This is a genomic window from Sinomonas sp. ASV322, assembly GCF_030908245.1.
Classification (GTDB): Bacteria; Actinomycetota; Actinomycetes; order Actinomycetales; family Micrococcaceae; genus Sinomonas.
Map to the genome: position 1 here is coordinate 1 of NZ_JAVFJJ010000023.1, position 50,122 is coordinate 50,122.

Annotated in this window: 54 protein-coding genes; 27 read left to right on the forward strand and 27 right to left on the reverse strand. The window is 67.6% G+C overall.

The annotated features are described in order from the left end of the window. Positions 1–151 precede the first annotated feature (151 nt). The 17 genes from RBS12_RS19000 to RBS12_RS19080 all read left to right on the forward strand — a co-directional run bounded on the left by RBS12_RS19000 (position 152) and on the right by RBS12_RS19080 (position 9,651). Positions 152–646: a hypothetical protein gene (locus RBS12_RS19000; protein ID WP_307967730.1), complete on the forward strand. Its 495-nt coding sequence runs from the start codon at positions 152–154 to the stop codon at positions 644–646. Between the two features lie 751 nt (positions 647–1,397). Further along, the gene (locus RBS12_RS19005; protein ID WP_307967731.1) at positions 1,398–1,619 is read left to right on the forward strand and encodes a hypothetical protein; all 222 of its coding nucleotides are present in this window, start codon (positions 1,398–1,400) and stop codon (positions 1,617–1,619) included. A gap of 52 nt (positions 1,620–1,671) precedes the next feature. After that, positions 1,672–2,583, forward strand: a complete 912-nt coding sequence (locus tag RBS12_RS19010) for an ArdC-like ssDNA-binding domain-containing protein (protein WP_307967732.1) — start codon at positions 1,672–1,674, stop codon at positions 2,581–2,583. 184 nt (positions 2,584–2,767) lie between these two features. Continuing rightward, the gene (locus tag RBS12_RS19015; protein WP_307967733.1) at positions 2,768–2,995 is read left to right on the forward strand and encodes a hypothetical protein; all 228 of its coding nucleotides are present in this window, start codon (positions 2,768–2,770) and stop codon (positions 2,993–2,995) included. A 58-nt stretch (positions 2,996–3,053) separates the two neighbouring features. Then, positions 3,054–3,287 carry a hypothetical protein gene (locus tag RBS12_RS19020; protein ID WP_307967734.1) on the forward strand — a complete coding sequence of 78 codons (234 nt, stop codon included), beginning with the start codon at positions 3,054–3,056 and terminating at the stop codon, positions 3,285–3,287. Positions 3,288–3,377: 90 nt separating this feature from the next. Further along, positions 3,378–3,614 carry a hypothetical protein gene (locus tag RBS12_RS19025; RefSeq protein WP_307967735.1) on the forward strand — a complete coding sequence of 79 codons (237 nt, stop codon included), beginning with the start codon at positions 3,378–3,380 and terminating at the stop codon, positions 3,612–3,614. Between the two features lie 147 nt (positions 3,615–3,761). Continuing rightward, the gene (locus RBS12_RS19030) at positions 3,762–4,562 is read left to right on the forward strand and encodes a ParA family protein (RefSeq protein ID WP_307967736.1); all 801 of its coding nucleotides are present in this window, start codon (positions 3,762–3,764) and stop codon (positions 4,560–4,562) included. After that, positions 4,559–4,942: a hypothetical protein gene (locus tag RBS12_RS19035; protein WP_307967737.1), complete on the forward strand. Its 384-nt coding sequence runs from the start codon at positions 4,559–4,561 to the stop codon at positions 4,940–4,942. The genes RBS12_RS19030 and RBS12_RS19035 overlap by 4 nt, the downstream gene beginning before the upstream one ends. A gap of 151 nt (positions 4,943–5,093) precedes the next feature. Beyond that, positions 5,094–5,459 (forward strand): hypothetical protein, encoded by a 366-nt coding sequence (locus RBS12_RS19040; protein WP_307967738.1) that lies wholly within the window; start codon positions 5,094–5,096, stop codon positions 5,457–5,459. A gap of 66 nt (positions 5,460–5,525) precedes the next feature. Next, a complete protein-coding gene (locus RBS12_RS19045) occupies positions 5,526–5,807 on the forward strand; it encodes a hypothetical protein (protein ID WP_307967739.1) in 282 nt (93 codons plus the stop codon). 69 nt (positions 5,808–5,876) lie between these two features. Further along, positions 5,877–6,143 (forward strand): hypothetical protein, encoded by a 267-nt coding sequence (locus RBS12_RS19050; protein ID WP_307967740.1) that lies wholly within the window; start codon positions 5,877–5,879, stop codon positions 6,141–6,143. A gap of 93 nt (positions 6,144–6,236) precedes the next feature. Then, entirely contained in the window at positions 6,237–6,422 is a 186-nt protein-coding gene (locus RBS12_RS19055; RefSeq protein WP_307967741.1) for a hypothetical protein, read from the forward strand. After that, complete coding sequence (locus RBS12_RS19060) at positions 6,403–7,386, forward strand: ATP-dependent DNA ligase (protein WP_307967742.1); 984 nt, start codon at positions 6,403–6,405, stop codon at positions 7,384–7,386. Before RBS12_RS19055 ends, RBS12_RS19060 begins: the two co-directional genes overlap by 20 nt. 739 nt (positions 7,387–8,125) lie before the next feature. Next, entirely contained in the window at positions 8,126–8,386 is a 261-nt protein-coding gene (locus RBS12_RS19065; protein ID WP_307967743.1) for a glutaredoxin family protein, read from the forward strand. Positions 8,387–8,442: 56 nt separating this feature from the next. After that, positions 8,443–8,955, forward strand: coding sequence for a single-stranded DNA-binding protein (locus tag RBS12_RS19070; RefSeq protein WP_307967744.1), 513 nt, complete (start codon positions 8,443–8,445; stop codon positions 8,953–8,955). A 100-nt stretch (positions 8,956–9,055) separates the two neighbouring features. Continuing rightward, complete coding sequence (locus RBS12_RS19075; RefSeq protein WP_307967745.1) at positions 9,056–9,418, forward strand: hypothetical protein; 363 nt, start codon at positions 9,056–9,058, stop codon at positions 9,416–9,418. After that, positions 9,415–9,651, forward strand: a complete 237-nt coding sequence (locus RBS12_RS19080) for a hypothetical protein (RefSeq protein ID WP_307967746.1) — start codon at positions 9,415–9,417, stop codon at positions 9,649–9,651. Before RBS12_RS19075 ends, RBS12_RS19080 begins: the two co-directional genes overlap by 4 nt. 270 nt (positions 9,652–9,921) lie before the next feature. On the opposite strand, the gene RBS12_RS19085 is transcribed toward RBS12_RS19080, so the two are convergent. From RBS12_RS19085 to RBS12_RS19140, 12 genes are all read right to left on the reverse strand, one after another. After that, positions 9,922–10,101: a hypothetical protein gene (locus RBS12_RS19085; protein ID WP_307967748.1), complete on the reverse strand. Its 180-nt coding sequence runs from the start codon at positions 10,099–10,101 to the stop codon at positions 9,922–9,924. A 98-nt stretch (positions 10,102–10,199) separates the two neighbouring features. Beyond that, complete coding sequence (locus RBS12_RS19090) at positions 10,200–11,132, reverse strand: hypothetical protein (RefSeq protein ID WP_307967749.1); 933 nt, start codon at positions 11,130–11,132, stop codon at positions 10,200–10,202. Continuing rightward, on the reverse strand, positions 11,129–12,178 hold the full coding sequence (locus RBS12_RS19095) for a DNA methyltransferase (RefSeq protein WP_307967750.1): 1,050 nt from the start codon (positions 12,176–12,178) through the stop codon (positions 11,129–11,131). The genes RBS12_RS19090 and RBS12_RS19095 overlap by 4 nt, the downstream gene beginning before the upstream one ends. Positions 12,179–12,376: 198 nt before the next feature. Then, entirely contained in the window at positions 12,377–12,775 is a 399-nt protein-coding gene (locus RBS12_RS19100) for a VOC family protein (RefSeq protein WP_307967751.1), read from the reverse strand. 64 nt (positions 12,776–12,839) lie between these two features. Then, the gene (locus tag RBS12_RS19105; protein WP_307967752.1) at positions 12,840–13,652 is read right to left on the reverse strand and encodes an AAA family ATPase; all 813 of its coding nucleotides are present in this window, start codon (positions 13,650–13,652) and stop codon (positions 12,840–12,842) included. Further along, positions 13,649–15,043 carry a Mu transposase C-terminal domain-containing protein gene (locus tag RBS12_RS19110; RefSeq protein ID WP_307967753.1) on the reverse strand — a complete coding sequence of 465 codons (1,395 nt, stop codon included), beginning with the start codon at positions 15,041–15,043 and terminating at the stop codon, positions 13,649–13,651. Before RBS12_RS19110 ends, RBS12_RS19105 begins: the two co-directional genes overlap by 4 nt. Position 15,044: 1 nt before the next feature. Next, positions 15,045–15,647, reverse strand: coding sequence for a recombinase family protein (locus RBS12_RS19115; RefSeq protein ID WP_307967754.1), 603 nt, complete (start codon positions 15,645–15,647; stop codon positions 15,045–15,047). Between the two features lie 197 nt (positions 15,648–15,844). Continuing rightward, positions 15,845–16,843 (reverse strand): carbohydrate kinase, encoded by a 999-nt coding sequence (locus tag RBS12_RS19120; protein WP_373886563.1) that lies wholly within the window; start codon positions 16,841–16,843, stop codon positions 15,845–15,847. Next, positions 16,840–17,880, reverse strand: coding sequence for an NAD(P)-dependent alcohol dehydrogenase (locus tag RBS12_RS19125; protein ID WP_307967756.1), 1,041 nt, complete (start codon positions 17,878–17,880; stop codon positions 16,840–16,842). The genes RBS12_RS19120 and RBS12_RS19125 overlap by 4 nt, the downstream gene beginning before the upstream one ends. 19 nt (positions 17,881–17,899) lie before the next feature. Next, positions 17,900–18,787, reverse strand: coding sequence for a carbohydrate ABC transporter permease (locus tag RBS12_RS19130; protein WP_307967757.1), 888 nt, complete (start codon positions 18,785–18,787; stop codon positions 17,900–17,902). Beyond that, on the reverse strand, positions 18,784–19,743 hold the full coding sequence (locus RBS12_RS19135; RefSeq protein ID WP_307967758.1) for a sugar ABC transporter permease: 960 nt from the start codon (positions 19,741–19,743) through the stop codon (positions 18,784–18,786). The genes RBS12_RS19130 and RBS12_RS19135 overlap by 4 nt, the downstream gene beginning before the upstream one ends. Positions 19,744–19,875: 132 nt before the next feature. Further along, positions 19,876–21,225, reverse strand: a complete 1,350-nt coding sequence (locus RBS12_RS19140; RefSeq protein WP_307967759.1) for an extracellular solute-binding protein — start codon at positions 21,223–21,225, stop codon at positions 19,876–19,878. Positions 21,226–21,480: 255 nt separating this feature from the next. Between RBS12_RS19140 and RBS12_RS19145 the strand changes: the two genes are divergently transcribed. From RBS12_RS19145 to RBS12_RS19155, 3 genes are all read left to right on the forward strand, one after another. Beyond that, positions 21,481–22,422, forward strand: coding sequence for an AraC family transcriptional regulator (locus RBS12_RS19145; RefSeq protein WP_307967760.1), 942 nt, complete (start codon positions 21,481–21,483; stop codon positions 22,420–22,422). Between the two features lie 352 nt (positions 22,423–22,774). After that, positions 22,775–23,344, forward strand: coding sequence for a recombinase family protein (locus RBS12_RS19150; RefSeq protein WP_307967761.1), 570 nt, complete (start codon positions 22,775–22,777; stop codon positions 23,342–23,344). Then, positions 23,341–24,465, forward strand: coding sequence for a hypothetical protein (locus tag RBS12_RS19155; protein ID WP_307967762.1), 1,125 nt, complete (start codon positions 23,341–23,343; stop codon positions 24,463–24,465). The genes RBS12_RS19150 and RBS12_RS19155 overlap by 4 nt, the downstream gene beginning before the upstream one ends. A 107-nt stretch (positions 24,466–24,572) precedes the next feature. On the opposite strand, the gene RBS12_RS19160 is transcribed toward RBS12_RS19155, so the two are convergent. Then, positions 24,573–25,076 carry a hypothetical protein gene (locus tag RBS12_RS19160; RefSeq protein ID WP_307967763.1) on the reverse strand — a complete coding sequence of 168 codons (504 nt, stop codon included), beginning with the start codon at positions 25,074–25,076 and terminating at the stop codon, positions 24,573–24,575. Between the two features lie 6 nt (positions 25,077–25,082). Next, positions 25,083–25,553 (reverse strand): hypothetical protein, encoded by a 471-nt coding sequence (locus tag RBS12_RS19165; protein WP_307967764.1) that lies wholly within the window; start codon positions 25,551–25,553, stop codon positions 25,083–25,085. Between the two features lie 425 nt (positions 25,554–25,978). Between RBS12_RS19165 and mobF the strand changes: the two genes are divergently transcribed. From mobF to RBS12_RS19185, 4 genes are all read left to right on the forward strand, one after another. Then, positions 25,979–30,361, forward strand: coding sequence for a MobF family relaxase (mobF, locus tag RBS12_RS19170; protein ID WP_307967765.1), 4,383 nt, complete (start codon positions 25,979–25,981; stop codon positions 30,359–30,361). Between the two features lie 96 nt (positions 30,362–30,457). Beyond that, a complete protein-coding gene (locus RBS12_RS19175) occupies positions 30,458–30,631 on the forward strand; it encodes a hypothetical protein (protein ID WP_307967766.1) in 174 nt (57 codons plus the stop codon). 118 nt (positions 30,632–30,749) lie between these two features. After that, on the forward strand, positions 30,750–31,841 hold the full coding sequence (locus RBS12_RS19180) for a hypothetical protein (RefSeq protein WP_307967767.1): 1,092 nt from the start codon (positions 30,750–30,752) through the stop codon (positions 31,839–31,841). A 464-nt stretch (positions 31,842–32,305) separates the two neighbouring features. Next, positions 32,306–32,677, forward strand: coding sequence for a DUF732 domain-containing protein (locus RBS12_RS19185; protein ID WP_307967768.1), 372 nt, complete (start codon positions 32,306–32,308; stop codon positions 32,675–32,677). A gap of 472 nt (positions 32,678–33,149) precedes the next feature. Here RBS12_RS19185 and RBS12_RS19190 read toward each other — a convergent pair whose 3' ends face one another. The 13 genes from RBS12_RS19190 to RBS12_RS19250 form a co-directional block, all read right to left on the reverse strand. Next, complete coding sequence (locus RBS12_RS19190) at positions 33,150–33,800, reverse strand: hypothetical protein (protein ID WP_307967769.1); 651 nt, start codon at positions 33,798–33,800, stop codon at positions 33,150–33,152. Then, entirely contained in the window at positions 33,800–34,474 is a 675-nt protein-coding gene (locus RBS12_RS19195) for a DUF4913 domain-containing protein (protein WP_307967770.1), read from the reverse strand. Before RBS12_RS19195 ends, RBS12_RS19190 begins: the two co-directional genes overlap by 1 nt. Next, positions 34,471–36,225, reverse strand: a complete 1,755-nt coding sequence (locus RBS12_RS19200) for a TraM recognition domain-containing protein (protein ID WP_307967771.1) — start codon at positions 36,223–36,225, stop codon at positions 34,471–34,473. The genes RBS12_RS19195 and RBS12_RS19200 overlap by 4 nt, the downstream gene beginning before the upstream one ends. Further along, positions 36,222–37,814 carry a hypothetical protein gene (locus tag RBS12_RS19205; RefSeq protein WP_307967772.1) on the reverse strand — a complete coding sequence of 531 codons (1,593 nt, stop codon included), beginning with the start codon at positions 37,812–37,814 and terminating at the stop codon, positions 36,222–36,224. The genes RBS12_RS19200 and RBS12_RS19205 overlap by 4 nt, the downstream gene beginning before the upstream one ends. Positions 37,815–37,832: 18 nt before the next feature. Next, the gene (locus tag RBS12_RS19210; protein WP_307967773.1) at positions 37,833–39,371 is read right to left on the reverse strand and encodes an SCO6880 family protein; all 1,539 of its coding nucleotides are present in this window, start codon (positions 39,369–39,371) and stop codon (positions 37,833–37,835) included. Next, positions 39,368–40,759 (reverse strand): hypothetical protein, encoded by a 1,392-nt coding sequence (locus RBS12_RS19215; RefSeq protein WP_307967774.1) that lies wholly within the window; start codon positions 40,757–40,759, stop codon positions 39,368–39,370. The genes RBS12_RS19210 and RBS12_RS19215 overlap by 4 nt, the downstream gene beginning before the upstream one ends. Then, positions 40,746–41,564 carry a hypothetical protein gene (locus RBS12_RS19220; RefSeq protein ID WP_307967775.1) on the reverse strand — a complete coding sequence of 273 codons (819 nt, stop codon included), beginning with the start codon at positions 41,562–41,564 and terminating at the stop codon, positions 40,746–40,748. The genes RBS12_RS19215 and RBS12_RS19220 overlap by 14 nt, the downstream gene beginning before the upstream one ends. Before the next feature lie 176 nt (positions 41,565–41,740). Next, on the reverse strand, positions 41,741–42,034 hold the full coding sequence (locus tag RBS12_RS19225; RefSeq protein ID WP_043125214.1) for a hypothetical protein: 294 nt from the start codon (positions 42,032–42,034) through the stop codon (positions 41,741–41,743). Next, a complete protein-coding gene (locus tag RBS12_RS19230) occupies positions 42,031–42,663 on the reverse strand; it encodes a DUF6668 family protein (RefSeq protein ID WP_307967776.1) in 633 nt (210 codons plus the stop codon). Before RBS12_RS19230 ends, RBS12_RS19225 begins: the two co-directional genes overlap by 4 nt. Then, positions 42,663–44,090: a chromosome partitioning protein ParA gene (locus RBS12_RS19235; protein WP_307967778.1), complete on the reverse strand. Its 1,428-nt coding sequence runs from the start codon at positions 44,088–44,090 to the stop codon at positions 42,663–42,665. Before RBS12_RS19235 ends, RBS12_RS19230 begins: the two co-directional genes overlap by 1 nt. After that, positions 44,087–45,685, reverse strand: coding sequence for a hypothetical protein (locus tag RBS12_RS19240; RefSeq protein ID WP_307967780.1), 1,599 nt, complete (start codon positions 45,683–45,685; stop codon positions 44,087–44,089). The genes RBS12_RS19235 and RBS12_RS19240 overlap by 4 nt, the downstream gene beginning before the upstream one ends. Continuing rightward, a complete protein-coding gene (locus tag RBS12_RS19245) occupies positions 45,685–46,218 on the reverse strand; it encodes a hypothetical protein (RefSeq protein WP_307967782.1) in 534 nt (177 codons plus the stop codon). Before RBS12_RS19245 ends, RBS12_RS19240 begins: the two co-directional genes overlap by 1 nt. 2 nt (positions 46,219–46,220) lie before the next feature. Next, on the reverse strand, positions 46,221–47,303 hold the full coding sequence (locus RBS12_RS19250; RefSeq protein WP_307967783.1) for a transglycosylase SLT domain-containing protein: 1,083 nt from the start codon (positions 47,301–47,303) through the stop codon (positions 46,221–46,223). A 324-nt stretch (positions 47,304–47,627) separates the two neighbouring features. On the opposite strand from RBS12_RS19250, the gene RBS12_RS19255 reads away from it, so the two are divergent. The 3 genes from RBS12_RS19255 to RBS12_RS19265 all read left to right on the forward strand — a co-directional run. Continuing rightward, entirely contained in the window at positions 47,628–47,888 is a 261-nt protein-coding gene (locus tag RBS12_RS19255; RefSeq protein WP_307967784.1) for a transcriptional regulator, read from the forward strand. Between the two features lie 29 nt (positions 47,889–47,917). Then, entirely contained in the window at positions 47,918–49,018 is a 1,101-nt protein-coding gene (locus RBS12_RS19260) for a hypothetical protein (RefSeq protein WP_307967785.1), read from the forward strand. A gap of 599 nt (positions 49,019–49,617) precedes the next feature. Continuing rightward, positions 49,618–50,122: winged helix-turn-helix domain-containing protein (locus tag RBS12_RS19265; protein ID WP_307967786.1), on the forward strand; the 505-nt coding region annotated here is incomplete at its 3' end.

Consider the following 50,122-nt stretch of genomic DNA (forward strand, 5'->3'; position numbering starts at 1 on the left):
CCCCCCCGCCCCCCCCCCCCCGCGACTCGCCACAGGCGAGAATCGCCCGCTGACGCTGTGGCCGCTCCACCGGACGCCAGCCACGACGATGACCCGGCGGGCCGCCTCTGCCGAGGTCTGTCACCGTGCGCCAGCGCTGCGCTGTTTGAGCGTGCGCGACGTCGCGGCCGTGCTCCGGCCGTTCTTCATCGCCGGATGGTGTGCCAGCGACGTCCTCCACGCCCTCGACTGGCGTCCTGACGGGACGCGCTGGCCCCACGACGGCGCGCCGACCTGGGCGGATACGAGCCGAGTGCGCGGCTGGCTCCGCTACCGCCTCGCCGGCTGGACCCGCGACGGCGAACCCGTACGCTCCCCCGAGCAACGCAGGCAGGCCGCCCGCACGGCCCAGGCCATCGAACGACGACGCGTGCTCGAGAAGCAAGCCGAGCACGCCGCCCGGCTCGACCAGGGCGACTCCCCGGAGAAGGTCCGCGCCCTGGCCACGATCCGGGCGATGTTCGCAGAAAGCCGCCGCAAGAAGACCGCCAAGCAAACCCCGGAAGTTTCCGCTGTTCGGGTTTGGACACCGTTGCATCAGCCAGCCCTGGAAGTGCGGCAGAGCTCGGGATACGAAGCACCCCTCGTTAACCGCAAGTGCAGCTGACACTTACCCCAAACTAGGCAGCGTTAATCTAACCGGCGCGATCATGATTGTGTCGCTAAGAAAGGCGAGTATTGGTCTAAACGAAGGAGGACCCGTTGCAGCGGGCCCTCCAACTCCGGCCAATGCCAGAAGCAGCGCTCCCTGTTGGAAGCGTGTCGTCGTTACAACGCCACGATACGGCGATCTCGGCACGATATCCAACACGCGGGGCGCGGTCGCGGCCTGAAAGGAGTAACCGTGCCACGACAACCTGAGCCGAAGTTTGCCGTCTGGCTCGCCGTTTTGCGGTTGGCCCGACTCGTCACCGAGCTCGTGATCGCCTTTGTAAACAGCAACTGAGAGGTGGCCTGTCCGACGTGTTCGGGCAGGCCACCAGTTCGCCTTGAGTATGCAACTCGAAGCCGCACCAACCTTAGCGCCAGACATTTCAGGAATTCACAAGCCGCCCCTAACAGCTGCAAGGTCCCCATGGTCCAGGCCTGAGCTGCCGGCCCACCCCGCCGTCGTGGTCGTCGTTCTTTGGCTTAAGACGAGGCACTGGGCGGGCGGTGCGTGTGGGCGCGAGCGAGGGAACCGGCGGCCGGTCCTCGCCTTCTAGGACGGCCTCATTCCGCGGACACCCGGACAGCTCACCACGCGGACGGACCTACCAAGATTCCCCGAAAAGCCCGGAAAATCAAGGAATCCAGTTTGCCCACCAACACCACTTATAGTACTATTAGTACTGAGCCCACCAAGAGAGGAAGACACAATGGAGCAGGCCCAGAGCGCATGGACCATCCGGACCGCGGCTGCGAACCTGACAGCCGGGACCCGGTTCGTCTTCGGCCCCGAACTCGGAGGCGAAGGCCAGACCCTCACCGTGGCCTCGGCCACGAGCCTCTTCGGCACTGTCGCCGTCGCCACCGAAGAACTCGACTTCGACGTCGAGCTGGCCGCCTCCCAGTGGGTCACCCTCTCCCCCGCCGAATGACCCGCACAAAAGACAACTAATAGTACTGTTACCACCATTGGAGGCAATAGAGATGGCACGCAAGGTCACCACCCGCAAGAGCCCCGAGGAGCGCCGGGCGCAGGCCGAGGCCCTGCAGGCATCGATCGCGGAGCAGGTCGAGGAGCTGCGCGGCTCGGAGCAGTGGCAGCTCTTCCTGGACTTCGCCCGCAGCTTCCACAGCTACAGCCTGAGCAACGTCCTCCTGATCCTCGCCCAGTGCCCCACTGCCACCCGCGTCGCAGGCTTCCGGCAGTGGCAGGAGAAGGGCCGACAGGTCCGCAAGGGCGAGAAGGCCATCCGGATCTTCGGCTTCCGCCAGAAGAAGGTCACCGACGAGGAGGCGCCCGAGGGAGAGGAGGACGCCGAGACGAACGAGAAGGGCGAGCGTGTGGTGACCTACTACCCCGTGCTGAGCGTGTTCGACATCTCCCAGACCGACCTCACCGACCCCGAGGCCGGCGACCCTTCCCAGATCGCCCGCCGCCTCGAGGGCGAGGAGCCCCGCGGCATCCTCGCCGCGGCCGCCGACTGGCTCACCGGGCAGGGCTGGAGCTTCGAGCGCGAGCAGATCCCCGGCAGCGTCAACGGCTACACCACCACCGACGGCACCCGGCGCGTCGTAGTCGACGCCGACCTCTCCCCCGCACAGGCCGCCAAGACCGCCCTCCACGAGGCCGCCCACGTCATCCTGCACGCCGAGGAGGACCACGCCGAGTACGTCCAGCACCGGGGCATCAAGGAGACCGAGGCAGAGAGCGTGGCCTACGTCGTCGCCGGCCTCCTCGGACTCGACACCACCGCCTACAGCATCGGCTACGTCGCCGGATGGAGCCAGGGCGAGGCAGAGGCCATCAAGGGAACCGCCGCCCGCGTACTGCGCGCAGCGCACACCCTCGCGGACGCCATCACCGCGCCCGCCGAGCCCGGCGAAGACGCAGCCTGACCAACCCTAATAGTACTATTGCCACCTTGACCTGAATGGGTGGCAATAGTACTATTAGTACTGAAAGAGGGAATCGAGGCCTTAGGCGCGAGAGCCCCGACGCCGAGCATCGAAGCCCCGAGCACTGAAGGCAGACCGCCAAAAAGCCACTAATAGTACTCTTACTACCAAGAGAGGTATTAACATGGCAATGCAGACAGTCGCCCCCAGCTCCCCGCTCAGCCGGTTCCTGGAAGCCTGGGGCCGCGACCTCGCCCTAGACCTCGCCCAGCAGCTCACCTGCACGGAGGCGGAGGCCATAGCCGAGCTCTTCGAGGCCTGCGGACACACCCACGAGGCCGCCGCATGGCTCGAGAACCACAGCCGCGCCGACGAGGAAGGAGACCGCCACCACCAAGGCGCCAGCGCCTAGAAACCACGTGGGGCCCCGCCCGGGGCCCCACAACCAGCACAAGGAAAGGCGAACCACCATGGCCGCAACGACCGACCTGCACATCGGACAAACCGTCGAGTGGTACGACATACCGATTGGAGGATGCGCCACGGGGACCATCGAGAGCGTCTCCCACCGGACGGGCTGGGTGACCGTGCGCCTGAACGCGCCGTACACGCTCGCCCCGCGCAACGACGGCTCCGGCGCCCTCGCCCACGAGGACGTAACCCACATCACCATGCGGGCGCGCGACCTTACGCCCCGCGACTAGGCCCAAGCGGGCCACGGGCACCACTAATAGTTCTCTTAGTACTAAGAGTCCCAGTACTCTTAGTACTAAGAGAACTGAAAGGACCAGCGAATGCAGACCATCACCGTCCACCGGCTCGCAGACCTCCGCAGGGGAGACCGGATCATCGGCTACGACGGGCACGTGTACGTCGGCCCCCGGACCGTCGCGAGCCCGCTCGGCCCCATCGAGCCCGGATCCCCCGTACACGGCGTGAGGCTCGAGGCACCCGGCGGACAGGGCGTCATCGAGCGGGTGCTTTACCCCTCCCAGATGGACGGCCGCCCCATCGAGGTGGTCAGGCCCTAGGGCCTTGCGCCACCATTCCCAGCATCAGTACTAATAGAGTCAGATGCGACACAGGGCGACCGGCCAGCCCGCCCAGGCCGGGCGTGGCGCGGCCCTGATCGACAGCGCCGCGCCACCAACAGTACTGTTACCAGCAATGGAGGCATCATGACAGCTCGAATCTTCGCCCTGTGCAACCAGAAGGGCGGCGTCGGCAAGAGCACCACGGGTTTCCAGCTCGCCCGCGCGGCCGTGCGGCGCGGCTCCCGCGTGCTCGTGGTCGACCTCGACCCCCAGGGCAACATCACCTCCACGGCTGCCGCCGAGGACGTGCCCGACGACCAGGCCGGCCTTGCCGATGCACTCAGCGCTCGCGCCGACGAGACGCTGCGCGACGTCATCGTGCCCGGCGTCTGGGCCGGCCTGGAAGTCGTGCCAACCAGCGGGGAGACGCTGGGCTTCGTGCGCGACGAGCTCGTCATCGCAGGGGCCGGCCGCGAGGGCAGGCTGCGCGAGGCCCTGGCCAGCGTCATCGAGGACTACGACCTGATCCTGATCGACTGCGCCCCCAGCCTGGACCAGCTCACCATCAACGGCCTGACGGCCGCCCACGGCGTGGTCATCGTGACCCACTCGAAGCAGTGGAGCCTGTCCGGGCTCGCGCAGCTCCTGAAGACGATCGACAGCGTGCGCCAGTACTACAACCCCCTGCTGCGGATCTGCGGCGTCATCGTCAACCAGCACGAGGAGCAGACCATCGGCGGCAAGTACTGGCTGGACGAGCTGAACGCCGCCGCCAAGGAGCGGGGCCTGAGCGTCCTCGCCCCGCCCATCCCCAAGCGCGTCGCCATCGCGGACGCCACCGAGGCAGCCCGCGGCCTCGACGAATGGGGGACCGCCGACGCCGCCGCGCTCGGCGCGATCTATGCCGAGCACCTCGCAACACTGGAAGGAGCAAACGCCTCATGAGCGCCCGCCCCGCACCCCGCAGGTCGAGCCTGGCCGGGTCGAGCCCCATCGCCCCGCCAGCCGCACCGCAGCCAGTGGCCGAGCCGCCCACGCCTACGGCCGCGGCCTCCGAGCCAGCCGACCCCGGGCGGCAGTCGGCCCGGGCCAAGACGAAGTACCCGCCCAAGACCAGCTTCTACCAGGAACCCGAGGACACCGACCGCATGCGCGCCGCCCTCCTCCACACGCTTGTCACCGAAGGGTCGCGATCGCTCTCGAAGTTCATCAACGACGCCGTCATGGCAGAAGTCGAACGCCTCGAGCGCAAGTACAACCACGGCAAGCCGTTCCCCCCGGTCAAGGCCCGCGAACTGCCCCAGGGCCGGCCGATGGGGGAGTGAAGACAAGGGACGGCCTTGACAAGCCCACCGCATGGGAATGGCGTCCCTCTGCCTCTCTTAGTACTAAGAGTACTAAGAGAGGCAGAGGGACGCCTTCCCCCCCGACCTGATCAAGCCGTACGGCGCGCACCGCCATGGAAGGATCGGAGCCATGCGCCTCCTTGCCGACGTCATCGCCGCGGCCGCCGACGCCAGGCACTCGACCCCGGCCCAGATCGACTACGCCCTCGCCAGCGGCGCGAGCGACGCCGAAGTGCGCGCGATGCTCGTCTCCGGGGCGACCCACCTCGCCATGCAGGAGATGCCAGGGAACCACCCCGAAGGACTCACCCTGGCCCTCGTCGGCCGCCGCGAGGAGATCCTGGCCGCCGCGATGGGCGGGCTCGAGCTGCGCCGCCTCGAGGCCTCCGTGCTCGGCTACCGCGTCCTGGACGAGGGCGACGACGAGACGCCCGCGGCCGTCGTGTACGCGGACTCTGGATCGACCGGAGCCGACTGGGCCGACACCCTCCTCTGACACCCCGTCCGCGGCCCCCTCTCAGTGGATACTTGCTGTCACCGACCGAAGATGAGGGGACAGATCATGAGCGAAAGCGAGCGGGGCATACGCACAGAACTACGGCGTTCCTCGGAAGAGGGGCACGCCGGCTTCGGGGCAGGGTCCGGGGACACAGAGCGGTACGAGTATGCCTGCCCTTGCGGGAAGGGCTCGGTCGTCGAGGAACACGACAACATCCCCGGCTTCCGGCAGCACGACGTGAATCTCTACTGCGCGTCTTGCAGGGATGAGGGATGGGACTTCGTCCCCGGCCGGGGCGTCCGCGGTTGGCGGCTGGAGCAGCGGACGGGTGCGCCCGAGGCGTGAGGCGGGTACCTATAGAATGTCTGTTCACACGATATCCACACATGTGAACAGACGTTCTATCTTTGGTGTATGTCCACCCCGCGGCGCGACCGGCTGTACCCGCGTCCGCACAAGACAAGGCACGCATGGTTCCTCGAAAACGACGAGCCCGGAACCCAGCCGCGCCAAGCCCTCATCGTGTCCTGGCGACGCCACAGCTACCAGTGGCACGCGCGGATCCTGTACTGCGTCGACGTCGAAGGGGAGCCCGACCCAGCCGTGATCGAGCGCTGGGTGCCGAGGGAGGCGCTGCGACCGGTACGGGCCGACCCCAATGCAGCCTTCGGGCTCCGATGAGCGCCGACTTCGTGCTGCGGTGGCTCGGCCGCTCGGCCTGATCCCACAGCGAGGACGGGGGCTTCCGGGTCCACACTGGTGGTGGAGGCTGAAATGTCCGGTGACATCGACGATCTGAACAGGCGCGTGCGCGACGAGCTCCGCGGGACCGAGGCGGGCCAGGATCCCTGGGCAGGCATCCGTCTCATGCGCCTCAACGAGGAGCGCGAGTTCCGCAGAGGAGAGGACGAGAAGCCGTCTGTGCCCGAAGCGGCCAGCGATGACGGCCGGACGGGCTGAGGCGCTCGGCGGGGCCTTCGACCTCGCCCTGGCCAGGGCCATACCCGCGATCCCCGACGCGCCGGGCCTGCAATTCGAGCCCAAATGGGACGGCGTAAGGGCCGCTGTCGTGATCGCGGACGGACGCACCCGGATCTTTTCCCGGAACGGCGCGGACCTCACCGCATCGTTTCCTGAGCTCGAGCAAGCCGCCGTCGCCCAGATCCCGGACTCGACGGTCGTCGACGGCGAGATCGTCTCCTGGGGCGACGGGCGCCTGGACTTCGACGCGGTGCTGCACCGCCTTTCCGCCGGCCCGCTTCTGGCCCGCCGTCTCGCGGCCGCGCACCCGGTGAACTTCGTCGCGTTCGATGTCCTGGCCGTGCTCGGCCGCGACGTGCGCCAGCTCCGCATGTCCGACCGGCGCCGGCTCCTCGAGGGGCTCGCCGCGGGGTTTGCCCCGCCGATGCAGATCTCACCGGCGACCCTGGACCGTGAGCTCGCCCTCCAATGGTGGGACGAGCTCGCCTGCACAGGCGTGGAAGGCATCGTCTCGAAGGCCGACCAGCCCTATCGGACCGGCCGTTCCTGGCTCAAGACCAAGAAGTACACTCCGTCCGATGCGGTCGCGGCGGCCGTGCTCGGGCCACGGCCGAGGCCGCGCCAGCTCGTCCTCGGCCTGTACGACGGCACGGGCAGGCTCAGGGTGGCCGGAAGAACCGGGCCGCTCACGGCCGCGCAGGCGGCCGCGATCGCGCCGTTCCTGCACACGCCGGTCGGCGGCCACCCGTGGCCGGAAGTAGTTCCCCCAGGCTGGTTCGGCCGCTTCGCGCGCGACACCGGCCCAGTACACCTGACGCTCGTGACGCCGCTGGCCGTGGAAGTGTCCGCGGACGCCGCGAGGACCGGGACCGCGTATCGGCATCTCGTCCGCTTCATCAGGCCGAGGCCAGACACTGACCCCGTGACGCTCCGGACAGGCTAGCTCCCGTCCTGTCGGCGCAGCCGGCGCTCCCTCGACCTCCGGCTCTTTCATCGAAGAGCGTCCTTGCCGGAGCCCGTATCGGCGAGGCGTCCCGACTCGAGCGCCCACTCGCGCCGGCCGCCGTGGTCCCCTAGCTGTGGCCAGGGGAGAAGCGGGCTCAGACGAAGGTGAAGTGCCCCGGCCGGAGGACTTGGGGGGTGTCTCAGACGGCCGGGGTCACGCAAGGCACACTAGCAGCCGCTTATACCACGTAGAGACCAGGACGTTTCCCATGGTCCAGGCCTGAGCCGCCCGCCCCACCGAACCGCCGCGCTCACCGCTCTTGGGCTTAAGACGAGGCACTGGGAACACGTCGTGCGGCTGCCGCTGGCAGTAACCAAGGACCGGGGTCGGGTCCAGAGGCGGCTCTATTCCGAGGACCAGGTGCGGGTGGCTATTCGCCGGAAGCTGACGGGCCAACCACGCGCGAAGATCACCGAAAATCATATGAATAAATCCCGGAAAACCCTTACATAATCATATGATTATCGGTAGACTGGACACATTAGGACGGGACGAAGGGGGCGGGGAAATGAGCAAGATCCTCGACAGCAAGGCAGCGATGTGGATCGTCTTCGGGATCGCGATCGCGGCGAACGCTGCGGCCGGGATCCTCAAGGTCATCGAAGCCTTCGCCCGCTGACCCGAGACAGATTGAACCCTTACTAAAACCGACACGAAACTCAAGGATCTGATCCCGATGACCATCACCATCTACACCAAGCCCGGATGCTTCGGCTGCACCAAGACCGAGGAGAAGTTCCGCGAGGCCGGCATGACGCCCGGTGTGGACTTCCAGGTGATCGACCTGACCCAGACCCCCGAGGCCATCGAGTACGTCACCAACGACCTCGGGTACTCCCAGGCCCCCATCGTCGTGGTCGACGAGCACGACCACTGGGCCGGCCTGAACCCTGTGCGCATCAAGGCCGTCACCGACGCCTTCAAGACCGACAACTGAATACCGCAGTACCGACCCGGCAACACCAAAACCAACACGAAAAGAGGGCAGCCGAAATGGCTGGAGACACCACCATCACCGTGATCGGGAACCTGACGAACGACCCCGAGCTGAGGTTCACTCCCAGCGGGTCCGCCGTCGCGAACTTCACCGTCGCGTCGACGCCGCGCACCTTCGACCGCCAGGCCAACGAGTGGAAGGACGGGGAGACCCTGTTCCTGCGCGGGCAGGTCTGGCGTGAGTCGGCCGAGAACGTGGCCGAGTCCCTGACCAAGGGTATGCGCGTGATCGTTTCCGGACGCCTCAAGAGCCGGTCCTACGAGACCAAGGAAGGCGAGAAGCGCACCGTGATCGAGCTCGAGGTGGACGAGATCGGCCCGAGCCTCCGCTACGCCACAGCCAAGGTCAACCGCGTCCAGCGCGGCAACGGCCAGGGCAGCCAAGGGCAGACACCCGCACGCCAGGGCGCCGGACGCCAGGCCGCACCCCAGGACGACCCGTGGGCGACACCCCACCAGGAGCCAGCCGGTAGCTGGGGCAGCGGCCCGGACACCGAGCCGCCGTTCTGATCAACCAGGCTGGGGCGCCGGCTCGGCGCCCCAGCCCCCTCAGTGTCAGATGACAGCCCTAGAATCCGGCCCAAGATCGCCTTGAATGAGGAGAACCAACATGAGCGAAGAAACCCCTGCCGTCGTCCAGGAGGCCGACGCGATCTATGAATCTGTCCGCGCGATCTGCCATGACAGCCGCACCCACCCGGCGCCCACGGTGTACCGGGTCTTGGGGAACCTGAAGGGTGCCTCCGGGCACATGCTGGCCCAGGCGCTGCGCCAGCTCGCCGCGGGCCTGGAGCGGTCCCTGAATGAGTACGACGTCTACGAGGACGACGGCCGGAACCCGGCCGAGTCGGTGGCCACGGCCGCCGAACACATGCGCGCGGCCGCCACCCTGGCCTCACAGCTGGGGGAACACCTGGCCGAGGCGCAGAACGCGATCGCGGGGCAGGGGTACCGGACGGCCGAGGAAGAGTGAGCAAGGAGAAGCCGGCGTCGTTCTCTCCGTACTTCCGCGTCGAGGACGCAGACCAGGTACGAGCGGCATTCGAGGCCGTGGGGGAGCAGGAGAAGCACAGCTCGATCTCGGAGCTGATTGAGGCGGCAACGTTGCGTGAGCTGAAGCGGCTGCAGCGCAAGTACAACGCTGGCAAGCCCTGGCCCGGAGTGCCTGCGAGCCCCGGCCGGGCAGGGCGGCCGCGCAAGATCTAACCCGAGGACATGCGCGCTGATCCGGAAGCGGTCAAGGCCGTGGACCGTGTGGTCCGGCAGGGCCGCGCCGACGAGGACCGCCAGCACCGGGACCGGCAGGAAAATGGAGACGTGCGATGAGTGCATCGATTCTGGAGACGCCGGCGCCACCTACCACTGCTTGCCCTGTGGCCGATGGTGGGGTTATTTGTTGGCAGCGCCCGACCCTGGCAGGGCGAGACCCTGCCAGGACAGGGGCTCGGCGCCGAGCCTGGACAAGGCCCTAAGTGTTCAGGCGTCGACAATTTCAGCTTGTGTGAAGATGAAGTCCTCGTCTGGGTGGATCCTGCATGCGAACTCTCCAATGACACGGTGCCCGTTGACTTCTCTCACGCTCCACACCTCTTCTGGAACGGCGAAGATGTTCTTCCCGTCGTTACACGCCCTGCACCCCAAGTCCATGATTGCCATGCTGTCGACAATACGCCCCCAAAGCGCCCACGTTGCTTAATCAGGCCACCGTAAGCCCTAGAATTGTGAGAAGAGCTGGGGATTCTTAGGATCGCAAATTAGTCGTGTAGTAGGCCGCCGATCCGGTCGAGCAAGGCGAGTATTTCCTCTGCTGCCGAGGGAGCGACTTTGTTCACATGGCGCGAGAGCGCATCTTGAAGTGCCTCCTGAATTTCCTCCGGGACGGCGTTGTCGCTGTGCCTACGCAAGAACAGGATCCAAGCCTTTACCGGAATCCCAAGGATTTCATGTTGCTCCGCGCGAGCGATAAAGTCGTCCATCAGCGGTTTGGCGCGTGGAAGGCGCCCATAGTTGCCGCCGCCATCGTAGTTCGGCACAGCCAGAACCAGGTCAGCCTTCCCGGGGTACGGTCCTGCGTTTGGTGGATACACGATCCCCGTGTCGCTTGACGTATCACGGACATGCTGCCACCAGAAGTCCCGGTACTCGGCCGCGTACCGGGCGCTTTCCACCCACGGTTCCGTTACCTGAGCGACACCGGCAACCGCGTTGCTCAGATGCCACGGAACCACGCAAAGCAAGTCGTGCGGAGCGCAGGCGGCTGGGGTTACCTGATATCGGAGGCTCGGCACGCCTTCCTTTGAGAGTAGCCACCAACCCTTAAGCTCGATGCCGAGTGCTATATCGGGCTCCCCGACATCTCTACGGACGAGGCGTACGTCCGGGAACGATTGGCTTGAACGTTCGAAACGGTAGCCGAGCCACTCGTTTTCCGGGTCCCACATGTCTCGCAAGCTATTGAGAGTTCGAACAACCTCAACTTCTATGCCGGCGCCGAGGAGAGTATTTAGGTTGAAGAGATCTGTTGCGTTTACCCCGGAGATTGGATTGTCGAACGAGAAATCGCCGGGCAGCGCCAACAAAGCGCTCCTGACCCGCTCTTGGAGGACTGTCTTCGGATCCGATGGGTCGAGTTCAAGTCGTTCCGGTTTTACGCTTCTTGCCACTCGCTCCCATTCTTCTAGGCTCACGCGCTCACCTCGGTGCTGTTAGCGGTGCGACCGACCGCCTCTTCGAGGCGGGACTTAGCGATGTCCTGGAACGTTGGATTTAACTCGGCGACATAGGCGCGGCGGCCAAGTTCGACGGCGGCGACTGATGCGGACGCGAGGCCGCCAAAAGGTTCCCACACGACATCGCCTCGCGTCGTGACGGCCTGGACTTGGCGGCGCATGAACTCCAAAGGCTTCTGATTCAGATGCGACGCAGACTGCACGGAGGGGTTGTGCACTCGAGGTGCCGAACGCTCCAGGGTGCCTTTGAAGCGCTCACTGCCGTGCAGCGGCGGTCTCTGCCACACGTTGGTCAGCCCGTGGACATGGCTCCATTGGTATCGAAGAACGTCCCATTCTTCGGCCGTCACGGAACGCTCGCCGTCGACCGAATAGTAGGGTCTACCGGCTCGAATTCCATGTTCGTTCGCGTAGGCAGCAAGCCGCTCGACCATTTCTCCTGGAGGCCAGTACCAGAGCCAATCTTGAGTCAGGTATTTTCGAGTGGCGGCGTTTTTAACTCCGCACGCCTCATTGGCTTTGTACAGCGGGATGCCTGCCCGCTGCCATTCGTATCTGAGCCAGGGTTTGACGTCCATTGCACCGTCGACCGTGTCGATCATGAACCGACGCTGGTACAGCACTGAGACTTCCGACACCACTGGAAACCTTCGGATTGTCCGACCATTCACGTTTCCAGCAACATGGGCGATGCCTTTGTCCCAGGTCACCGTCTGGACGTAATCCCAACCATGGGCCTCCAGAAGGGGATGGACAGTCGCCCAGCCGATTTCAGTGTTCCAGAACCAGAGTGTGGTTCCCGGCAGTGCTGCGCGATCCCAGGCAGCGACGTGCGGCCGGTACCAGTCCACCAGACCCTCGACCCCCGTCGTATCTCCGTGGAACCCACGGACGCCGTAGGCGCCGTCGGAGATGATCGTGTTCGGTGCAGGCCACTTCCCGTAGGCCTTGAGCACGTTCCCCTTGTGCAAGGTGAACGGCGCTCGGATCGGCGTCACTGTCATACCGGCAGATTATCGGTTGTGATCGTTCGTCCTTGCCTCCTTGGCCAGAAGGTTCCGGGTGTGTTCGTAGGTTCTGTGGTTGCCACCGGGCCCGGGTGATCTGGCAGTAGTCGTTCGGACCGTAAACGGCCGTTACCTGTGGATTTGATCGCTCGGTGGCGGTGTTCTGTGATCGGTTTGTGGCGGTGTGCCGTGGGATCAATCCAGGGGCGTGGGACTGCCTGGGTCCTCGGCTAGCGCTGCTTCGTAGTCCTCCCGCGACTGGAGAATGCAGAAGTGGTTGCCGCCCGGATCGGCCATGACGGTCCAGCTTTCCTGTCCGGACTGACCGATGTGGGCGATGGAGGCTCCGAGCTCGAGTGCGCGGTCGATGCAGGCGCGCTGGTCTTCGGGGCGGAGGTCCAGATGGATCGCGCTGGCCGAGGGCGGGCTCGTCGATGGCTGGATCAGGAGTGTCGGGCCGCCGTCCCCGACGAGCATCACGGAGTCGCTGTTGTTAGGCGCGACCCGGTAGCCGAGCAAGTCGCGCCAGAACCGGGCAACATCCTTGGGGCGGTCGGTCTTGAGCGTGACCGTCGCGATGCTTATTGCGATCATGGGACGATTCTTCCGGGAGCGACGCCGCGAATGCCACCACGATGTAGCTGCGGACTACCCGCAGCTAGTTGCCGATGACGAGGATGCTGGCGGCAGCTTCGATGACGTCGTCGGTGATGGTTTCGAGCTGGTTGATCTTGAGTACTCGTTGAATCTGCGGGAAGAGGCGCTCGAGGAGGCGGAAGTTGCCGCGGGTGATCCGTTCGATTGCGGCGATGGCTTGTGCGTCGGTGAAGTCTTCGGGGTCGAGGGTGCGTCCGAGGCGTTTCCAGTGGCGGTCGAGGACGAAGAGGAGTTCGTCTCGGCCGAGTGCGCGGTAGCGATGGGAGAAGCCGAGGCGGCTGTAGAGCTGGGGGTAGTGGCGGAAGCGTTGGTCTATGCCGGGCATGCCGATCAGGATGATGGCCAGGTGATGGCGGTCGTGCTTGTCTCGGAGGAGTTCGAGCGCAGTTGGTGTGAGGCGTTCGGCTTCGTCGATGATGAGCAGTTCGACCCACTTGCCGGTGTTGATGGTGGGGCCTCCGGTGACCTTGCCGATGAGGCGCTGGTGCTCGTCGATGCAGATCCCGATCCTGGTTTGCAGTTGGTCGATTTCGCGCATGAGGTCTTTGGGCCTGGGTATCACTTCGGGGGTGTAAACGACGGTGCGGGAGCGGTTGGCGGCCGCGTAGTGCTTGGGGTCTGCCTCTTCGCTGCGTGGTCCCCATCGGGTGACGAAGAGCTCGAGGGTGTCCCAGTGTGCATAGCGGCGTGCCGATTGGGTCTTGCCTACGCCTGCGTCGCCGTGGCAGATGCCGATGGTGCCCTCCTTGCGCACGGCGTTGGCGAACTCGGTGAAGCGGCGGTGTTCCTTGGTGACGATGAAGTCGTTGCTCATTGCTCGTCCTCTTCGTAGGTTCGCAGCTTCACGCGGCGTGCCACGGGTGCGGCCCTGGGGGCGGTGGGCTCTTCGTGGGCCGCGGCGCGTGGGATGCGGTCATTGATCTCCTTGCGCAGCTGGCGGCGTCTGGCCCGGCGGGCGGTCTCGATCTCGCGCAGGCTCAGGCGCTGGTTCGGGTGGGTCTCGTCGATGGCGGCGCAGATGAAGGTGTCGTGGTCGTAGACGCGGATCTCGGAGAGGTCGCGGGGGTCGTACCGGATGGTCACCGGCTTGCGGACGAACGGCGCCAGGGTTGGCGAGTGGTAGCGCTGGCCTTGGAAGTGGATGCCGTCGCGCTGCACGGTGCGGTGCTTGGGGACGGTCAGGAGCAGTCCGTCGAGCTCCTCGAGGGTCTCGGGCATGCGCGGCAGCCAGCCGTCGGCGGTCCATGCCTTCTTCGGGCTGGTCCCGAGCTCCCGGTGGGGGCGCTCGTTGTATACAGAGATGAAGTCGGCCATAGCCGCGTCGAGGGCAGCCAGGTCCAGGACCGGTTTCGGCGCCCTCGCTCCGGGGGCGAGTTGCCCGGGGAGGGCAGCGAGGAGCTCGGTGTTGACGGTGCCGAAGAAGCGCTCGACCTTCCCACGCCCCTGGGGCCGGCCGATCGTGGAGTAGATGAGGCGAATCTTCAGCGCGACCGCGGTGTACTCGAGGTGGTGGCTGGTGAAGTCGCTGCCGTGGTCGACGTGCAGCACATCCGGGACGCCGCACATCGCCCAGGACGGGTCGGTCTTGCGCCAGATCGCCTGCCGCAGCGCCAGGGCGGTGTTCATCGCCGACGGCGCGCCGGTGAAGACCGTGTACCCGCACACCGCTCGTGCGTAGTCGTCGATCACGACCGTCAGCCACGGCCGCTCCGGCTTGCCGTCGGCGCCGACGATGAGGATGTCGAGCTCGGTGTGGTCGGCCTGCCACGCGGCGTTCGGCCTCTCGGCCCGGCGACGGAACACCAGCTCGTGCCGATCGCGGTAGGCCGTAGGCCCCTCCAGCGCCAGCGTCACCAGCGCGGGGTCGAGGCCGCGGACGATCGCGCGTACGGTTGCGTAGCTCGGGCGCGGAACCTGAAGCCGGTCCGCCTCCGCCATTGCGAGGCGGTGCAGCGTGGCGATGCCGGGGCGCGGCCTTGTCAACGCAAGGCCCTCGACGAACGTCACCAAGTCCCCGGCCGTGCGTCGGGTCCCGGAATCAACCCGCACCCGGGTTTGGAGTGCGTCGATGCCGCCGGCCTTGTAGAACTGGTGCCAGCGCTGGAGGGTGCGCAGCCCGATGCCTGCGTCCCGTGCCAGGGCCGTGAGCGGGATGCCGTCCTCGACGTGGAGCCGGAGGATGTGCCACCGCTGCAGCCCACCCATGTCAGGCCCGTTCGGCCCCGGCAACACGTGAACGTTCTGCGAGCTGGTGGCGGTACAGCGTCGCCCTCGACCAGCCGACCAGCTTCGCGGCGTCCTCTGCTGTGCGGCCCTTCGACCTGGCGTCGGCGACGATCGCGAGCTTCTCCGCCACCACATCAGGATTCAGCGGCGGCCGCCCGAACCGGGTGCCATTCTGCTTCGCAGCCGCGATGCCCGCGTTGACACGCTCGGCAATCAGCTCGCGCTCGTACTCGGCCAGGGTTGCGAGCATTCCCAGCATCATCCGTCCTGACGAGGTCTCCGGGTCGATCCCGTCCGAGACCGACTGGATCTTCATCCCGCTTTCGCGCAGCAGGTTCACGGTGTTCAGGACATCGATCAGGGAGCGGCCGAGACGGTCGATGCGCCAGACCACCACGGTGTCCCCGGGCTCGGCGTAGTCCAGCAGTCGCTTCATCCCCGGTCGCTGCACCGCAGTCCGGCTGCCCGAGGTTACGTCGGAGAAAACGTCCCTCGGCTCTACCCCGACGCCCCGCAGCGCATCGAGCTGCAGCCGTGCGTCCTGGCCGACGGTGCTCACCCGCGTGTACCCCAGAAGCCTCACCCGCCCAGTGTGCCCCACAAACCCCCGAAAACACCGCACCTGAGGCAGATTTCGACGAGACGTGTTTCCAAGACATCAGAGGCCTTGAAAAGCCGGCATACGCCCGAGGGGAGAGCCATGATCATGCGGCGTCTCGTCAAGCTGTAGATTTCCAAGGCACGGTTCTTGGTCGTCGCGGCCGCGATGACCGTAGGCGTTCAGGCCGGTGTGCCCGTCATGGGGCCGAGGTCGCCCAGCCCTGGGAGGTCGGCTCCGGGGCGGGAGCAGGTGAGTGCGGCCGCGTTGGTGGCGTACTCGATAAGGGCCGCGAGACTCTCATGGTCGAGGCGGCGGAGCTGGTCCCTCTTGGAGGCGCCGAGCAGGTCGAGCTGGGCCAAGCCTGCGATGAGGGCCGCCATGAAGGAGTCGCCCGCGCCGACGGTGTCGGCGACGGTGACCGCCCGCGCGGGCATTTCGACCCTTGCGGTCCGGGTCAGGGCGATGGGGCCGAGTGCTCCCCGGGTGACGGCGATGAGCGCGGGCCCGGCGTCGAGCCACGCCGCCAGAGTCTCGTCGAGGGTCCGGTTCGGGTAGAGCCAGAGGAGGTCTTCGTCGCTGGCTTTGACGATGTCGCTGCTTTGGACGAAGACCTCGGCCTGACGGCGGGCGATGGTGTTGTCCCCGACGATGGATGGCCGGCAGTTCGGGTCGTAGCTTATCGTCGCGTTCCGTTGGGCGGCCTGCACGAGGGAATGGACGGTCTGGTCTCCGGGCGGGAGCATCGTGGCGATCGATCCGGTGTGGACGTGGGCGGAGTCCTCCGTGCTCGCGAGGGCTGCGAGGGCGGCGTCGGCGATCTCCCACGTGAGCGAGAAGGTGTACGTGGCGGCCCGGTCTGCACCGAGGGTTGCGGTCGCTGTCGAGGTGGGGCCGACCCCGCCGTTGACGGCCTCCACGCCGTTGGCGGCGAGGTGCTCGGCGATCGAACGCCCATGGGCGTCCTCGCCGAAGTGGGTGACGAGGCGCGTGGCCAGTCCGAGGCGCGCGCAGCCTATGGCGACATTCAGGGGGCTTCCCCCGACGTGTTCGGACACGCGCGGGCTCCCGCCGTCCGCGCCGTCCGCGTGGATGATGTCCATGAGTGCCTCGCCGATCACGCTGATGCGGGCGGGAGCGCCGCCGGGCGAGTGGGCGTGCGGTGTGTTCACGGGAGTCATTTGCCGGGGTAGACGACGGCCTTGAGCTGGCCGGGCTGCCTGCCGGCGTTGAGCGCGTCCTCGGCCTGGTCGAGGGCGAAGCGGCCGGTGACGAGGACGTCCAGGTCGACCTTGCCGTCGGCGACCAGCTGGATGGCCAGCGGCCAGGTGTTCGTGTACCTGAAGACGCCGGAGAGCCAGATCTCCCGGTTCTGGATGAAGGACACGGGGAGCTCGACGTCGTCGGCCCCGAGGCCCACGAGGATGACCTTTCCCGCGGGGGCGACGGCCTTGATACCGGTGCGGACGGCGGGGGCCGCGCCGGAGGCGTCGATGAACGCGTCGACGTCGAGGCCTTCGACGCTGTCGGCCTTCGGGTTCAGGGCGTGGGTCGCGCCGTGCTGGAGCGCGAAGGCCAGGCGGTCCTCCGCGATGTCCGTGACATATACCTCGGCCGCGCCGAAGGCGCGGGCGGCCTGGGCGGCGATGATGCCGATGGGACCGGCGCCGGCGATGAGGACGCGGCTGCCGGGGCGGATCCCGGCGCGTTCGCAGGCCCAGATCCCCACGGAGAGCGGCTCGATGAGCGCGGCGGCTTCGTCGCTGACGCTGTCGGGGATGGCGTAGGCGAAGTCGCTCTGGATCTTCACGTATTCGGCGAAGGCTCCGTCGATGGGCGGGGTGGCGTAGAACTCGACGTCCGGGCAGAGGTTGTACCGGCCGGCCTTGCACTGGGCGCAGGTGCGGCACGGGCGCTGGGGTTCGACGGCGACCCGCTGTCCGATGCGGGAGGGGTCCACGTCCTTGCCGACGGCGGCGATCCGGCCGGAGAGCTCGTGGCCGAGGATCAGCGGGTGGTCCACGATGTAGGGGCCGATCCGGCCGTGCTCGTAGTAGTGCACGTCGCTGCCGCAGACGCCGACGGCCGCGACCTGGACCAGGACCTGATCGTCGTCGGGGGCCGGGACGTCGAGGGTTTCGAGGGCGATTTCGCCCTGACGCCTGAGCACGGACGCGCGCATGGTCGTGGGAGGTGCCGAGAGGGCGGTGGTGGTCATGAAGAGATCCTTTTGCGAGTTACTTGACGGCGCCGAGCGAGAGGCCTTGGACGAGCTTGTCCTGGGCGGCGAATCCGGCGACGAGGACGGGAAGGGATACGGCCACTGCGGCGGCGCAGACCTTGGCCAGGAACAGGCCCTGGCTGGTGACGAAGCTGGTCAGGAATACCGGGGAGGTGTAGGCGGCGGTGCTGGTGAGCACGTTGGCGAACAGGAGCTCGTTCCAGCTGAAGATGAAGCAGATCAGCGCTGTCGCGGCGATCCCGGGCCCGGAGACGGGGATGATGATGCGCCGGAAGATCGTCAGGAGCCCGGCGCCGTCGATGGAGGCGGCCTCGAGGATCTCGACCGGGACCTCGGAGAGGAACGAGCGCATCATCCACACGGCGATGGGCAGGTTCATCGAGGTGTACAGGATGACGAGCAGCAGGACGCTGTCCAGGAGCCCGGTGGACTTGGCGATCAGGTAGATCGGCAGCAGTCCGGCCACGACGGGGAGCATCTTGGTAGAGAGGAAGAAGAACATCACATCCGACCACTTCTTCACCGGCCGGATCGAGAGGGCGTACGCGGCCGGGATGGACAGGGCCAGGACGAGGAGGGTGGAGATGACGCTGGCCATGGCCGAGTTAAGCAGCGGCGGGATCGGGGAGGCGCCGCTGCTGGCGCCGAAGAACTCCGCGTAGCCGTCCAGCGTCAGGGGCGCGAGCAGCGATGGCGGGTTGGTCGCGGCGTCGGTCTCGGCGTGCAGGGAGGTCAGGACCATCCACGCCGCGGGGGCGACGAAGAGCAGGCCCACGGCCCAGGCCAGCAGCCCGAGCAGGAGCGTGGCCGACTTCCGTCTCCGTGCGGTCCGGGAAATGGACACGCTGGACGTTGACCTGGCGTGCGTTGCGGTGGTGCTCATCGGGTTTCCTCCTTCAGGAGCGTGGAAACGGTCCGCAGTGCGAAGGTGGCCAGCAGCAGGGAGCCGATGACGATGACGACGCCGGCCGCGGAGGCGGCGCCGTAGTCGTGGGCCAGGAAGAACGTCTGGTAGATGCTGTACGGGAGGTTGGCGGTGCCCAGGCCCCCGGAGGTGATGGTGAAGACGGCGTCGAAGTTCTGCACGATGTAGATCGAGCCCAGCAGCGCGGCGAGCTCGAGGTACCGGCGCAGGTGCGGCAGGGTCATGAACCGGAAGAGCTGCCACGTGCTGGCCCCGTCGATCCGGGCCGCCTCGATCACGTCCAGCGGCCTGGACTGCAGGCCGGCGAGCAGGATGAGCATCATGAACGGGGTCCACTGCCAGACCAGGTCGACCTCGATCGCGCCGAGCGGCTGCATGGAGATCCAGTCGGGCTGCGGCGCCTGGAACCCGAAGACGCCGCCGACCCAGTTCAGGATGCCGTTGAGCAGCCCGTACGAGGGGTTGAACAGAGCGTGCTTCCACAGCAGGGCCGATGCCACCGGCACGATCAGGAACGGGGTGATCAGGATCGTGCGCACAATGCCGCGTCCCCAGAAGTGCCGGTCCAGCAGCAGCGCGATGCCCAGGCCGAGCACGAGGCTGACCAGGACCACGACGACGGTGAGCACGATCGTGGTGAGCACCGAGTTGCGCAGCGATTCGTCGGTGAAGACGCTCACGTAGTTGTCGAACCAGCCGAACTTCACGTCGTTGGGGTAGAGGGCGTTCCAGTCGAAGAAGGAGATGACGACGGTGACCACGAACGGCAGCTGTGTCACCGCGATCATGAAGACCAGGGCCGGCAGCAGCGGTGCCCGGCGCGCCCACGCCGCAGCCCTTTCGAAGCCCGCCTTCCTGCCCGGGGCGGGCGTCGAATTCCGCCGGCCGGTCTTGACGGTCGATGCGATGGCCATGGTGCACTCCAATGTCTCTGTCCCGCTGATGTCCAGTCCCCCTCGATGTGCCCCGAAGCGGACGGTCAGGGGACGGGAGGTGCGGCGGCGGGCGGCGGCCAGAAGGCTTCGGCGCGCCCGCCGCAGCAGGGGCTACTTCTTGTACTTGTCCGCGACCTTCTGGGCCAGGGACTGGGCCTTGTCGAGGGCCTGCCGGACACTCTCCTGCCCGGCGATCGCCGAGGAGATCTCCTGGGAGACCTGGGTGCCAAGGTCTGCGAACTCGGGGATCGCGACGAACTGGATCCCCGGGGCCGGGCGGGGCTGGACGCCCGGGTTGGCCGGGTCGGCCGAGTTGATCGCGTCCTGGGTCGGCTTGTAGAAGGCCGCCGCGGCCTTCTGATAGTCAGCGTTCTCGAACGTCGAGGTCCGCTTCCCTGCCGGAACCCGGCTCCAGCCCAGCTGCTGGCCGACCAGGTTCTCGTACTGCTTGCCCGAGGCCCACTCGATGAACTTCACCGCGGCGTCCTGGTGCTTGGCGGCCTTCTCGATGCCCCATGCCCAGGAGTACAGCCACCCCGAGCTCTTCGTCTGGTCCACCGGCGCCGCGACATAGCCGAGCTTGCCAGCCACGGGCGAATCCTTGGCTTCGAGGGAGCCGGCGGCGGCCGTAGAGTCGTACCACATGGCCACCTTGCCCTGCTGCAGGTTGTTCAGGCACTCGGTGTAGCCGGCCTGCGGCGCGCCGTTCTCGCCATGTTGGCGGACCAGGTCCGTGTAGAACTGGGTGGCCTTGACGAACTCGGGCGCGTTGACCTGGGCGCTCCAGTCCTTGTCGAACCACGTCCCGCCGAAGGTATTCACCACAGTGTCCAACGGGGCCAGCACCTGCCCCCACCCGGGCTGGCCGCGCAGGCAGATACCCTTCATCCCGGGCTGCGCGCCGTCGGCCTTCGCAGCCAGGTCCGCCACCTGCTGCCACGTCGGGTGATCCGGCATGGCCAGGCCCTTGGCCGCGAAGACATCCTTGCGGTACATCAGGAACGAGGACTCCCCGTAGAAGGGCTCCGCGTACAGCTTCCCGTCCGCCCCGGTCAGGGACTTCGTCATCGGAGCAAGGATGTCCGACTGGTCGAAGTCCGCAGACTTGGCCACGGAGTCATCCAAGGAGGATAGCCAGCCGTTCTTGGAGTAGAACGGGACCTCATAGTTGCTGATCGAGGCCACGTCATACTGCCCGGCCTGGCTCGAGAACTCCTGGCTGATCTTGGCCCGCACGTCGTTCTCCGGCAGGACCGTGAAGTTGACCTTGATGCCCGTCTGCTTCGTGAAGTTGTCCGCCGTCAGCTTCTGCAGGTCGACCATCTGCGGATTGTTCACCATGAGCACGTTCACCTCCTTGTCGGAGGCGCTCGACCCACCTGCACCCCCGCAGGCAGAAGCGGAGAGGGCGATACAGAGGGCACCGGCAGCGAGCGAGGCTGCGCGCATACTCTGGCGCATAAAAGGACTCCTTTGTTCTTTCGAGGGCACGCCGCAGCGCATCGGCTGGGGACGGGCTTGTCGGCCTGGGGCGGATCGGTTCCGGCTCTGCAGCCCCTCGGCCCCTTGGCGTTCCTCAACAGTAGGCTTCGGACCCAGACACAACTAGCGCTACAGTTGCCAAGGTCTGATACTTATTTTCCAAGCGATGGGGCTGGCGAAGATACGCTGACCGTCCGCGACGACGTGCTCCCGGAACGGTGGAAAGAGGGTCCGATGGCAGACTCAGGGGATGAGCTGGCAACGGCGAGGATCGCCGAGCGCCTGCTCGGGATGCGCGCCAACCGAGAGGTCATCCCGCAGGACCCGAACCACAGCGTCCGATGGCACGAGCACGACTATCCGAGCCCCATAGCCAGATGGAACTACCATCCCGAGCACGAGATCCACCTGATCCGCAAGGGAACGGGGAAGTTCATCGTCGGGGACCACATCGGGACCTTCGAGGCCGGTCAGGTGTCCCTCATCGGTTCGGGCCTGCCCCACGACTGGGTCAGCGACCTGGCGCCGGGAGAAGTGCTGGAAAACAGGGACGCCGTCATCCAGTTCGACGGCAAGTGGCTCGAACAGTGTGCCGGGCTCATCCCCGAGCTCTCCGAGATGGCCCCGTTGCTCGAGGAGTCCTCCCGCGGCATCGAGTTCCTCGGCCAGTCCGCAGCAAACGCGGCCGACCAGATCGAGGCCATGGGCGCCAGCCGCGGCATGCAGCGGCTCCATCACCTCTTCGAGCTCTTCACCATCCTCGCAAGAGCCCCACAAGAGGACCGCCGATACCTCGCGGACGCGTGGTTCAAGCCTGAACTCGACAGCGAGGCCGCCGCCGTCGTGGACATCGCGCTGGAGTACCTGTTCAGCCATCACTCCGGCACCGCGCGCATGTCCGAGGCCGCCCAGCTCGTGGGCATGAGCGAGCCGACCTTCTCGAAGTACTTCAAGCGCTCAACCGGCCAGAACTTCAGCGACCTGCTCAGGAAACTCCGTGTCGCGCACGCCCGCCGGCTCCTGGAACAAACCGAAAAGCCCATCTCCGAGGTGTGCTACGAGGTCGGCTTCTCCAACCTGTCGAACTTCAACAGGCACTTCCTCAAAGACACGGGCCAGACGCCCCGCGAATACCGACGACACTCCCCGGATCTCCCGCCCCCCGTACGAACCTAGCTTCGCCACCTCAAGACTGCACCAGGCCTGCCTGGACAGACACTGTTTGGCCGACGCCCCGAGACCGCGACCCACCCCGGGCGAATGGGATCCCCGTTCAATGCCCACGGGGTGGCTGCATCCGCACGGTCCCAACAAGGGATGGCCCGCCATTTACCACTGACAGAAGCCCGCCACATAGCCCTGACATCCACAGCCGTTACCGGCACGCTTTCGGCGACACGCCCGGCAAGCACGACACGCCGAACCGAAAACCATGCACCGAAACCCCCTCGGCCGAAACCGGGATCCCACCGTTTCTGGGCGGCGCCGCTTAGGCTGCCCCTTGGGATAGGAAGGAAGGGATGCGGACGTGGCTGTCATCGGCTATGCCAGGACCTCGACCCGCGAGCAGAACCCCGAAGCCCAGGAGGTGGAGCTCCGCGCTGCGGGTGCGGTGAAGGTGTTCACCGACCACGGCGAGTCGAGCCGGGTAGCCTCGCGTCCGCTGTGGCGCGAGTGCCTCGGCTACCTCCGGGATGGGGATACCCTCGTCGTGCGCAGGCTAGACCGGCTCGCCGGAAGCGAGCGGATGGCGATCGAGACCATCAACGACCTGAACGCCCGCGGCGTGCAGATCAAGAGCCTCACCGAGCCCGACATCGACACCACCACGCCGATGGGCCGAGCCCTGTTCGGGATCGTGGCCGTGTTCGCCCAGCTGCGCGTGGATACGATCCGGGAGAACACCCGCCGCGGCCTCGCCCACGCCCGCGCCCAGGGCCGCATCGGCGGCCGACCCACCGTGATGACCCCAGATCGCCTCGCCGAGGCGCAGCGCATGCGGGCCGAAGGCAGGAGCATCGCACACATCGCGCGTGTTCTCGGGGTGGGAGCATCGAGTGTGAACCGAGCGCTGGCAGGGGGCAGGAGCAACGGATGAGTTCTCCTGACGAGCCCAAGCGGACCAGGGCGAACTTCCCATGGATCTTTGGGACTCTCGTGGTTGGGGGTGTGATCTTGTTGCTCACGATCGTGACCGCGGACAGTTCTGCCAGGCTCGGTCTCTGGCAGTCGTTCCTGATCAATGTCGGATCCGCTGTAGCCCTCGCGAGCCTCCTCGGGTTCGTCGAGCCGCGTCTGCGGAAGAACTATATCGAGGCGACGACGAGGAAGATCGAGGCAGCGACTGAGAGAGTCGAGGCCCGCGTCGAGGCCCGTGTCGAGGAGCTCGAGGAACGCGTCGAGAGCGCACGGACGCTCTTCGAGAACTATCTGGCCGCCGAGGACAATGCCGTGGCCGCTGCGGCCGACCGCCCCGACTTCTACACGATCGCCGACGCCCTTGTTGCAGCGAACAACGCGCACGCGATCGACCAGTTCCGCGGTGTCGCGGTTCCGGCGTCCGAGGGCATCCCCGCTGTCGTTATCGGGTTCCATTACGCGACACCGGTGCACAACGGCCGTCGCGACGTCCTCCTGGTTTCTCCGTCCATCCTCGAAGACCCGCCCCCGAACGGATTCTGGGCGCCGATGCAGTACTCGTGGCAGCCCGGGGCTCCGTCAGAGGAATTCGGCGCCTTCATCATGACCGAGCTCCGCAACTCAAGGTTGAAGGACGTGGCTGCGAAAGTGCACTGGGCGGAGACGATCGACCGGCTGGTCGAGGCACTGGCCCTGGCACTGGAATCCTCGACGAGCGATGGCAAGCTCACAGGCTGGCTGATCGAGAAGGGTCCCGGCGGCTGGGCCCTGACCAATGCCGGCATCGAGTACGTTGGGCGCGGTGTCATCGCGCCCGCCGGCTCCTTCCCCGGTCCCATCATCAGCGCGCTTGGGGCCGCCGCTCGCCAGCGCCGGGGCGAAGAAGTCCGCGAGCCGTGGATGGACCTTGAACGGCCCGAATGGGCCGAACCTGACGAATGGGAGTACATGGTCTCCCGCGCCCGCACGATGCTCCCCGGCGCCAACCTCCCGGTTCTCATGCAGCCGCCCTACGTCGCTTCGAGCAACGTGCCGAAGAGGCCCACCCCAAGGCCACCCCTACCGCCGGCCCTGCGTTAGCACGCCGGGTGCGCCGTTGAAGGGTCGGTCGAGGAGAGGTTCCGGTCCAAGGTCATCCGCGGGCCGCGCCCCGACGACTGCTTGGCTGTGGACGGCCGCCGTCGCCGTCAGAACAACCGTTCCTGATCCGGCGAGTACCCGGCGAGCAGTGCGGGGAACGCGGCGTCCCATCCGTGCTCGAGGAGATGGTCGCGGATCTCGCGAGAGAGCGCGGCCTGGTCGCGGCGGCGCCCTCCCGAGCGCCGCAGGCTGTACATGTTCGCGTGCCGACCGGCGCGCGAACGGTCGAGGTTGTTCTCCGCCACCGAGCCTAGGAGCAGATGCGAGTCGGCCCCGTGCGCGACATGGACGCACAGCGGCACGTCGCAGCTTTCATGGCGGACCGTCTCGTGCTCGCCCAGCTCGCCACCTCCGAAGACCAGGGCGACGGCGAAGCGGTGAGCACGCCACATGCGCTGCCCGCCGGGGACATGCTGCCAATACCGGCCGTAGCCGTCGTCACCGATCGCGCCCGTCCAGATCCAGCAGTCCGAAGGGCGCGGCCCGCGGATGACCTTGGACCAGAACCGGACGGAGTCCGAGGCCGCGTTCAGGTCTTCGGCATCACCCATCTGTCATCACGCGGCGTGGCCGTCGTGCTGCTCTCCGCCGTGCTGTTCGGGGGCGTCCGCGTGCTCGCCGTCCTGGTCCGCCGGCTCAGCCTCCCGGTGCTCGGCCTTCGCTGCCTCGCTGGCCTCCTTCACGGCGGCGCGGACCACGGCGGCCTTCACGTCCAGGCGCGAGGCGACGTCGGCGACCGAAGCTCCGGTGGCGACCATCTGGGCGATGAACTGCCGGGCGTCATTCTCCTTGCCGGCAGACTTCACCCGCGCCTCGTCAACGAGCGCACGCCCCTTGGCTACGGCGTCCTCCATGAGCTTCTCGGCCGCATCCTCCGCAGCGGCGACCACGGCCTCAGCTTCACCGTTCGCGACGAAATACGACTCCGCGAGGTCGATCAGCTTCTCGTGCCGCTCCTGCTGAGCGGTCGCCAGCTCGCGCGCCTTCCGGCGGGCTTCTACGAGCTTCGAATTGTGAGCCTTGGCCATGAGATCCATCCCCCTCGGGAACCTAGCGGCCACACGAGGCGGGCCGCGCCTTGTTGTTCGCCTCCACCCTACCGTGAGGGTCGGGAATCGGACCTCGCTGGCGCTCGGGCTCTTTGTGCGCCTGGCGGCGCGGGCCGCCGCGCTGACCACACGTGGACACGCGAGATTCTTCCTTCGGTCTCGCTGATGTGCCCACCTGTGGACAGCGCGGCACGGGCGATTGAACACAGTCGAGCCTTCGGTTCTCGTGTGCACAATCGCATCGAAGAATCGATGGAACCAGACCGTGTGCCGAATCCAAAGCGTCTTCCACCAGCTCCCCCGCAAGCTCCTCCGCTGCCTCCAGACTGGATTCAACCCCCAATCTGGTTCACACCTCTGGCATTCTGAATAAGTGAGGCTGTCTCCCACGCTATGCTTGGGGCGTGCTGTCCCTGAAAGTCATCTCGGCGGGCACTGGCTACGAGTACTACACCTCGGAGATGGTCAGTGGCGACGAGCTGCGCGCGGACGGCTACGAGCTGGGCGACTACTACCACGCCAGGGGCCTCCCTCCCGGGCAGTGGATCGGCGACGGGTGCGCGACCCTTGGCGTTTCCGGGAATGTCTCCAAAGAGCAGATGGCCAACCTGATGGGCATGGGAATCCACCCCGACGCCGAGCGGATCAGGGCCGAGGCCATCGCCGAGGGCAAGACCCCGAAGCAGGCCGAAGCGGAGACTCTGCTGGGCCGGAAGTACTACGAGTACGAGGCCAAGACAGGGGAGCTGGCAACCCGCATCAAGACCGCCGAGGACGACTTCAAGCGGCTGAACCAGCGCGAACCGCGCGACGCCGAGAAGCGGAAGATCCACCGCAAGGAAGGCGCGAAGCTCTTCCGCGAACGCCACGGCCGAGGCCCCGACGACAACGAGGAGCTGGCCAAGTTCATCACCGGACAGCTGCGTCCACAGCAGTCGGCCGTCGCAGGATTCGACATGACCATGACCCCCGTGAAGAGCGTCAGCGTCCTATGGGCAGTCGGCGGAGACGACGCCCGCAAGCTCGTCGAACGCGCCCAGCACGAGGCCGTGAAGGACACCGTTTCCTGGCTCCAGGAGCACGCCGTCCGGACCCGGACCGGTGCAAACGGCGTCGCCCAGGAAGACGTCCCCGGTGGCATCGTCGCCCAGGTCTTCCGCCACTACGACTCCCGCGAAGGCGACCCGAACCTCCACGACCACCTCGTGATCTCCAACAAGGTCCAAACAGCCGACGGCAAGTGGAAGACCATCGACTCGCGCCTGCTGCACAAGATGAGCGTGTCCGCGTCCGAGCACTACAACGCCCGCATACAGGCACACCTTGCCGCCCGCGGCGTACAGTTCGAGGCCCGCGGCATGGGCCCAGGGAAGCAGCCGGTCATGGAGGTCAAAGGCATCTCCGCCGAGCTGCTGGAGGAGTTCTCCACGCGCCGCGCAACCATCCGCGAGGAGCTTGACCGGCTTGCCGACGAGTACGCGGCGAAGTTCGGCCACGCCCCCGGCAAAGAAGCCATGCTCAAGCTTGCCCAGCAGGCCACCCTGGAGACCCGCGCGGCGAAGAAGAGCGGTCGGAGCCTGGAAGAACTGGTGACCGAGTGGCGTTCCCGCGCCGCATCGGTCGTCGGCGAACGCACCCTCGGCCGACTCGCCGAGCGCGTCATAGGCGCCCGCGAGGCACGCCAGGCCGCACAGGTCGACGTCGCTGCCGCCGCCCGCGAACTTGTCGCCGTGGTCGAAGCAGAGCGCGCCGTGTGGGGACAGAACCACCTCGAAGCCGCCGCCCAGCGGTGGGCGAAGGAATACTCGCTCGAGAACGGCAGCGTCGCCTCCGAGACCGTCCGGGAGATCATCGGTCACGCCCTCACACACGAGGCCCAGCGCGTCACACCGGAACGAGCCCACGCCACTTTCGAACCGCTGACCCGCGCCGACGGGTCCAGCGTGTTCGAGCACAAGGGCTCCATCCTCTACGCCTCGGAAGGCCTGATCCGGGCGGAGAACTACCTGCTGCGAGCAGGGCAGCGGGAAGTCATCCCGGTGGCCTCACCGGACGTGTTCCACGCCGTCATCGCAGAGCGCAACGCCCGCGTCGCAGCCGGGGAAGCCTTCCCCCTCAGCCCCGCGCAGATGAGCATGGCGTTCGAGTTCACCGTCTCGGACAAGCTCGTCAGCGTCGGCAAGGGCCCGGCCGGAACCGGCAAGTCCACCGCCATGGAAGTAGTCCGCGACGTCGTCCAGCGCTCCGGCGGCAACGTCATCGCCCTCGCCCCGCAGGCCGTCGCCGCGACCCTCCTGGGCGACAAACTCGGCATCCGCGGCATGACAGCCGACGCGTTCGCCATCGGATCCGGGACCGTCGCACCCGGTGACCTCGTCATCCTTGACGAGGCCGGCATGTGCGGGACCAAGCTGCTCGCCGACGTCGTCGAACGCGCCGAAACGGCCGGGGCCCGCATCGCCCTGCTCGGCGACGATGCACAGATCGGCGCCGTCGCCGCGGGCGGCGCATTCGGGATGCTCGCCGCCGAACTCGGAGCCGTCGAGCTGGACACGATCCACCGCTTCGAAGACCCCGAAGAGGCCCAGGCATCCCTCGCCCTCCGCCGCCGCGGCGAGGGCGAGACGGACCCCTTCGCCTGGTACAGGGAGCACGGCAGGGTTCAGGCCGGCGACGGAGCCATGGTGGAGGCCCTGGCGTTCCGGCGATGGCAGGAAGCCCACCAGAAGGGCACCCCCGCCGTGGTCATGGCCGCCACCAACGAACAGGCCCAGCGGCTCTCCGAGCGCGCCCAGGCGGCCCTGGAGATCCTCGGAGAGATCGACACCTCCCGGGACGGGCGGACCCTCCGGGACGGGTCCAAGGCATGGGCCGGGGACACGATCGTCACGCGCCGGAACGAATGGATCGAGACGAAGTCCGACCGCGTCCGCGTCCACAACGGCGACCTCTGGAGGGTGGAAAAGGTCAACCGGGACGGCACGCTCACCGTCCGCCACCAGGGCGACGGGAAGCGCACCACCCTCCCCGGGGACTACATCGAGCAGAACGTCCACCTCGGCTACGCCTACACCACCCACCGGGCCCAGGGCATGACCGTCACCGCAGGCATCCCCATCGTCTCGGCCTCAACGGCACGGAACCTCGTGTACGTGGCGATGACCCGCGGCGAGGTCACCAACCAGCTGTACGTGCAGCTCGAGGACGGCCAGACCCTCGAGGAGGTGCTGGGCCGGATCGCCGCGAACGAGGGCATCGAGCGCAGCGTCCACCAGGCCATGGCCGACGAGCACACGCGCATCGACTCGACCGATCAGCTCGCGGCCGAGTACCGGCACGTGAGCGGGCTCGCCGACGAGCTGCGCTTCAAGGGCATGGCCCATCAGGCCCTCGGGCCGATGGCCACGATGTTCACCGCCTCTGACGCATGGGGGGCCGTGTCCACCCACCTCGCCGTCGCGGAGGCCGACGGCTTCGACCCCCGCGCCCTGCTGGTGGAAGCCGTGAACATGCGCTCCTTCGAAGGCGCCGAGGACGCAGCGGCCGTGCTCGCCTGGCGCATCGAAGGACTCCTCGCCAAGGCACCGGAGAACGCCACGCCAAAGCACGCATCCCTGGCCACGCAGAGCGAGGAGAGCCTGTACAAGGCGCTCAAGGTCGCCGAGGACCGCGAAGCCAAGGCACTCGCACACCGGCAGTCCGCCATCGCCGCCCAGCACGGACCCTGGCCCAAGGAGCACTGGACGAACCGCCCCTTCGGGCACCTGACCGAAGCGGCCATCGAGTCCCGCATCAGGGCTGACCGCCTGCTGGCCCGCACGGACGCGACCCTGCTCACCAAGGAACAGCGGGAACGCCTCGGAGTCGAGGTCCCGGCCAAGGACGCCCGCAAGCTCTCGTGGGAGATCCGCGCCCTCCAGGACGAGCTGCGCCACCGCAAGGGCCTCGACCCCGCCCAGGACGTCGCCGAGCTGGCCGAACGCGGCCACGCCAACCGCAAGGCCGCAGGGGCCGGGCACTTCGAGCGCCACCGGCAGTCCCACGAGATCGCCGCGGCCATCCGCGACGAGCTGCGCCGCCGCCAGCTCGTGCCCGACCCGGCCAAGGCCGCCCAAGCCGCGCCAGACAGGCTCCCCGAATGGGCCGCCCCGCACCAGGCCGCGGCGGACGAGTTCACCCCGGCGAACTGGCGCAGCGAGCTGAACGAGCGCCGCGCCGTCCTCACGGCCCGGTTCGAGGAGACCGGGCACCTCATCGCCGCCGAGCCCCCCGCCTGGGCCGCCGGCCTCGGGCCCGTCCCCGCCGACCCCGAGCGGGCCCAACGCTGGCGCGAGACCGCCGCCGAGGTCGCCGCGTTCCGGGACCGCTACAAGATCCCCGCGGCCGAGACAGCCCCGATCCCCGAACGGTTCCGGGACCACCCAACCGGCGCGGAGCTCCACACACGCACCGTCAGCCTCGCCCGCGGCACCAACTCAGCACCGGCACCAGCAGAGGAGACCACCATGGCCGCACAGAAGGCCGTCGAGCGCGCGGCCGCGACCCACGCCCCCAAGGCCCAGGCACAGCGCACCTCAGACAAGGACCGCACCGCCAACGGGCAGGACGCCACCAGCGTCACCGCCACCCAACGGGCCAAGGACTCCCTGGCCGCGCTCAACAGGCTCCGCGACCAGCAGGAGGCCCTGCGCCGCGCCGAACAGAAGCCCCGCCGCAAGGACACCCCCGGCGGGAACGACAGCGGACGCAGCGACGAACGCAACCGCGACCGCGGCCGCAGCCTCTGACCTTCCGCCCCCGCGAGTCGGGCGCGCGACGATGATCGGTGACTGTCGGTCGGGCGAAGTAGCTTTCTGTCATCTGTCGAGAAGGGGACGTCGAAGGTGGGCATCGTCAACAATCCCTACGGTGTCCTGGCCGAGCTTTCCCTGCGTCACCTCGCGGCGCTGGCCGTCGAGTTCGAGCTCATCCACCACGGAGACGACGAGATCCCGGCAGCCGTCGTGTACGCAGCCCCCCGCTCGACCGGCGCGGACTGGGCCGACGCCCTCCTGTGACGTCTGTCCTGTCCGCTCGCTGATACTTGCTGCTGTCTTAACCCATTGGACGCGTCTACCGGGGAACGTAACGGCGGCATAACATCCTCTCAGCACAACAAGGTTGGGGGAGAAGACGATGAGTCAGAACGGGCGCACGATCGTGCGCTATTGGCCTGCGCCCGCTTTACTGCTCATAGTTGCGGCCACCGCACTGACAGCCTGTGGCAACGGACAAACTTCCACGGCCAGCACGAGCAGCCAGAGCACGGCAATCGCTGGAACGGCCACCGGAGCACAACCAAGCTCGCCAGTGCAGGTGCCGGGCACGGTCGGCTACCTCAACACGGGACCGGGTGCGATCACGTACCTCCAGTGGCAGTCAGACGGCAGCGGGCGCTTCAACGGGACCGCGATAGAAGCAGCCATAAACGGCGCGCCTCCAAATGAGACCGTCAGCCCGAAAACGACCTCGATCTACGGCCAAGTCAACGGGACCGCGTTCACGCTCGACATCAATGGACACACCGACCAGGGCGTCCTCTCTGGTGACACCCTCACGCTCAACGTGATCCAGAACGATGGCAGTATCCGCGCCATTGCCTACCGTCAGGCGACAGCCGCCGACTACAACAGCGCCCTGGCCAAACTTCAGCAGACGGCACAGAACGCGGACACCCAAGAACAGCAACGGCAGTCCCAAGCCAACCTCCAAACGACCGCTCAAAACGCCCTGAAAGCCATCCAATCGGACAACAACAACTTCACAAACGCCAAGACCGTCCGCAACGACCTCGCTCGGACGGACAACGACCTGCAGAAAGAACGGCAGGATGCCGCAAACGGCAACGGCAACAACTGCTACAACGTCGATTCGGTGGTCGCCTACGACGCGACTTCGGTTGTCAGCTATGACGTGACGTCGAGCGCCTCATACGACGTGAACCAGGAACAGAAAGCCATAAACGGAGTGCGGTCCGACATACAAGCCGTTCAGAGCGCCGAGGACGCCTTGAAGACCGCCGGACTACCAGCAACGCCCGGGGCAAGCGATGCAATCGCAACAGCCCAGCAACACGTGGCCGAGGCCGTCGCCACGACGAACAACGCCATCGACGGCCTCAACGCGGACCTCACAACCGCCTACAGCGTCGCGAACGCGGCCGGCACCGGGTCTTGCGCCGGCCACGGACCGGGCAGCCCACCGGCCGGCCTCTCGCACATCTCGTGACCGGCCGCCGCATCAAGATCAACAGGGGCGCCCTCGACGCACTCCACCGAAGCCCCAAAGCCTGACGTCCCGATAGAACAGGTATTTTGGGTATCAGCTTGGCTGAAGTACCTAGTCCACAAATTTCGAATTCCTGCGCTGCGTACAGTTTCGGGTCTGCTCTGCCCAAAAATGGGCGAGGATACCGTTCCCTTTCTGCTCGGGATCTTCGGTGTTACGTTGTCCGAAGCGGCAGCTTGGCAAAGGGGGGCACAGTGCGATCGGCGAGCGTGTTGGCTTGTGTTCTCGGCCTGGCATTCTGTTTGGCCGGCTGCGCTCAATCCACGGACAGCACAGCGGAGTCGACGCTGACATCGTCGCCCACCCGACCGGTCTCGTCCGCGAGCGCCTCTCCGCCGTCTCCGGCCGATCCCATCCCAAGCACGAGCGTGGCATTACCACCTGAGGCGCCCACTCCTTCAAAGGTGACAGCTTCCGATTTCGGGCAGACCCCAAAGACGTCAGCTCCAGCGATACGTTCGGCGTCCGATCAGGCGTTTCTCGCGAAGATCCACCAGGGCAGCCCAGAACTGGCCAGTGTCTCCGACGCCACCCTGATTGCCGTTGGAACCACCTTCTGCGCGAGGCTTCGCGAGGGCATCCCCGCGCGGCTCGAGATGGAGAACGAGGTCAGAAAGATCTCATCCATGTGGATGAACGGAGAGATCTCTACAGATCAGGAGACCAAACTGACGCTCGGAATCGCTGACATCGAGGCGAGCGCTTCGATCAACTACTGCAGCGAACAGTATCTGTCTGTCATGCGTGCGTTCGCCCAGATGGCAAGCGGCAACTGACAGGTGGGGCTAGGTCCCTCGTGGCCACCCCAGAACGCCATGAGTCACCAACACCAAGTTGGGCTCCGCTGAGCCTTGTAGGTTTCCGACAGGCCGGCAGCTAGTCGACGCCGCGGCAATCGCGAACTGAAATTCCCGGAATCATGCGGATCTCTACTCAAGACCGGAAATCGGCTCTTGTAGGAGTCCCACAAATACCGATGCCCAGCACCAAGACGGTGCCGGGCATCGTTCTCCGACAGGGTCTCCTGTCAGCCTTTGTGGGGGGACTACCGCAGCGGCAGGATGGGCCGGCGTGTGTAGCTCAGGAGCTGCCGCCGTCCGAGGACGGCCGTCGGGGTGCGTCCGAGAAGCTCGGCCGCCTGCTCCGCGCTAAGGTCTTCGCGCATTACGGTCTCCTCGTCCTCGGCGCTCCAAGGCATTCGCGGCTCCCGCCTGCGCCATGCTCGGCTCGTGTCCTCGGCCATGGCGCTCAGGCCTCGCCTTCGGCATCGGCCAGCAGGCTCCGGCGCTGCTCCGCCAGACGGTGCTCGATGCCGGCGGTGAGCTGTTCGTATTCCGTCCAGGCACGCCAGAGCGTGTACTTCTGTACGGCCCAGAAGAGCGCGATCAGGCCGAGGTAGATACCCCCGGCCCACCTCACTCCCTGCTCCATTGACTGGCTATATGCAACCTGGGGGATCTGCAGGGCGGCCAGTACGAACACCGCCCCGACGAGACCGGCAAAGAGGCCGAAGAAGCCCAGGACTCCAACGAAGACGGCAACGCCCCAGGCGGGCCACAGACGCGGTGCCGTGGGGACGCCGCCCCGCCGCTCCCGGGCCTCTTCTGCCGCCCGCTCGACCCTGGCCGCGATCCCGCCCGCCACGAAGCACAGGGCGCATACGGCCAGCGCCCATCCGCAGGCGTCCAGGAGCATCCGGAAGGCTCCGCTGGTTGCGCCGCCGGTGAACAGCGAACCGGCCACAGCGAAGGCCATCGCCACGACGAAGGCCTTCAACCCCGTGGACCTGAGACGGTCTGAGACTGAAACGTCCTCGAACCCGTGCCAGGTGCGCAGGACCCACCATCCCCCCAGACCGGTCAAGACGACCAGCACAGTGATTCCCAGTGCCGTTTCCATCACGCTTCCTCCTGCTCTTTCTGCTGGACACGTTCGGGGTAGGGAAGCCACTTGTCCGGGACCGCCTCATAAGCGAGCCATCCCCGCTCCTGGGCCTTGATGTGGCGGCCGCCGGGGCACTGTTTGAACACGCCTTCGTGGCCGAAGAGGAAGGCGTAGTGCCGGTCCCAGTGGTTGACCCACCAGCCGGACAGCTCGCCCTCGGCCTCAGCCGCGATGTACGCCAGCCAGAGGGCGTGAAGCCGGTCGACGGCCTCGGGGTGGTCCCACCACACCGGGCACCACGAGTTGTCGCCCTCGTTCACGGACTCCAGGCGGGACAGCCGGCCTTGGATCCAGCGGACGAAGGCGCTGCGGGACTTCTCGGCCTCTTCGACGAGGTCGACCGCCGCGGCCGGTTCGGCCTCGGCCTCAAGGACCGCGTCGGCCCAGGCCCGCAGCTCGGTCATGGACCACTTCGCGGTTCCGCCCGCCGTCTCTGCCGGGGCCGGGGCCTCGCGGTCGATGACCAGCTGCCGGAAGGACGCCGTGGAGAGCCGGCGTCCGAAGGCCTCGGAGAGGAACCCTGCCGCATCGCGGGCCGCAAGGAGGAAGTCGACGCTGCTTCCCTCGCCCTCACCGGCCGCGGCCGCGACGTCGGGCACGTCCTCGGTGACCTCCGGCTCCTCGCTCACTTCCGCTCCTTCCCTGCGTCGAGGGCCGCCTGGATCGGGCCGCGGAGCTCGTCGTCCTGGAACCAGGGCACAATCCGCACCACCGTCTTCGCCCCGCTGCCGGAGTCATGGACGATGGCGTGCCACTCCGGCAGGCTGAACAGCTCGTCGGCGCCGAAGATCTCCTCGCGCCGTGTGCTGATGTTCCGTGACGCCGGGCCGCGCTCATTCGAGGTGTAGGAGGCCACGCACTCGTCGTGCTTGCCGAGCAGCTTCGACAGGCTCGTCAGGTAGGCCTCGTCCCGAACGCCGCCGCCGAACACCCAGATGCCCGCGGCATCGCGCAAGGTGTCCCACCCGGCCTCGCCCAGGACCTTCTTCCCGAAGGCCTCCGACTGGATGAACACGCGCACGAGCATCCCCATCGATCCGAAGTAGGTGAACCAGTCCGGCATCTTCGGCAGGACCACCGTGTTGCCGAACTCGTCCAGGTCGAACGTCGCCGGGGTCTTCAGCCGGCCCCCGTTCGCCTCTGCGAGACGCTCGCCCGTGGCGAAGATCGATTCCCAGAACGCGGTCATCAGGCCCGTGACGACCTTCGATGAGCCCTTCGACAGGGCGATGAGCGTGTCACGGGAGGTCAGATACTTCGACGGGTCGAACTCCGGAACCCCGTCTGCGGGGCGGATCCACGCCAGCAGGTGGTCGTGGGTCAGGGAGGACGCCATGCGCTGCGCGGACGCGGCCACGCTGCCCTTGGTCTCGGCCGGCTGCCGCGACATTCCGAACAGCTGGTCAGCCTGCCGGCTGAAGGACACGCCGGCCTCGGGGTTCCGGGACGGTGCCTCAAGGAGCACCCTGCGCGGGGAGAGGAAGTCGGCGTTGGCGACCCACTCGTGCACCCCCTCCATGGTCCCGCCCTCTAGGGCCTGGGCCAGGATGCACGCTGCCAGGAACGAGCGCCCCTGCTCATCGAACTGTGCGTCGCCGTTCTTGTCACCGCCGGCCAGCGTTGCCGCCTCCAGCACGGCGGCCAGGTTCGTGGCCTGCTCGGAGTCCTTGATGCCCAGCAGCGGGTTAAACGTGAACGCTGGCCTGGGACTCTTGCGGAACACCTGCTGCATGTCCATCATCCAGACCCGCCCGCCGGGGTGCCAGATCGCCCGTGCCGCGAGGATCTCGGCGACGCCGTCGACCTTGTTCCCGGCCATCCCATAGGGCCCCGATGCGTAGCGGGCGGCCCGCACCAGCAGGCCCCTCGTCTTCCCCCGGCCCGGACCCATCACGTAGAGCGCGCACTGGCGCAGGCCCTGGAACAGCCAGTCCGCGCCTCCCAGCACCCACCGCCCGATGTGCAGCCCCGGGAACACGTCCGGGTCGTCCGGGTGCATCCTCTTGGCCTCGACCGCACGGGCCGGGAAGGTCAACGGCGCGAGGTCGGCGGCCGAGGCCAGAAGCTCGGCCTTGGCCCGGATCTTCTTGACCGGGGAAACTCTGCCTCGGCCCCTCAGAACCCTGACGAGAGCCCACAGCCAGGCCGCGACGAGGACGACGAGCAGGGCCACGGACGCGGGCGGAATCCGCGTCCCCGTGGCCCACAGCAGCAGCACGGACAGCGGGTTGAACCCCCAGTCCGTGCCTGTGGGGGTCAGCCACTCCCCCAGCCAGGCGGAGACGTCGACCGCGGCCGCGGCCGCCACAATCAGCACCACGGGCATCCACGTGCCGGACCAGCTGCCCGGCCGCGCGCCCCTGATCGTCGCGGAGCTCATGCCGCCGCCCCTTCCCCGCGGGCCGCGGCGATCGCGTTGGCCCAGGCAGCGTTGGTATCGTGGACCTCCTTCTCCCGCCTCGTCAGCTCGACCCGGAACGGAATGCCAGGCGCGTCCGAGGTCTTCAGCAGGAACCGGCCACGGCCCGGCGGCGGGTTCATCTCGCCTGTGGCCGGGTTCACCGTGCCCTCGGCCGACCACTCGACCAGCTGCTGTATCTCGCGGTCGGAGAAGCGCCGGATGCGCCGCAGGTCTTCCTGCTCGTTCTCCGCCAGGCCGCCCAGGAACACCATCGAGGACCGCTCCACGAAGCCGAACGCCATCTTGGTCCGCTCGGTCGTGGACAGCTCCAGGTCCTTCATCGAGTGCGTGATCATGATCTGCCCCAGGCCCTTCTGCCGGTTGACCTTCGTGATCGTGTTGATCCGGTACACCGAGCCCTCCCACGCCTGGAGGATCTGCCACAGCTCGTCCATGACGTTCAGGTGGTGCACCTCGGGCCCCAGACGGCGCTGCGGGTCCTCGGGGTCGGGCTCGTTGGCCAGGGTCTGGGCTGCCAGGGCCCCGGCCTGCCCGTACGACCAGATCACCAGCTGCGCGGCCGCCCGCAAGTCGGCCTCGCCCTCGTCGATGCTGGAGACGTCGAACACGACCGGCTTATACATATCCATCTCCACCGTGGTCTGCCCCCAGAACATGCCCCCGAACACGCCTTCCGGGCCTAGCGCCGTGATGCCCTTCACCAAGGACTTCACCTCGGCGTCGTACTCGGCCTCGCTCATGTCCAGGATCGCCTCCCGGATGCGCGGGTGCCGGGCCACGATCACCCGGCGGACGTCCGCCAGCTCCGGCTGCCGGCCCTCCTGGGCGGCCTCCTCGGCGGCCACCCGGATGGCCGTGGAAAGGACCATGTGCTCGGACTGCTCCTCGCTGAGGCGGCGGCGGAGCATCATCTCGATGAGACCGGCCACGGTGTTCACCCTGCGGCCGTGGATCTGCCCCTCTACCTCGGTGCGGGTCTGGGGCGAAAGCCGGTGAAGCCACTTGGCGATCGGGCCCGCGTCGAGCGCGTTGACGCGGCCGACGCCGCCCAAGCCCAGCCGGATATGCTGCCCGCCGACAGCCTTCACCAGGCCGACGTAGTCCGGCTTGAGGTCCCCTAGGAACAGGGGGATGAAGCCGAGGTCCATGACGCCCAGGCAGATCCGCACCACCAGCGACGACTTGCCGCGCCCGTTCAGGGCCAGGATGAACGCGCTCGGTGCGCTCATGATCCCGTACAGGAACAGGCTCAGCGGGTCGCCCAGCAACGGCTGCCCCGTGGTCTGGTCCCGGCCCAGCGGGGCCCCGATCAGCGGCGAGGAAGTGCCGTTGCTGAACGGCCACAGCCCGGCGACCTGCGTGGACATGCCCTGGAACTGGATAGGGGCGTCCACATGGAGGTGGGCGCCGCCCCCCGGGGCCACGAAGCCCCGGGTGGTCAGGCCGGGTAGGGACTCATAGGCCGCGACGACCGCGGGCATCTCTTTGCGCAGCAGCCGGTACCACTTGCGCATCGTCCAATCGGCAGTGTCGTCAATCCAACCCATCAGGTGCTCCTGTCTCGCTCAGAGGGACTTGCGCATGGCCGCGCTGACGGTGGCGTGCGTTGCGGGCACGAGGCCCAGGCCCAGGCCGATGGCGTGCCCCGAGTCGTGGGCCCCATCCGAGGGACGGATGCTCATCTGCACCCCGGTGCTGCACGCCCGGCGCAGCGCCGCGCCGGCCTTGTCCAGGCGGATCTTCTGATCCGGGCCCTTCGGGACGGTGCTCGTCATCACGAACGAGAACCGGACCACGGCCGCGCCGTGGGCCTGCTCGTCCGCCCCGTCGACGGCGCTGCCCAGATCCCGGCCCGCGGCCGCCGTCGCGGCCTTGCCGCCCTGGTTGATCTCGAACAGCCGGTTCGTCTTGTCTCCCTCAAGGGCTGCGATCGACTCCTCCGGGCCCAGCACCCGGTACAGCATCGTCACGCGCTTCTGCTCCGAGACGCCGTCCGGAAGCAGCAGCGCCGTGAGGGAATCGTCCATGAAGAACCCCGCCGGAGGCTTCCACACCGTCATCGTCCGGGACACGTACCCCGAGTGCTCCCAGTGCTCCAGACCGGCCTCGGCGGCCGCCGGGCCGACCTCGAACCACGACAGGTTCGTCCCGCCGTTCAGCCGGGCCCGCTCAACCGCAAGCGCCCGGTCCGGGTTGTAGGCCACGAACGCATAGTCGACGATGTCAGCGATTTTCATCCGCGAGACCGTGAGCGCGCCCGCACCCGTGAGCAGCTCCGCGAGAGCGGGCATCTGGATGGCCAGATCGGCCAGCATGTCCTCCGCCTGCCGCGCCACCGTCCCCTCGCTGGCGATCTCCGCCCCCGAGAACGTCAGCGCCACATGCTGCGAGATCCTCGGCATGTTCCAGTTGATGGTCTGGACGATCTCATCGACCGTGCCGCGAACGAACGACCCTGCCTCCCCCAGCGAGACAGGGTCCGCGGTGCCGTGATTCACGCGGGCCCCCGCGACGGCCGCGGGCAGCCGCTCGCCCGGGTCCCGGGTCGCCTGTGTCGTGACCGCGATCTGCACCAGGTCAGCGACAAGGCCCGCCTGGGCAAGGAACCCCGACCAGCCGTCCACCAGCAGGTCGATGCTCGACTGGTCCGACAGCCCACGGCCCTGCCCCGCGCAGGAGAAGAACACCGTGGCCGTGCGGTCACGGGGATTCCACAGCATCCCGAACTCCTGGCCGAACGCGTCCGTCCCCTCGTACGGGATTGTCCCGGCCAGCAGGCCCGGGGCCCGGGAGGCTCCGTCAGGAATCCTCGATGCCGGGCCCGAGACATACTTCACCGTGCCCTTGCGCTGCGCCTTCCGGAACCTGCGCGCGTTCATCCGCCGCTCGAGCGACGAACGGCCCTGCCGCTTCCCCCTGGCCATCCACACCACCGCCCAGATCCCGACGACCAGGACGACGCCAGCCGGGATCAGCCAGCCGACCATCAGCAAGACGGCCGCGACCGCGATCGAAGCGAAGGCCACCGCGGCAGCGGCCATCCCGAGGCCGAGGAAGCCCGCTGCGCGCGGCGTGGTGATGTTCCCATATGCTGGTCGGCTCATGACGACTCTCCCCCTTCGACTGCGTCTTCAACTCTGTGCAACTGCTGCGTCAGATGGTCGCCAGCCGATCCCATCCGCCGACGCCCGGCCCCCGTGCCCGGCCGCGGCGCTGCGGGACGGGGAGCAACAGGCTGGCCCGGCCCCTGACCACCGGGCCGCGGGCCGCTCTGCGGCCTGCCCAGTTCGCTGGGCTTCACCGGCGGTGCCTGCGGAGGCCCCGAGTGCTGCCCCTGCGGCTGGGGCCGTGGCGGCTGCGGCGGGTTCGAGTAGCCGTGACGGGCCGGATTCACCAGGCCCCGGTTCACCGGCTCAGGAGACGGCCCGCCGAGGTTCCCAGGGCCGCCGCCCATCATAGGAGCGCCCATCCGGCCGCCCGCGGCGAGGGCCTGGGCACGGGACCCGCCGAACTTCGCCATGAGCGAGGCACCGCCCATGACTGCACCGGCCGCCAGCGTCGCGCCCGCCATCACGAGCCCGCCGGCCCCCACGCCGCGTGAAGCCGCGGCCATCGTCGGCACGATCAGGCGCACCAGGGCCGGAAGGACGAGCCCCGCGGCGCCGATCACCATGAAGCCGGAGATGGTCTGCAACGCGAGCTGATCGCTGCCCAGCTTCGAGCCGTCCGAGGACGTCAGGAGCCTCACCATCGCGATGCCGCCGCCGTAGACGATCCCGGCAACCGGCTTGAACAAGCACGTCGCCAACGTCCACCCGATCACCTTGTAGAACGCGGCCGCGCCGCGCTCCGTCACCGAGCCCGCCGCGAGGACCGGGATCATCCCGGCCACAATCGGCAGCATCGCGTACGTGAACAGCATGAAGAACAGGTTCGCCAGCGACCCGATGAGGGCCAGGAGGAACACGATGATCAGGATCAGCGTCAGGCCAGAGTTGTCCAGGATGGCCATGACGTCCTTCTGGTTCCCCGAAAGGCCCGTCATCGCCTTGGTGAAGTCCGTCTCCCCGCCGATCGTCTTCACGAACCACGGCGCGGACTGATCGCCGAACGCGAGCAGCCCCATCACGACCGAGAGCGTCAGCCCCGAGAAAACCACCACCCGGCCAATGGCCCAGCCCAGCTCCTCGCCCTTGTGATTGCCCTTGCGCATCGCGTACTGCACCACCACGAACACCGTGCTGATGAACCCCACAACACCGACCAAGGCCCGCGTGTACAGCATCACTTTCTGCGCCGGAGAATCCCCGCCATCAGTCATCAACTGCGGAGCCGGGATATTCAGCCACCACGTCGAAAGCCACTGCAAAGCCGCAACAACACCCTCATAGAGCTTCCCCGCCAACTGCGACCAAGCATCCGAAGCGGCCTTACCAATGACGTCGCCGACGGCACCGCCGAGCCAGTCTCCAATTCCTTCAGCGGGCCGCATTGCTGGCCTCCGCGGAGAAGAGAACGTATTGGCTGAGGTCACTCACCTTCGTACCGTGCGCGAAGTCGTCTGGTCCGACAGGAACGATCTTCCAATCGCTACTTTCCCATCGCAGGGTGAAACGAGTTGTGCCGTTGATCTTGTCGGTTCCGACCTGCGAAACGAACCCCAGGTCAATCAAGGCGACATCTCCCTGGAGCTGGATTCGATATCCGGCCAGGTGGGTGATGCTCCTGTAGTCAGTGCCCGGGGATTGGGCCCCGGACAAAATGCGCTTTGCCTGTACTTCCAAGGCGTCGCGGTCAGATCCTGCGACTGTTACGGCCCGGATCGCCTCAGGAGTTCCGCTATTGACCGAGCCGCTGGCCAGCTCCCAGAACCAGTGCGCTGCGGCTGAGAGCGCGCCAGTCTGGGTCTTGGCGAATCCAGTATCTACGCCGCTGACGGGCTTCCCACACGGGCCCGCGCCCTTGATAACGGGCACCTGCCCGGAGGCTTGAGCTACCCATTGCTGGACGGTGGGGGCGGTGGTGGTGATGTCTTTGGGGGTGTTGTCGAGGCAGCCGCCGGCCCCGGCGGTGTCGTCAGTGCTTGGGCTGTAGCTGATGGTGGGCACCGGGGCGGGCCCGGCGCCCTTCTGCCCCTGCGGCTGGTTGGTTAGGACCGCGAGGATGACCGCGCCCGCGACTAGGACGACGCCGAGGACCACCAGAGCCCAGCGGGTACGGGAGAGCTGGCCGCCGTCCATCTTCTCGGGATGGGCGACGGCGTCGTACTGGCTTCGGGAGAAGCTCTTGAGACCCATGTGTTCACTTCCTCTCTACAGGAATTCAGTAGTTACGGACTTCAGTGCTTCAGTGGCTTCTCTGCTCAGCGGGAGTTGGCGTGCATGATGGCGATCTGGATGCAGATCGCGACGATGGAGAGGACCGCTCCGAGGAGCAGCAGCCCGAAGACCGCTCGACATCCCACGGTCGCCTCCTAGCCCGGGACGATGACGCGCCAGATGGTTCCGGCCGCGCCGAGGACGACGGCCCAGACCAGCGGCCACATGGGCGCTTCGGCGTCCACCTGGCCCTGCTGGTGCCGGGCGCGGGCGGCCTTGACGATGCCGCTGATGAACAGGGCGAACAGGGCCACCCCCGCGATCCAGAGAAGCCAGCTGACGATCGTGGCCAGCGACCCCATGCCCGGGGGCATGACGGGCTTGGCGTTGACGGGGTCCCCGTCCATCGCCACATAGAGCTTCGTGGCGGCAAGGGCAATGGTGTTCATGACTTGTCCTCCTTGGTGTGAGTGAGCTTGGCCAGTGATCGGATGAGGGTCTTCGTGTTGTGCCGGTGGGGCACCGGCTCCGCCCCGGGCTCCCGCCATGCCGCCTCGTACGGCATGGACCAGAACCGCGGGAACATCGCCCCGATGCGCCTGCACTCCCGGCCAGTGGCGTCGGAGAGATTGGGCCGGTCATGCACCCAGACGAGGCCGACGACGTCGTACGTCAGCTCGCCCCTTGCCTTGGCCAGGGCAAGTCGCTCGGCCCCGGCTAGCCCTGCCGGGTGCGTCGGAGCGACGACCAAGGCCCGGCCCGACCAGATCGGGGCCTGCTCTGTCGCGTCCAGGACGTGCTCCCCGAGCAGCTCGGCCAGCGTGCTCACCCCTGCGCCGCCGCACGCCGGGACCAGCCACAGCGTGCGCTGGCTGATCCTCGCCGCGGCCCGCGCCGGGGCGGGCTCCGGAATGCGCAGCTCGGCGGCCAGGGCCGCCGAGGAGTCCTGCACGCCAGGCAGGAACTCCTTCTCCCCCACGATCACGTCGAACTCCCGCACGTCCGCCTCTTCCGCCGCAGGGGCCGGCGGCGGAAGGAAGCGCGACGCCCAGGAGGACTGCTCGAGATCCTGGGCCATCACAGGCCCCTCGCGATCGACGCCGTCGCCGCCAGCCACGCGCGCTGCGTGACGGGGCGGAGCGCGCCGAAGTGGATCATGCCGTCCTTGAGCGCCGGGTCGAACGGGATCACGTGGACCGCGCGCACGTACGGGCGAAACTTCTCCGCGTGCAGCTGCGCGAGCTTCTCGTGCCCGGGCTGCTCCTGGGAGACGATCACGACGGCCTCGGAGGCGAGGCGCGCGGTCCGCTCGTTGCGGCCGGCGAGGCCCTGGAGGGTAAGGCGCGCGCCCTCCACCCGGTCCTCCACCGTCGTGGTAGAGACCACGAGCTGGTCCGTGTGCCCGATCATCCGCCGCCAGTTCGCTGCCCGGTGGTTGTTGCCGGAGTCCATCAGGATCACGTTGAAGTACTTCGACGCCACCGCGTGCAGGACGTCCACCTCGGCCGCGGAGATCTCGTGCTCGCCGTCGATGTCCTGGTCCGAGAACAGGGCGTCGTACTTGTCCGCCGTCTGCCGGTGCACGAAGGCGTTGATGTCCGCCGCGCGGGCGGTGTCGGAGAGCAGGTGCGGGGACCGTTCCAGCACGTTCAGGGCGGAGCTGGCGTGGTCGCCGCGCTCCACCCTCCACGGCAGCGAGCCCGTGGTCTCGTTGTTGTCCCACGCGAGCACGGACCCGCCCGCGCGGCCGAACACGGCCGCGAGGCAGATGGTCGTCGGGGTCTTGGATGCCCCGCCCTTCTGGTTCACCACCGCGATGGTGCGTGGTCCCGAGTAGATCCGGGCCACCAGGTGCTCGTCCTCGCGCTCCGCGAGCTCCACAGCTCCCGGAGCCAGCGAGAACCCGAAGGCGTTCAGCCTGCCCTGCCAGCCCTTTCGGGCGGGCTCGATGTTGGTCTGCACCGCCAGGAACGACTGCGAGTCCCGCAGCGACTTCCGCGACGGCAGCTCCTCCGGGGCCTGCATCGGCACGGTGGCCTCCGCGGGCACCATCTCTGCGGCCGCGCGGACCGACTCGGCCTCCGGCCACGGGGCGACCTCGACGGCCTCCGGCGCCGCCTCGGCGGGCTCCGTCTCCCCTGCTGGCTCCGGCGCGGCCGCGGCGGGTTCGGCTGCCTGCGCCGCTGCGGGCGCGGGAGCCTGAACCGGGGCCGGCTGGAACCGGGAGGCAGCATTGTCGGCACGGGGCCTCGCGGGCAGGGCTCCGTCGACCAGCTCCGTGTCCCCGTCGGCGTGGACGAGGAGGGCGTGCACGCCCGAGGGGTCGGTGATCTCCAGCTGCACGGGACCCCCGTGCTCGGCCGCGTGCTTCGCCGCAGCCTCCCGCACTGCCCGACGGGCGGCGGGCAGATCCGGGAACGCCCGCTCGTGGGACTGGCCGTCGGGATCGGTGACGTTCGTCTGGCCGGTCGAGTCGAGGAACGCGGTGATCTTGGGCTGGCTCATTTCTTCTCTCCTTCAGGGGCGAGGGCATAGAGGCTTTGGTCGGTCCCGGCCTCGACCAGGACGCGGTGATCGGGAAGTGCGAACAGGGGCACCGGAGCAGCGGACGGGGAGTTCACAGTGTCCCCGGCCGTACCGACACGTACCGTGGCCTGGTCCTTGGCTCCCCACCAGAACCCGGCCCCGAGCTTGCCCGACGCGCCGGGCACCTCGAGGGCCGTGTGCGCGGCGGTGTCGATGAAGACCCGGTTCACCAGGACGGTCCCGGCGTAGCGGTCCACCACTACCGCCGACGTCGACGACGCCGCCGACGACGACGCCACCTCCTTCACGACCGTGGGGGCCCCGAGCTGCGGGAAGACCGGCACGAGCGCGACGACGGACCGGTCCTTCGCAGCCCCGTCCCAGACCGTCACGAGCGAGCCGTCAGCGGCCGTGTACACGGCCGTGAGCTTCTTCGCGCCCTGCGGTGCCGGGATCGTCGACGGTGCTGGGAACTGGACCGCGTCGGAGCCGATGCGCCACAGCCTCGCGGTGGAAACCTCAACGGCGAGCAGCGTCCCGCGGTCCACGCCGACGGCCACGGCCCCGGCCGGGATGCGGCGCAGGGACATGCCCCCGTGCGTGAAGACCATGGCCCGCTGGTCCGGGAGGGAGAAGAAGGCCTCCCGTCCGGTGTCCACGACCGGGCGCGCGGTCGCGTCCCCGGCCTCGAACACCGGCCCCGGGGCCCCGTCGAGCCCGAACGTGCGGACCTTGCTTCCGTCGGCCACCACGACCTTCTGCTCGCCGTCCACGGCCATCACGCGCAGGGACGATACGGAGCCCTCCAGCGCCGTCGACCAGACAAGGGCGCCGGTCCGGGCGTCGAGGGCTTCCAGGCGGCCGCTGCTTACCGTGATGACCCGGTTCCCGTCCGGGGACAGGACCGGGGCCACGTTCGTCCGCGACACGGGGACCGTCCAGGACGCGAAGGTCCCCCACCCCGCCGGGGCGTACACCGGGAGCTGCCCGGCAGGGGCCGGAGCCGCCGCCTGGGCGCTCTGGGTGGCCGGGGCAAGCCAGCCGGCCTGCCGCGCCCCCACCACTCCCGCCGTCGCGGCAGCGCAGGCCACCACCACGGCGGCCGTGAGCGCCCGGCGGCCCTTCCGGGTCCTCGCCCACGCCGTCCCGGCGGCCGCCCGGGCGCCGAGCCGCCCGGTGAGCCTCGCTCCAAGGGACGCCGCGGCGAGGCCCGGGACGAGGACACGGGAGAACCGGCTGTGCTCGGCGCGGCCGCGGGCGTCCTCGAGCGCGCTGTGGGCGCGGTCGATGGCAGGGGCCGGGGCCGACGGCGCGAGCGCCTCGGTCAGGGTTCCCTCCCGTGCGTCGACGATCAGGGACACGACGTCGTCGCCGTCGACGCCCTGGACCCGCGCCCGCTCCATCCCCAAGGCCGTGCACGCCTTCACGGCGGCGCGGCGGGACGTCTCGAACGGGTCCTCGCCCGGAATGGGCAGCACCCGGCGAGGGTCCAGGGCGGCGTCGGAGTCGGACACGACGAGGATCTCGCCCTCCCACCGCAGAGAGATGATCGGCCAGGCCGGAACAGCGCTCATCAGTGCCCCTGCCTCACCGGCGGCTGGATCGAGGCCACTCGCCACGACCCGTCAGGCTGGCGGTGCACCCCCAGCTGCCACGGCCCCTCGCTCGTGCCGACCGTGACCACCCCGTTGTACGGGTTGGAATCGTCGGCCGTCAGGGTGCCCGTCGCGGCCGGGGCCGAGGTCGTCAGGTACTTGGTGTCTGCCTGCCGGAACGTCGCCATCAGCTCCATGGACGCGTACGGGGCCAAGGCGTCCGCCCAGGCAGGCTGGGCGGTCCCGGGCCGGGCGTAAGCGGACATGAACTTCACTGCGACGGACGTCGCCGCGGCGCGGGACTCGGCCGACCAGGCCACCGCCGTCGGCTTGGGCGCGTTCGGGTCCTCCGGTGCCTGCGGCCCGGTTCCCCACGTGGGCGGCAGGGAATCCGCCGTCGCCGTCATGGTCGGCGCGGCCGAGCTGCCCGACGTCGGCGACGCGGACGCGCACCCCGCGCACGCGGCGACGAGGGCGAGGCCCGCTGCAAGCTTGATCAAACGGTGGGTCATGGTCATCCCTTCGGCACGTACAGGAAAGCGGTCGGGACCGAGCTGCGGACGGTCCGGGTGTAGTACTGGTGGTCGTTCGGGGCAGGGTTGCCGTTGTAGCCCTCTTCCACATAAGTCCCGTCGGCGGCCACGGACTTCACCACGGCCACATGGCCGTAAGTGGCATCGGCTCCACCGACGCCGGGCCCGTAGAACACCACGGCCCCCGGCTTCGGCTCCGTGCCCGTCGACCAGCCCTTGACCTGCCAGCCCGTCAGCCAGGACTGCGCCCCCGGGGTGTTGGCACTGCCCAGCAGGACACCGTCGCCGCGGAAGCTGCTGTTGGCGACCTTCCACGGCTGCCCGGAGCTCCACCCCAGCTCCTGGTTCACGCGGAAGAGCGCGAAGTCGACGCACTCGCGGTTGAAGAAGCCCAGAGGCGATCGTGCGGCCGGGTTGTCCACACCGACCTGGACCCACGTCGGGGCGTTCTTCCACGGAAGGTCATCGCCGTCACCGGCAGCGCCGGCCTGCGAGCACGCCGCAGCGGCCGAGTCACCGGCCCCCGTGTACTTCTTCGCGGAATCGAGGATCTTGGCGACGTAGTCCTGCGTCTCCCCGTAGGGCGGGACGCCGTGGAACTGCTCCACCGCGCCCCAGCCCGCGTTGTACCCCGCCAGCGCCAGCGACACCGGATCAAGGCTCGAACCCTTAGCCACCGCCTGCGCGCGCCGGTACAGATCCCCCATGAACCGCCCCTGTGCGCCGATCGCGGCCACAGGATCGAGCACGTCTCCCCCGTTGCCCCACGTCTTCCACGTCTCCGGCATGAACTGCGCCAGGCCCATCGCCCCGGCCGGGGACGTCGCCTTCGGATTCCAGCCGGACTCCGCCGCGAGCTGCGCCGCCAGCACAGAGGAAGGAAGGCCGGCCGTCTTCGCCGCGGCGTCAACCGCCGGCCCCCAGCCGTTCGGAACGCCCTGGGCGCTCCCGCCGGGAACGCACGCGGCAGACGCCGACTGAGGATCCGGAGACCCGCTCATCATCATCACGACGAACACGAGCAGCGCCAGGAGCCCCCCGATCGCACCGCCTACAGCCTTCATCCCTGGGACTCCCCCTCGTCACCAAACACGCGCGCGGCCGTTGACGCGGCCCGGGCGCATTTTTCCATCCCCTGTACAAAAATCTCCAGTCAAGTTAAGCCCGGCTCCCGGCTCTATGACGGCCGTTGTAACGACTCGCGCACAGCTAGTCATGGACCCATGCTATCTCGAATCTGAAGAAATATCTCTATGATAGAGACTCGTCGGGCATGCATTGATGCTTCTGATTGAGCTGGAGGAGATCTATATGACAATGGTCTGGTGCCCAAACGTCGGTATGAGCCCCCCACCAAGCCGCCTCCTGCGGTGGAGGAGGCGCTTCAAGTGATCAACATGACGCCGCTGCGCGAGGAGATCCTGCGCGACTTGGCGCTGCACGCGAAGTCAACAACCAGCGACGTCGCCAAGCGCATCGACGGCGACTACAAGACTGTCTGGGCTCACATGAAGCTGCTCAGGGCCAAAGGCCTGGTGATTGCCGAGCTGTCTCAGGAGACGAGCCACGTCAGCCCGCTCTTCACTCTGGACAAGGACGCCCTTCGCGAGCATTTCGCCGTCGCCCTGGCCTACGCCCTCGGCGAATAGGTGTCGGAACCGGAACCTAGACTTCCCGCATGACGACGATGGACGGCTATTCGCTCCGAGACGAGCGGCTGAAAAAGGTCTACGCCACCTCGAGCGGGCCCGTGGCGTTCATCGACGAGTCCTACCGGGCTCCCGGCTTCGTCGGCCACAGAGGACCCGAGCGGCCCTTCTACGTCCTCTCCGCCGTCGTCGTCGAGCGCGACCAGGCCACCTACGTCCGCGAGGCCCTGACCGACATTCCCGGCAGCCTCTTCTGGCACACCAAAGACCTCGTCAAAGACCCCGTGGGCCAGCAGTACATGCGCGAGATGCTCAACTACCTCGCCTCATCGGAAATGCTCTCCATCGTCACCGTGCAGACAGACATCAGGATCGGCGACGACAAGCAGATGAACTACGCCCGCGCCGAATGCCTCAGCACCCTGACTGCGGAACTCACCCGCGGCACCGGGGAGAACGCCGTCCGCCTCATCGTCATGGACTCCCGAGAACCGAAGATTCCCCACGCCAACAAGATCGACCAGGACACCATCCACCGGCTCCGCAGCACGGGGATCATCGACGAGAACGTCCAGCTCCATCACTCCGGGCCCGGCAAGGAACCCCTGCTGTGGACCCCAGACCTCGCCGCCTGGAGCTACCGGCGCGAGCTGGCGATCGGGGACGGCAGCTGGTTCAACCACATCCGCGAGACAACGATCCAGCTCCACGCCCACGGGACGAACCTTGCCGTTAAACGAAACAGCCCCCATCTGCCGCAGCAAGGTCCGGGGGCCCTCTCCGCGAGCTACGAGAACCAGCGGCGAGTTGTTTCGCAGCAAAGCCTAGTCCACCAAGGAGCCGAAAGCCAACAGCTCGCAGCCGCCCGGCAGGCGTCCGCGCGCCAACAGCCCAAATTCTCCAACGAAGTCACCCGGGCTGTAGGCGCCAGCGGCGCTCCCCGCGTCGAGGCCCTCCAGCGCCAGGTCAAGGCAGCGCCCGTCAGCGACGGACAGCAGAAAGCCATCAAAGACCTCGACAAGATCCTCAAAGCCCTCACCCCCACCCCCAAGGCGAAAGAATCCAAGGCCGCCAGCTCCCGGACTGCCGGACCAGACGGGGATCAGCTGGGCCGGGGCCGCGCCCGATAAGAGAAGGGGACACGCCGGGGCTGAAATACGCCCGTATGCATGCGTGGCGTGACAGGTTAAATCCATGAGTACACAACCAGGACGTGTCCGTCAGCCTGACGGCATCCACCTCGTGCTCTTGCAGGGCAGGGTGAGGCCCGAACGTCGACAGGCAGTCAACAACGCAGCCGAGAGCTCCGGCCGTTCCCTTGGCCTCTACCTCGATGACCTTGTGCGTTATCTGGAGGAGAACGGCGGACTGCCCGTGTTCGCCAAGCCAAAGCGCCAATCTGAGGAGCTGCCTATTCCGGCCGCTTAACGACTGAGGGCCCGCACTAGGCGGGCCCTTCAAACGTCTCCCGTCACTGCCTTGTTTGGCGACGTGTCAGTGACGGCATCGAAACCCTCCCTCTCGGGTGGGTCCCCGTTGCATGCCCCTCTCATCGAGAAAGGCTCACATCGCAATGGTAGCTGAGGCTGCCCTTTTGTCACTTCCTTCTGCCCAAAAATCGGGCGTGTCAAAGTCGACATGCTCCGTGCGGCTTTTGCGGCGACGTCGGGTGAGCCGGCGGCGCGAGACGCACCGAGACGTGGTGCTCGCGGCAGTCCCATGCGGCTCCGTGCGCGCCGCACACGGCCATCAGACCATCGCAGCGCTCCGCGCACGCCCGGAATGGGCCCGATGCACCGCAGGTCGCCGCACGCGGCTACTGGCCTGCCTCCAGGCCGTCATCGATCGCGCCGACTACGAGACGATGACCAGCCGGCCGACGTGGGCCGCCCTCGCCGAGCGCGTCGGCGTCTCCCGGGCCAGCGTCGCCCGCTACCTCCGCACACTCCGCGAATGGGGCCTCCTCGGCATCGTCGCGTCCGGCCGCACCGCCCCCTACGCCTCCCTGCCCGAGGACGGCTCCGAGCGCACCAACGAGGCCGCCGTCTACGTCGTGTGCGCACCGGCCCCCCTCGCCGTCGTAGACGCGGCCGCGGACGCTGTGGACAAGAATGAGACCCCTCCCGCCCTAGGCGGTTCTCACCTTAAGAGAGAAAAGAACCCCCCGCACACGCGCGAGGAAAAAGCCCCGAAGGACGCGGCTACGCCGCGAGCTCCCTCCTGTGGCGAGGCCC

What these genes read in the sequence shown, in the direction of transcription:
- RBS12_RS19025 (WP_307967735.1), top strand. Translation starts at nt 3,378, where the DNA reads ATGCAGACCATCACCGTCCACCGGCTCGCAGACCTCCGCAGGGGAGAC.
- RBS12_RS19005 (WP_307967731.1), top strand. Translation starts at nt 1,398, where the DNA reads ATGGAGCAGGCCCAGAGCGCATGGACCATCCGGACCGCGGCTGCGAAC.
- RBS12_RS19075 (WP_307967745.1), top strand. Translation starts at nt 9,056, where the DNA reads ATGAGCGAAGAAACCCCTGCCGTCGTCCAGGAGGCCGACGCGATCTAT.
- RBS12_RS19130 (WP_307967757.1), bottom strand. Translation starts at nt 18,787, where the DNA reads ATGAGCACCACCGCAACGCACGCCAGGTCAACGTCCAGCGTGTCCATT.
- RBS12_RS19210 (WP_307967773.1), bottom strand. Translation starts at nt 39,371, where the DNA reads ATGAGCCGACCAGCATATGGGAACATCACCACGCCGCGCGCAGCGGGC.
- RBS12_RS19060 (WP_307967742.1), top strand. Translation starts at nt 6,403, where the DNA reads ATGACGGCCGGACGGGCTGAGGCGCTCGGCGGGGCCTTCGACCTCGCC.
- RBS12_RS19100 (WP_307967751.1), bottom strand. Translation starts at nt 12,775, where the DNA reads ATGATCGCAATAAGCATCGCGACGGTCACGCTCAAGACCGACCGCCCC.
- RBS12_RS19045 (WP_307967739.1), top strand. Translation starts at nt 5,526, where the DNA reads ATGAGCGAAAGCGAGCGGGGCATACGCACAGAACTACGGCGTTCCTCG.
- RBS12_RS19020 (WP_307967734.1), top strand. Translation starts at nt 3,054, where the DNA reads ATGGCCGCAACGACCGACCTGCACATCGGACAAACCGTCGAGTGGTAC.
- RBS12_RS19125 (WP_307967756.1), bottom strand. Translation starts at nt 17,880, where the DNA reads ATGACCACCACCGCCCTCTCGGCACCTCCCACGACCATGCGCGCGTCC.
- RBS12_RS19050 (WP_307967740.1), top strand. Translation starts at nt 5,877, where the DNA reads ATGTCCACCCCGCGGCGCGACCGGCTGTACCCGCGTCCGCACAAGACA.
- RBS12_RS19215 (WP_307967774.1), bottom strand. Translation starts at nt 40,759, where the DNA reads ATGCGGCCCGCTGAAGGAATTGGAGACTGGCTCGGCGGTGCCGTCGGC.
- RBS12_RS19235 (WP_307967778.1), bottom strand. Translation starts at nt 44,090, where the DNA reads ATGAGCCAGCCCAAGATCACCGCGTTCCTCGACTCGACCGGCCAGACG.
- RBS12_RS19180 (WP_307967767.1), top strand. Translation starts at nt 30,750, where the DNA reads ATGAGTCAGAACGGGCGCACGATCGTGCGCTATTGGCCTGCGCCCGCT.
- RBS12_RS19200 (WP_307967771.1), bottom strand. Translation starts at nt 36,225, where the DNA reads ATGAGCTCCGCGACGATCAGGGGCGCGCGGCCGGGCAGCTGGTCCGGC.
- RBS12_RS19135 (WP_307967758.1), bottom strand. Translation starts at nt 19,743, where the DNA reads ATGGCCATCGCATCGACCGTCAAGACCGGCCGGCGGAATTCGACGCCC.
- RBS12_RS19120 (WP_373886563.1), bottom strand. Translation starts at nt 16,843, where the DNA reads ATGACTCCCGTGAACACACCGCACGCCCACTCGCCCGGCGGCGCTCCC.
- RBS12_RS19240 (WP_307967780.1), bottom strand. Translation starts at nt 45,685, where the DNA reads ATGAGCGCTGTTCCGGCCTGGCCGATCATCTCTCTGCGGTGGGAGGGC.
- RBS12_RS19260 (WP_307967785.1), top strand. Translation starts at nt 47,918, where the DNA reads ATGACGACGATGGACGGCTATTCGCTCCGAGACGAGCGGCTGAAAAAG.
- RBS12_RS19030 (WP_307967736.1), top strand. Translation starts at nt 3,762, where the DNA reads ATGACAGCTCGAATCTTCGCCCTGTGCAACCAGAAGGGCGGCGTCGGC.
- RBS12_RS19105 (WP_307967752.1), bottom strand. Translation starts at nt 13,652, where the DNA reads ATGAGCAACGACTTCATCGTCACCAAGGAACACCGCCGCTTCACCGAG.
- RBS12_RS19035 (WP_307967737.1), top strand. Translation starts at nt 4,559, where the DNA reads ATGAGCGCCCGCCCCGCACCCCGCAGGTCGAGCCTGGCCGGGTCGAGC.
- RBS12_RS19160 (WP_307967763.1), bottom strand. Translation starts at nt 25,076, where the DNA reads ATGGGTGATGCCGAAGACCTGAACGCGGCCTCGGACTCCGTCCGGTTC.
- RBS12_RS19085 (WP_307967748.1), bottom strand. Translation starts at nt 10,101, where the DNA reads ATGGCAATCATGGACTTGGGGTGCAGGGCGTGTAACGACGGGAAGAAC.
- RBS12_RS19250 (WP_307967783.1), bottom strand. Translation starts at nt 47,303, where the DNA reads ATGAAGGCTGTAGGCGGTGCGATCGGGGGGCTCCTGGCGCTGCTCGTG.
- RBS12_RS19140 (WP_307967759.1), bottom strand. Translation starts at nt 21,225, where the DNA reads ATGCGCCAGAGTATGCGCGCAGCCTCGCTCGCTGCCGGTGCCCTCTGT.
- RBS12_RS19245 (WP_307967782.1), bottom strand. Translation starts at nt 46,218, where the DNA reads ATGACCCACCGTTTGATCAAGCTTGCAGCGGGCCTCGCCCTCGTCGCC.
- RBS12_RS19155 (WP_307967762.1), top strand. Translation starts at nt 23,341, where the DNA reads ATGAGTTCTCCTGACGAGCCCAAGCGGACCAGGGCGAACTTCCCATGG.
- RBS12_RS19055 (WP_307967741.1), top strand. Translation starts at nt 6,237, where the DNA reads ATGTCCGGTGACATCGACGATCTGAACAGGCGCGTGCGCGACGAGCTC.
- RBS12_RS19230 (WP_307967776.1), bottom strand. Translation starts at nt 42,663, where the DNA reads ATGGCCCAGGATCTCGAGCAGTCCTCCTGGGCGTCGCGCTTCCTTCCG.
- RBS12_RS19220 (WP_307967775.1), bottom strand. Translation starts at nt 41,564, where the DNA reads ATGGGTCTCAAGAGCTTCTCCCGAAGCCAGTACGACGCCGTCGCCCAT.
- RBS12_RS19110 (WP_307967753.1), bottom strand. Translation starts at nt 15,043, where the DNA reads ATGGGTGGGCTGCAGCGGTGGCACATCCTCCGGCTCCACGTCGAGGAC.
- RBS12_RS19225 (WP_043125214.1), bottom strand. Translation starts at nt 42,034, where the DNA reads ATGAACACCATTGCCCTTGCCGCCACGAAGCTCTATGTGGCGATGGAC.
- RBS12_RS19205 (WP_307967772.1), bottom strand. Translation starts at nt 37,814, where the DNA reads ATGGGTTGGATTGACGACACTGCCGATTGGACGATGCGCAAGTGGTAC.
- RBS12_RS19010 (WP_307967732.1), top strand. Translation starts at nt 1,672, where the DNA reads ATGGCACGCAAGGTCACCACCCGCAAGAGCCCCGAGGAGCGCCGGGCG.
- RBS12_RS19015 (WP_307967733.1), top strand. Translation starts at nt 2,768, where the DNA reads ATGGCAATGCAGACAGTCGCCCCCAGCTCCCCGCTCAGCCGGTTCCTG.
- RBS12_RS19070 (WP_307967744.1), top strand. Translation starts at nt 8,443, where the DNA reads ATGGCTGGAGACACCACCATCACCGTGATCGGGAACCTGACGAACGAC.
- RBS12_RS19065 (WP_307967743.1), top strand. Translation starts at nt 8,126, where the DNA reads ATGACCATCACCATCTACACCAAGCCCGGATGCTTCGGCTGCACCAAG.
- RBS12_RS19190 (WP_307967769.1), bottom strand. Translation starts at nt 33,800, where the DNA reads ATGGAAACGGCACTGGGAATCACTGTGCTGGTCGTCTTGACCGGTCTG.
- RBS12_RS19095 (WP_307967750.1), bottom strand. Translation starts at nt 12,178, where the DNA reads ATGACAGTGACGCCGATCCGAGCGCCGTTCACCTTGCACAAGGGGAAC.
- RBS12_RS19165 (WP_307967764.1), bottom strand. Translation starts at nt 25,553, where the DNA reads ATGGCCAAGGCTCACAATTCGAAGCTCGTAGAAGCCCGCCGGAAGGCG.
- RBS12_RS19145 (WP_307967760.1), top strand. Translation starts at nt 21,481, where the DNA reads ATGGCAGACTCAGGGGATGAGCTGGCAACGGCGAGGATCGCCGAGCGC.
- RBS12_RS19040 (WP_307967738.1), top strand. Translation starts at nt 5,094, where the DNA reads ATGCGCCTCCTTGCCGACGTCATCGCCGCGGCCGCCGACGCCAGGCAC.